This is a genomic window from Sphingobacterium sp. MAE, from assembly GCF_056711605.1.
This window is the reverse complement of the sequence record NZ_CM160044.1, coordinates 3,458,788-3,516,458: the sequence shown is the minus strand read 5'-3', so window position 1 is coordinate 3,516,458 and position 57,671 is coordinate 3,458,788. Positions and strand designations below refer to the sequence as shown.

Genomic DNA, 57,671 nt, shown 5'->3' with positions numbered 1-57,671 from the left:
AGATCGAGTGAAGAAGATACTTGGAATCAAATTCTGAAAGATTATAACGAAGCTATTCAGCTCATGTTGCCTAAAAGCTTGAAATCTGGATATTCCAATAAATATGTGGCTTTGGCTTTTAAATCTGAGGCGATGCTATATGCTGGAAGTGTCGCGAAATATAATGAAACTGTATCTGGAAGATTAACAGGACTCGGACAAAAAACTGGAGTGCGTGTTATTGGTTTTGATCCTTCAAATTGGAAAGCCGCTTCTCAAAAATATTTTTTAGAGGCTTATCAGGCAGCACGAACGGTTATGGCAGAGGGAGGTTATGCACTCTATAAGAAAAAGTGGCAAGCGAATGATGCAGAAGCACAGTATCAAAATATGGTCGATATGTTTAGTGATCTGAGTAGTCCTGAAAATATTTATGTCAAAGAATATCTTTTTCCGACAACCACACATAGTTTTGATGCTTTCAGTTCTCCGTTTATATTTCGATCGCCATTATCAGCAGGAACCTGTCCTACAGTAGATTTTTTAGAGCTTTTCGACGGTTTTGACAAATATCCGAATGGTACTTTAAAAGTGACTTCAGGAAATACGAATGCTGAGGGTGATTATTTGCTGTATGACAAACCGATGGATTTGTTTAAGAATGCAGAACCTCGTTTAAGAGCTTATGTCATTTTTCCAAATGATATATTTAGAGGAAAGTCGATAGAAGTTCGTGCAGGAATTTACACGGGTCAGCTTCCAATAAAACCATTATTTAATAATTATACGTATGCTACTGCAGATACCCGTTATCAGCAACTCAGTGCCTATACCGCAAATCCTAAAACATTGTATTTGAGTCCAAGAGATGGTGGTGGTCAAGAGACTGTTGAATATCAGGGACAGCGCATGCCTGCGGCTGGGGCAAATGGTCCATTTTATGATAATGGTGAAGCTACGCTTACTGGATTTTATATACGCAAATGGTTAAATACCAATTTGTCCAAAGAAATTGGTGAGGGAAAATCTGATCAACCTTTTATTTTGATGCGTTATGCTGAAATATTATTAAATGCAGCAGAGGCTGCGGTAGAATTAAATATGCTTGGAGCAACAGCACCTGATGGAAGTGATTTCTTGCAAGTGGCAACATCTGCGGTAAATGAAATTCGCGAACGTGCAGGAGCAAAATTGTTGACGACTTCTATTGTCGGAAATAATAATGGACGAAACATCGTGCGAAAAGAACGACGTAAAGAGTTAGCATTTGAACATAAAGCGAAATGGGATTTACGTCGATGGAGAGTTTTACATTATGAAGGGAGAGACGATTTTTGGGGTGAAACTAAAGACAAAAATCAATATAGTAATAATGAGAATTTCCGTTTTAGAGGACTTTATCCCTTTTTCTCAACAGCATCAGGTAAGTATTTCTTTGATGCTAGGTTTCAGTGGGTAAGTACCAAAACATTTTCTTACACCCCATTGGATTATTATTTTGAGATTCCTGGAGGAGAGGTCGCAAAAAGTGCTGTCATCGATCAACAGCCAAATCGCTAATATTAAAAATAACAGAAAGATGAAAAATAGATTTTTTAGTATAGTAGGTATGTTGCTTTTATTAAGCTCATGCAATCTGTTTAAGGAAGACAATTATGAGATTCCGGCAGTGACATTAAAAGGCGAAGTTGTCGATGCCCAAACGGGAGAAAGTGTATTGACCGATCAAGGCAGTGAGGGTATTCGCGTTCGATTGACCGAGCTAAGCTGGGGTGACAATGTCGAACACAATCCAGATTTTTATTGTATGCCTGATGGTACCTTTCAACATACCAAGTTGTTCAAAGGTAATTATAATATAACAGTAGATGGTCCATTTATACCTTTAGTTCGCAAGGATGTGAATAATACCATCTTATCGGATGATAGTAAGAATATGGAGTTGAATGGTACACACGAAGTCAAGATGGAAGTACATCCATTCTTGAAGATCGAGTGGGTAGGAGAACCTGTTGTCAGTAACGGGAAAATTAGTGCTCAGATTCGTGTAACACGCGGTATCAATGAGCAATTTTTTAAAGATAAGATCGAACCTTTAGGTAACTATAGTGCTGATTTTTTCAATATTACGGATGTTCAATTTTTTGTGAGTTATTCTTCTACTGTTGGTTATCGTGCTCGCGATGAGCGTTGGTCAAGTAAGATCGAATATAGCGGACGTAATTTTGATCCATTACTTGGACAAATCATTAAACTGGAGTCAGTAGGAGAAATCCCAGCTGGACGTACCGTGTTTGTACGAGGAGCTTCTCGAATTAATTATGATACACCCAGAGGAAGTGGTACAAGACGATGGAATTATAACGAAGCAAAAAGAGTCGATATTCCGCAATAAGGACGGATTTAACAATACTTATATGTATTCAATATGAAAAAAACGAGCATATTAATAGCTTTGTTAGCGGCTTCGGTTTCGGTTACTGCCCAAGTAAAAGATCCAGTAAAAACTACTTTTCAAAGTTCAAGGGAGTGGCGTCCAACGATTGATAATAGAGCAGATGCCGTCATGATCTATGGTACAGGAGGAAATCCATCGGATAAATCCAAAAGAATTCCTTTTGAAGAAAGAGTAAAAACCTGGCAGGACAAGGGATATATTACGCACTTTATGACAGGTATTGCTTGGGGCGAATATCAGGACTATTTTACGGGTAAGTGGGATGGAAAGATGCATCTTGATGAAGGCCAAGTTGACGTAAAAGGAGATACCATATGGCATGGACATATGGTACCTTATATCGTTCCAACGGATAATTATCTAAAATATATTAAGGAAATGCATGTCAAGCGCGTTATTGATGCAGGTATTGACGCTATTTTTATGGAGGAACCCGAATTTTGGGCTAGAGCGGGGTACAGTGAATCATTTAAACGTGAATGGAAAAAATATTATGGTTTTGAGTGGAGGCCACAACATGAGTCTCCGGAAAATACTTACCTGGCCAATAAATTGAAGTATTGGTTGTATTTCAATGCCCTAAATGAAGTATTTACGTATGCTAAAGCGTATGGGAAATCAAAAGGAATGGATGTTAAATGTTATGTGCCGACACATTCTTTAATTAACTATTCGCAGTGGATGATTGTAAGTCCTGAAGCAAGTTTAGCTTCGTTGCCCGTTGTTGACGGTTATATCGCACAAGTCTGGACCGGAACCTCTCGTGAACCAAATTATTTTAACGGCGTTGTGAAGGAGCGTGTTTTCGAAACCGCATTTTTAGAATATGGATCAATGGAGTCCATGACTGCACCAACTGGCCGTAAGATGTTTTTCTTGACCGATCCCATAGAAGATTGGCCAAGAGATTGGGTCGATTATAAGAAAAATTATCAAGCGACTTTTACGGCACAATTGTTATATCCGAATATTGCAGATTATGAAGTCATGCCTTGGCCTGAAAGGATCTATGAAGGTTTATATAAAACCAGCATGAATAGTGATACCAAAGCTAAAATTCCAAAAGATTATGCTACGCAGATGCAAGTGATGATCAATACCTTGAATCAGATGCCAAAATCTAAAAACCAAGTTTCTGGCTCTTCAGGAATCAGTATTTTATTGGCAAACTCGCTCATGTTTCAGCGCTTTCCAACACATGCAGGATATGACGATCCACAGTTAGCTAATTTTTATGGCCTGGCACTGCCATTTCTAAAAAGGGGAGTTCCTGTAAAAACAGTTCATATTGAAAATTTAAGTTTCAAAGAAGCTTTAACAGACACCAAGGTTCTATTGATGTCCTATGCTAATATGAAGCCCTTAAGCCCCGAAGCACATCAGCATTTGGCCGATTGGGTAAAATCGGGTGGTGTGCTGGTATATAGTGGTACTGATCTTGATCCTTTCCAGACTGTTCAAGAGTGGTGGAATACGGAAGGCAATCATTATACGAGCCCGGCAGATCATTTGTTTGAAAAAATGAATATTGAGGGAGCCGCAAAGGAGGGAAGATATAACTATGGCCAAGGTTCGGTGCATATTTTACGAACAGACCCAAAAGATTATGTATTAAAACCGAATAATACAGAGCAATTGCTAGCTGTAGTCAAAGATTTATACGAAACAAAAGCTAAGGGTGGAAAATTACAATTTAAGAATAACTTTTTTCTCACCCGTGGTGTGTATGATTTAATTGCAGTTTTAGATGAAAGTGTCGATGCTAAACCCTATCAGATCAAGGGAAATTTAATAGATCTTTTTGACCCTAAGTTACCCATTTATACCAGTCGGGATGTACAAGCTGGAGAGCAATGTTTCTTTTTAAATCTAGATCGTATCCAAGATAAGCAGAAGCCTCAGGTGCTAGCAGCAGCTAGTAGAATATATGATGAGAAGATAGATGCATATCATTATTCTTTTATTGCTAAAAGTCCTATTCAGACCACTCATATTTCACGTATATTATTACCTAGAAAGCCAAAAAGCATTCTCGTCAATCAGCAAGAAGTATTTACTGAATTGAATTGGGATCAAAAAACGAAAACATATTTGCTCGGATTTGAAAATGATCCTCAAGGAGTAGCTGTAGCCATTAAATGGTAGTTTTTAACGAATAGAGCACTCCGTTGCTTTTGATTAAAAGCTAAAGATTATTTTTCGAAGACCTCATGCGTTTCACATGAGGTCTTTTTTGTGTTTGGTTAAGAATGCAGTTTTTGCTGATCTAAGAATTCAGATGGACTTACTCCAAATTGCTTTTGAAAGTTACGTGAAAAATGAGTGGCAGAGCTGTAACCCAGTAAATTGGAGATTTCATAGATTTTGAATTTTCGTTGTGCTAGCAATTCTGCGGCTTTTCGCAGCCGGGTCAGGTTAATTAATTCATTAGGAGATAGGCTCGAAACAACATTGATTTTTCGATAGAGTGTTGGTCTGCTCATACACAAGATATCGGCCATGCGGTCCACATTGAATTTCGGATCCTCCAAGTGAAGCTGAATAATATCATCCACTTTCTGTAGAAATTCCTGATCACTTGGATTTTGTCCGATACTTTGTATCTGTGATAGCGGATTACTCACGAAAAAAGCTTTTACTTTAAGCCTATTTTTTAGCAGACTAGCGATTTGAGCCTTTAGAAAAGCAGGCGAAAATGGCTTTTCAATGTAAGCATCAGCACCAAACTCCAAGCCTTGTATTTTCGATTCGATGCTGTTTTTCGCCGTCAGTAAGATGACCGGAATATGCGAGTATGCCATATTTTCTTTGATATGTTGACACAATTCATATCCATCCATTTCCGGCATCATCACATCGCTAATAATTAAATCAAAATTATCCGATTCCATCAGTTTCAAGGCTTCTACACCATTGTTGCTGGTTTGAACATGGTATTCTTCACAGAGATCATCCGCAATAAATTCCAGCAATTCTTGATGATCGTCGATTAATAAGATATTGGCTTTTGCATTTTTCATGATGATATTGAGCTTTGATTTAAAGGTATCGTTAATACAAATATGTTGAGGCAAGATTCGTCCGTGTGATAGACTATTGTACCTTGATGTTTTAAGGTGAGTGATTTTGTTAGGGCAAGTCCCAGTCCACTTCCAGAAATGCTTTTACTTCGCTTTACGCGATTAAAAGGTTCAAAAATGTGATCTTGATCTGCAGTAGGAATAATCGGACCATCATTCTTGATAGTCAGTATAAATGCATTTTTGTATGGATCACTTTTCAAACAAATTGTGATGTGTCGATCCGCATATTTTAATGCATTGTTAAGCAGATTATAACAAATTTTCTCGAAAGCATCCCGATCAATGAAAGCCGTGATATTTGGATCAATATCCTGATTAAGGACCCGGTTTTGGGCGATCAAGGTGATCAAAAAGTTATTGATGATTTCCTGTAAAATGAGACTGACATGTTGTGAATCAAAGTTTAATTTAAATCCTTCAGCCTCTACTTTTCTGAAATCCAATAATTGATTGCTCAGATCGATTAGCTTATTCGTATTATTTTCCATCGTCTGCAACAGTTTATCTATCGCAGGATTGCGGTCCACTTTATCCATTAATTTTTCCAATGGTGCTTTGATCAGCGTTAAGGGTGTTCGAATTTCATGGGCAACATCGGTATAAAAATTGATTTTAGATCGATACAATTCATGATCTCTAAGATTTTGTATGGTCAAGATATGTTGCCTGTTGCGCTGTTTTATTTTTTCATTAAAATGATGGATGATAAAAGCGACCAGTCCAATGATAATAAGTCCATATATGAAATATGCAGGTAGGCTTGCCCAGATGGGCGGCAATATTTCTATTTTTAACGTTTTAAGTTGTGGAATTGCTAGCCCATTGGGATCTTCAGCTTTAATCATAAACGTATATTTTCCTGGCGCCAGTTTGGTAAAATATGCGCGTGGATTCCCTTTGATATGATTCCATTTGTCATCTACTCCCTCCATTTTATAGCTGTAGCTTATAGAGTGCGGAGCCTGGTAATGTAGAGCTGCAAAATCGAGGCTAAACGAAGATTCGTCGTGCTTCAGCTGAATATTTTCTGTAAATAAAATTGATTTTTTCAGAATCGTAGAATCATCTGTCTGGTTTACTTCTCGATTATTGACCGTAAGATCTGTAATAAAAATAGGAGTTGTTGTGGAATAATTGATGGCATTGAGCCGCTCTGGTCTAAATCGAATCAAACCATTGATGGAGCCAAAATAGAAGTTTCCATTTTCATCATCGAACGATGAATTGTAATTGAATTGAAGCGTTGGTAAACCAGACTCCATATTATAAGTTCTTATTTTTTGATTTTTGGGATTATATCTAACCAATCCTTTTGAAGTCGCGATCCACATATTGTTTTGGTTATCTTCCAAAAATGATAAGATAACATTGCTGGGCATTCCATTTTGCATATTGATGCATTTAAATCCATTGTTATGGATTTCTTTCTTGGCCACTCCACCCTCTGTAGCGATCCAAAGCTGCTTGTTGGAATCTTCAAATAAACTATTGATCCGATTGTTCGGTAGTGCTTTGGGGTTATTGCTTTGATGCGTATAATGTTTAAAGTATTTGGTCTTCGGTTTATAGCAAAATAAACCATCACGCCAAGTTCCAATCCAAATATTACCTTCAAAATCTTCCAATATACATGTATAAAAAATATAAGCAGGTACATTTTTGATTAAGAAAAATTGCTTGGTATCCAAGTCAAACCGGTAGAGGCCACGTGTCGAAGCGGCTAAAATATCACCATTTTTTGTTTGATAAAGATGAAATATAAAATTACTTTCAAGTTCAGAATTTCGATAACTATTTCGATCTAAATGGTGAGTAACCTGTAATCTTTTTAGATCAAATATATCAAGACCATTGACAAAAGCGCCAATTAATAATTGATCTTTAATTGGTAGTAGTCCATGAATATTATTATTCGCCAATGCACTATTTTGACTGGTGAAATTTTGGATCGTATGGGTTGAAAGATCCCATTTTGAGATTCCTCCGTTTTCAGTACCCATCCAAATATTTCCCTGTTTGTCTTTTTTTATCGCTCGTACAACAGATCCTTGCAGGTTTGATGGTTGATCACCAGGTAAAATTTTCTCAATGATACTATTATGTGCATGATAATAATTGAGACCACCAAAATAAGTACCTAGCCATATCCCTTTATCTTTGTCTTGAAGTATATTATAGATCGCATCATCAGAAATCCCCCATTGATTATGCTTTTCCTTTCGTAAATTTAGGAATGTTTGAGTCGCTATTTGATAGATAAATAATCCAGATTCGGTGGCAAACCAATATTCATGATCATTTGGTTGTATAATATCGCGCACATACAAAAATTGTTTCAATTGCTTATGACCTAGTATAGACGTGATGTTTTTTTGTTTTCCATCATATAAAAAAACACCTGCTTTTGAAGTTCCGATCAATAATTCTCCGGTTTTTGTTTCGACGATTTTCTCGATGCTATACCAATCTTTCTTTTCAAATGTACTGGTAAAGTCTAGAAGTATATGAAGTTTGTCCCGTTCATCAACTTCATAGATCACGCCTTCCGGAGTGCCAAAGTATAATTTTCCTGTACCTGTGCTGCATATCGAGGTGATGTATAGATCTGAATAGGTGATTTGTTTTGTTTTCTTGTTCACGAGGTTATGCACATATAACATACCATTGGAAATAAACCATAGTCTGTGCTTACGATCAGTGGTGATCACCGGGACTTCCGTACTTCGAAATTTCTCATCCAATATTTTAAATCTTTCATAAATCGGATCATAAGAATAAATTCCTTGATCCGTACCGATCCACATGTTCTTTTGATCATCTTCTTTGAGAGAAATAATTGAATTGCTCCCAAGACTATGTGGATTTTGCTGGGATGAGGTAAACTGTTTAAAGCTATTTCCATCAAAACGATTTAAGCCATCTTTAGTACCAAACCATAAAAATCCATAACTATCTTGCATACTGCAGATCACCGCATTATTAGACAATCCTTCATTTATTTGGTAATGATTGAAATAATAAGGTTGAGCATAGGTATTCGTACAAAATAAAAGATAGGCCAAATAAAGAAGCAACAGTTTAATTTTTATCATGTCTATAATTGGTAATTGACACAAAACAGCAACATTATGAAACGATTTCGATGATCAATATTTTCTAAATTTAGGATTTTAGTACTTGCAAAGATGAAGATAAAAAATATAAAAGTAAATCATAACTTTTATATACAATTATTTCATTTATTGATCAACTAAATCGCTTAACTTGATCAATAGTATTCCCATTATAAACCTTAATCAAGCCATCAAAATAAAGTAAATATGAAGATAAAAATAAAGTATATCGGTATGGTCAGTATCCTTTTTGTTGTAGTAGGGTGTCAGCAAAAGAATGCCACTAAGGCTAAGGATGAACCCGCGATGACTATGCACATGGATAGCAACGCATTTGCAGGGAAAATAAATGATCAAGAGGTGCATTTATTTGAATTGAAAAATAAACAGGGAGTGCAGGCCTATTTGACCAATTTTGGAGCCCGTATTGTCGGTCTTTGGGTACCGGATAAACAGGGTAATTTGCGGGATGTCGTTTTAGGTTTTGCAAAAGCAAGTGATTATCATAACCCGGCCGAACCGTATTTTGGAACAATTGTCGGTCCATTTGGAAACCGGATCGCAAAAGGAACGTTTCAATTGGATGGACATGCTTACCAATTAGCCGTTAACAATGGTGTCAATACTTTACACGGCGGTTTTAATGGCGTTCATTTTGCCAATTGGACAGTAAAAGCTAAAAATGATTCATCGATCACATTTGCCTATACTTTACCAGATCGATCAGAAGGATTTCCTGGAAATATAGCGATGCAAGTAACCTACGCTCTAAATGAACAAAATGAATTGACTATTGCTTATCAGGCACAGTCGGATAAGAAAACAGTAATAAACCTCACCAATCATGCATATTTTAACTTAAATGGAGAAGGTAGTGGCTCCATATTAAATCATCAGATTAAACTATATGCTGATGAATTTACACCCGTTGATAGCACGTTGATTCCAACAGGAAAACTGGAGAAAGTAATCGGAACACCTTTTGACTTTACCGTCAAAAAAGCAATTGGTCGAGATATGAATGCTCATGATCGCCAGCTGTCTTATGGAAAGGGATATGATCATAATTTTGTTTTAAATAAACAAAAAGAAGGAGAGTGGTATAAGGCAGCTCAAGTGGTAGGCGATCAATCCGGAATTGTGATGGATATTTTGACCGAAGAACCAGGAATTCAATTTTATAGTGGCAATTTTATGAATGAAAAAGTACAATTGAAAAATGGTAAAAAAGACTCGTTCAGAACGGCATTTTGTTTAGAGCCACAACATTTTCCAGATTCCCCCAATCAACCTAATTTTCCTTCAACAGTGTTACTTCCCGGTCAGATCTATAAGACAAAATCGCTGTATCGATTTTCCGTTCAGTGATGAGCGCTGTTTTTTCAATCATCGAACCAAACACTTTTCCTATAAAGGAAAGTGCTTTTTCAGGTATTCATTGGAAAAGGTTTTACCTGATATCAGCAAATGATACAAATACGCACATTATTGAGAAGATAAGCAAGCTAAATTGCCCTGTTAAATCTTAAATTTGGATAACCAGTAATTAAACACAGTAACCTTATAAGAGGTCCATTATTATCACTCATATACCAGTATTAAAAATGTGTGGAGTAGGAACATAGAATAACTTAAAAACGAGTTGTTGGTTCCAAAATTAAACTTGTTATGATCACAAAAAAAATAGTTTTTTTAGTTTTTTCAGTATGTATTTGGATTTCGACATCCGCTCAAAAAGGATCTGTTGCAGTTGTTGAACAGTTGCCTGTAAACGGGAAAAACAGCAATTATATCAATAATAGGTTACCACTAAAGCAAAATGTACTACTCAAAATTCCTGTAGGTAATATTGTTCCTATGGGTTGGCTGGGTAAATATTTAGCATTGCAAAAAGAGGGATTGACAGGGCATTTAGGAGAGATCAGTGCTTGGTTGTCCAAGAAAAATAATGCCTGGTTGAGTCCCGATGGCAAAGGTGATTTTGGATGGGAAGAAGTTCCCTATTGGTTAAAAGGGTATGCGCATCTGGGCTATATCTTAAAAGATCCTAAAATTTTGGCTGAATCTAAAATTTGGTTAGAAGGCGCTATTCAAAGTCAGCGTCCCGATGGCTACTTTGGTCCTTTGATCCTAAGGAACAATAAGCCCGATTTATGGGGCAATATGATCATGCTTTGGTGCCTACAATCTTATTATGAATACAGTCCTGATCCTCGGGTACTCGATCTGATGACCAAATATTTCAAATGGCAGCTGCAACTTCCAGATAGCTTCTTTTTAAAGGATTATTGGGAGAATAGCCGTGGCGGAGACAATTTGCTGTCCGTATACTGGTTATACAATCGCACCCAAGGAAATGAATGGCTGATGCAATTGGCTGATAAAATTCACCGCAATACCGCAAATTGGAAACAGATGAATGATTTACCCAATTGGCATAATGTGAATGTTGCACAATGTTTTCGTGAGCCAGCAACTTATTATTTAAAAAGTCAATCTCCAGATGATTTGAAAGCTACCTACGACAATTTTCATTTTGTCAGACAGGTGTTTGGGCAGGTACCTGGTGGTATGTTTGGAGCGGATGAAAATGCCCGTCCAGGTTATACCGATCCACGACAAGGAGTCGAAACCTGTGGGATGGTCGAGCAGATGGCTTCCAATGAAATTTTACTAGGTATCACTGGAGATCCTTTTTGGGCAGATCACGCAGAAGATGTCGCATTCAACACCTATCCTGCAGCAGTAACCGCAGATTTTAAGGCATTACGTTATATTACAAGTCCCAATATGAGTTTGAGCGATAGTCGCAACCATGCTCCGGGGATTGATAATAGTGGACCATTTTTGATGATGAATCCCTTTAGTTCCAGATGTTGCCAGCATAATCATAGCCAAGGTTGGCCCTACTATGCCGAACACCTATATATGGGCACAAATGATAATGGGGTCGCAGCAGTGCTTTATGCAGCATCCAAAGCAGACGTGAAAGTCGCTAATAATCAACGTGTACATATTCAGCAAGAAACCAATTATCCATTCGACGAGACGATTTCATTTAAAATAACAACAACGTCCAAGCAAGTAGAGTTTCCCTTTTATCTGCGCATTCCTGCCTGGACAAAAGATATGAAGCTTAAAATCAATGGTAAAACTACTGATATCGTCGGCAATGGAAAGTATATCAAAGTAGATCGTATGTGGAAAGATGGTGATCTGATGGAGTTGGTCTTGCCTATGGAAATCCAAGTTAAACAATGGGCTGCAAATAAAAACTCGGTCAGTATCAATCGAGGACCGTTGACCTACGCTTTGAAAATAAAAGAAAATTATATACAGAAAGACAGTAAGCAATCGGCTATAGGGGATTCCAAATGGCAAGAGACTGCTGATCCGTCCAAATGGCCTTCTTTTGAAATACTTCCGCAGAGCGATTGGAACTATGGGTTAGTACCCGAGCAATTGACAGATTTAAAGCAATTAAAAGTTGTAAAAAAAGCATGGCCAAAAGATGGATTTCCCTTTGAAGCCCATGCTGTACCCATTTCAATTCTGGTGAAAGCGAAGATAATACCCGAATGGAAGATCGATGCGCATGGACTGACTGCTGTGTTGCCTCTCAGTCCAGTAAGTACCGAAACAAAAATACAGGAAGTGGAATTGATTCCAATGGGAGCAGCACGATTACGGATCGCAGCTTTTCCAACTGTAAAATAGTAATAGATAGATTTTAATGATTACACCTTTATGATGATGAAGAAAACCTTATTATTTGCAAGCTTATTGATGACCGTACAGATGAACTTTGCACAAGATTGGAAACCTGCAGGTTCGCGTATTTTAACTTCTTGGGGAGAACAAGTGAATGTTCAAAAACCTCATCCCGAATATCCAAGACCACAGCTTGTGCGCTCAAACAATTGGCAAAATCTAAATGGACTTTGGAAGTATGCCATCACAGCTGTTGGTGCCACGGAAATTCCAACCCAATGGGAAGGTGATATCTTGGTGCCTTTTGCCGTTGAATCAGCGTTGTCTGGTGTAGGAAAAGAAGTAGGTAAGGATAAAGCATTGTGGTATAGCAATAGCATTACTTTAGATAAAGCGGTTCAAAAAAATAAAGTTCTATTACATTTTGGTGCGGTAGATTGGCAGTGTGATGTATTTGTCAATAAACAATTGGTCGGCAGACATGAAGGTGGATTCGATCCCTTTACGATGGATATTTCTACATTTCTTAAAAAAGGAACCAAACAAGATATTGCTATTCGGGTATGGGATCCGACAGATGATGGCCCTCAACCGCGCGGAAAACAGGTGAATCATCCCAATGGAATCTGGTACACCCCAGTGACGGGGATATGGCAAACGGTTTGGTTAGAGAGTGTTCCACAAAGTCACATCGTCAGTACCAAGCAAACTCCGGACTTAGATGAAGGAAATTTGACATTTGAGGCTTTAGTGGCCGTCAGTCAACCAGGTGACCAGATTAAAGTAAAAGCCTTAGATGGTAATCGGGTTATGCAGGAACAATCGGGTGAACCCAACCAGGCGTTTACCATGGCTATTCCAAATGCTGAATCGTGGTCTCCTTCCAATCCAAAGCTTTATGATCTAGAAATTCAACTGCTGCGAAAAGGTAAGCTGATCGATCAGGTAAAAAGTTATTTTGCGATGCGTAAGATATCGATGCAAAAGGATAAAGACGGTATTCAACGATTAATGCTTAATAATAAATTTACATTTCAATATGGACCTTTGGATCAAGGTTGGTGGCCAGACGGCTTGCATACTGCACCATCTGATGAAGCGTTAAAATTTGATGTCGTCAAGACTAAGGAAATGGGATTTAATATGATCCGAAAACATATTAAGGTGGAGCCAGCACGTTGGTACCGTCACTGCGACAGTATTGGTATGTTGGTGTGGCAAGATATGCCAAGTGGTGATCTTGGAGGCAATAACTGGGATATGCAACCGGGAAAAATTTCAGGAGGTGATCGTGACAAAACCCGATCAGCAATATCAGAACAATATTATCGCAAAGAATGGAAAGCGATTATGGAAGTGTTGCATAACTTCCCAAGTATTGTCATCTGGGTACCTTTCAATGAAGCATGGGGACAATTTAAGACTAAGGAAATTACAGAATGGACCATGGCAAATGACCCCTCTCGTTTGGTCAACAGTGCTAGCGGTGGCAATTTCATGGAAACAGGACATATACTCGACATCCACAATTATCCTGATGCCGCCATGCCCGATCCGTCTTTATTTGGAGCCAACCAAGTATTAGCATTAGGAGAATTTGGCGGCTTAGGTTTACCCGTAGAAGGTCATTCTTGGCAGCAAAAGGACAACTGGGGGTATCAAAGTTTTAAAAACAAAACAGAGCTACTGGACCGGTATAAAAGACTCATCCATGATTTAAACCGCTTAATTCCAATGGGACTATCAGCTGCCGTTTATACACAGACCACAGATGTAGAAGTGGAAACAAATGGGCTCATGACCTATGATCGGAAAGTAATGAAAATGCCAGAAAGTGAACTGAAGGCAATTCATAAGCCGCTATATGATTTTGTACTTAAACGTTAGTGTTATCGTTCAACTCACCTGAATATTATGCAGTTAAAGCATGCTCATATACGTTGGTGGATTTTAAATCTACAGCTATCTTAGGTGAGTACTTCATCAAAATAGGAGCAGACAAGGAAAAAAAGTAAAACAGATTTAGATAGGTTGGTTTGTAGGACCTTGCGCATACCTGTATGCAGCAAGGTTCTTTTTTTGACCACGTATTTTAAGACATCAAATAAATCAGGGATCATATGAATCAAGCAAATATTATCGGACGTTGTTTAGTCGTTATTGTTTATTTTTCGATTTCATGCAATAGCTTAGGACATAGGGAACGAAATTCAACAGATAGCAAGATTACGAACAAGGGTGGTGCGACATATCTGAATCCAGTATTTGAACCCATACTTGCAGATCCAACGGTGATCAAGGAACCTGAGACCCCTTATTTCTATGCATATGGCACCGCAGATAATTGGGGAGATCAACGCGGAGAACGTCTCGTATCTATACTACAATCCAAAGATCTAGTTCATTGGAAATGGATAGGCACCGCCTTTCAACAGAAACCATCTTGGAAAGCTTCAGGAGGAATCTGGGCCCCTGATGTTGTCAAGGTAAAAAACAAATACCTGCTTTACTATGCCTTTTCCACTTGGGGAGACCCCAATCCGGGCATTGGTGTTGCGGTTGCAGATCGACCCGTTGGTCCATTCTTAGATCAGGGTAAACTATTCGATAGTCAGGAGATTCAGGTTCCCAATTCTATAGATCCACATTTCTTTGCCGATCAGGGTACTAATTATCTTTTCTGGGGAAGTTTTAGCGATGCCCACACGCAAGGCACGTATGGAATTCCACTTACACAGGACGGACTACATGTTTCTGATTTACAGCAAAAGTTTAAGATAGCTGCTGGAGATTTTGAAGCTGTTATGATTCACAAACGAAAAGGGTATTACTATTTCTTTGGTTCAAAAGGTTCTTGTTGTGAAGGCGCTAAGAGTACTTATCATATACTGGTGGGATGTTCAAAAAAATTGCAAGGCCCTTATTATGACAAAGAGGGGCGAGATTTAAAAAACAGGGGTGCTGGCACACTATTACTTCAGGGTAATGACCATTTTGTGGGCACGGGCCACAATTCAAGGATCATCACCGATGACAACGGTATCGACTGGATGCTGTACCATGGTATAGATCCCAAGCAAAGTCGAGTTTCTTCAGGAGGTAATAGGCGAGTTTTACTTTTAGATCAGATCAGCTGGATCGCAGATTGGCCCGTAGTGGAAAATCAAACCAGTAGCCATATGACCAGAGCAGCACCTTTTTTTAAATCGATATTATAATCGGTATGAACCAACATGATCGATGACCCCTTCGTCGATTTTCAAAAGCAACAAGCTCATGTATATGGTCGATGTGCTCAAAACAGATGAATGAAATGCCTGTTTTGATTATGTTCAATTAAATAAAGCTCTAGCTTTCATCTAGAATGATTAAAGACAATATTCAGGGTTTCCAGCATCCATTTCCTTCTCAATAATAGGGAAATGGATTTTTATTTTATACAGGGTTTTACCTCTCATGGACAGGTATGATACTAATAAGCAGACTATTGAGATAAATTGATAGTATCAATTTTATTACATTGATTATTTTTGATTAATCAATTATAGAATTAAACCTTCTGAAATCCATTTAGAGATTTATGTATGCCGTAAGCTATTTGTTATGAACAAGAAGCAACTTTTATAGATGTATATGCCGCTTTTTTGGACGCAGGCATATGCTGTAAAAAACGAGTATGAATCAGTACACTGATCTGATTTTGAGGAGATTAATTTTTGAAAGGAAATTACAAAAATAACAGATTATAAATCGTCGAGTTGAAGCCGTTATCAGGTCTTTTTTTTAACATCACAAGCTAATACCATTTAGCTTTATAGTATTAACCAATTATGCAGATATCAATTTTAAACGCCTCTTGGAAAAGAGCTTTGTCGATACGGTCATACGTTCGTCCCAAAGAAGATGAAACAAAATTGTTTATGACACCACCTTAATATCAGCATATCACACCATAGTGAGTACATCTTTCATTTATATGAATGATTTATTCACTCATCAGATCATACGAAGATAAGTTTTTATCCTCGATCATCGGGTTTGTTAGGAAGAAAGTAAAATGATATGGCCATTCCTCAAAACTCGAACATAAATTTTAACCAAATTATATTTTATGATAACTAACCAATTTATTAAAAGCAATAGGTGGTTCCTCAGCACTCTGCTATGGGCATTTATACTCCTTAGTTTTGGATTAGTGGGCTGTAAGGATGATAATAAGAACGTCATCGAGACCATACCCTTTGATCCATCTAAACCTGTCGTGGTATCCGATTTTAGTCCTAAATCGGGAGGTATGGGGCAACGACTCGTGATCTATGGGCAAAATTTTGGAAATGACCCGACCCATGTACACGTACTTATTGGCGGAAAAGAGGCAAAAGTAATCAGTGTACTCGGAAAGTCACTCTACTGCCTAGTTCCAAGACAAGCCTTTCATGGCGACATTGAGGTCAGGGTCGGAGATCCAGCTCAACAGGTTGTAGGCAAATCTGCAAAACCTTTTGACTATCAACGCAAAATGGTTGTGTCTACCGTGATAGGGTACCGAAACTCACGTGGTGATGAACCATGGAGGGACGGGAAATTTAAAGATGCCGACCAAAGTAAAATGGCGAGTGGATTCTGGGAGCCTTCTTTTATGAAATTTGATCCCGTCAATCCCAAGCATCTTTGGATGACATTTGACAACAATAATGGACTTTACTTGATCAATTTTGAGGATAGTACCGTAACCAAAAAGCGTTCAGATTTTGACCGTCCCCGTAGTATCGATTTTACGATTGATCATAAATATATGATTATAGCAGAAGACCGTGGTGGAGAAAATGACCGTGCGACGTACAGGTTATCGCGTGATCGACAATGGCAGGATAGAGAAGTACTCACCACCTATCGGCAGTGCAATGGAGCCTCTGTTCATCCCGTTAATGGAGAAATGTACTTCAATAGCTACGAGAAGGGACAATTTTTTCGCTTCGATCTCAATAAATATTTTAATCAAGGACTCGGTGTCAAAGATTTTGAACAGTTATTTGTCGTTCACGATCCGCAATGGGAATATAAGATTTTGATCCATCCGACAGGCAACTACGCATACATTGTGGTCATCAACCAGCACTATATTCTTCGTGTGGATTACAATTGGGACAAAAAACAATTCAATCAACCGTATTTAGTTTGTGGACAACTTAGAGGAGCAGGTTATGAAGATGCGGTAGGTTCATCTGCCCGACTGAGAAATCCTTATCAGGGAGTCTTTGTCAAAAATCCAAAATATGTCGCTGATGGCAAAACCGATGAATATGATTTCTATTTTACAGATCAACAGAATCATGCTATCCGTATCCTGAAACCAGATGGGAGTGTGACCACTTTTGCAGGACGAGGCAGTTCCAGTATAAATGCTAATCCATATGGTTATGTGGATGGAGATCTGAGGCAGGAAGCACGTTTTGACAGACCTTCCGGTATCGCTTATAATGAAGCCGAAGGTGCATTTTACATTGGAGATCAATCAAATCGCCGAATACGTAAAATAGCACTTGAAGAAATGGATCAAAGTATTAACGAATAATCAGTGGTTTTCATAATGAAAAAATTTTTAATAATAGCGATGTTATTGCTCGGCTTTACCTGTAGTCTGTTGGCTCAAGAGATTGTCGAGATAACCGGTGTCGTCACTGATGCCCAAAAACAACCCTTAATAGGAGTGAGTATTTTTGTAACCGATTCACCTGGATTAGGTACGGTTACAGATAGCAATGGTCGGTATAAAATCAAAGTAGAAAGATATAAACGATTGACATTTTCGTATATCGGATATATCAAACAAGACGTGCTGATCAAAGATGTTTTTGCTATAAATATGACACTGGAAAAATCAGAAACCAGCGTGCTGGATGAAGTCGTGATAACAGGAACAGGTACCCAAAAACAATTGACCTCTACAGGAGCTGTCAGTAGTGTAAATGTCAATGACTTAAAGTCCAATCCCACTTCGAGCCTTTCTAATGCATTAGCAGGAAATGTACCAGGGGTAATGGCCATGATGCAATCTGGACAACCAGGCAAAAATATTTCCGAATTCTGGATTCGTGGTATTTCCACGTTTGGCGGTGGCACAGGTGCCTTGGTTTTAGTGGATAATATTGAGCGTAATATCAACGATATCAATATTGAAGATATTGAGTCCTTTTCCGTATTGAAAGATGCGGCCGTAACCGCAATTTATGGTTCCAGAGGAGCAAATGGAGTAATTCTGATCACGACTAAACGAGGTAAAGAGGGGAAAATCAATATCAATTTTAAAGATGAAACCATTTATAATACCCGTACGATCACCCCTCAATTTGAAGATGGTGTTACCTACGCTAATCTTTTAAATGAATCGCGTATCACCCGTAATCAGGCACCCATTTATCAGCCTGAGGAATTAGAAATTTTACGATTGGGCTTGGATCCAGATTTATATCCAAATGTAGATTGGCAAGATCTGTTGCTCAAAGATGGTGCGATGACCTATAGAGCCAATCTCAATATGAGCGGTGGTGGACCCACAGCGCGTTATTTTGCTTCAGGTAGTTATGTTGAAGAAGGTGGGATGTATAAGATCGATGAAACCTTGCGCAATGATTATAACACCAATGCAAACTTTAAACGCTGGAACTATCGTTTGAATACCGACTTTAATATCACCAAAACAACGGTCGCTAAAGTTGGTGTCGCAGGATCTCTAGACAAACGAAACAGTCCCGGCATGGGCGATGATGACTTCTGGGGTGTACTGTTTGGATATTCACCCATCCGTACCCCAGTGATGTATTCCAATGGCTATGTACCTGCTATAGGCACTGGTAACCAAACGAATCCATGGGTAGTCGCCACGCAGACCGGTTTTAATGAAAATTGGACCAATAGTATTCAGACCAATGTTTCCATCGAACAAAATTTCGATTTTATTACCAAAGGACTTCGGGCCAGAGGCATTGTCGGATTTGATACCAACAATAAAAGCAATATATCTCGCCGTAAATGGCCTGAGCAGTGGCGTGCCGAACGTGCGCGTGATGAAAATGGGAACCTCATTTTTACGCATGTGTCCAATCCCAGCGAAATGTTTCAAATGAGTAGTGCAGAAGGTGAAAGACGTGAATTTCTGGATTTAATGTTCAACTATGACCGGAGCTTTGGTCACCATAATATTGGCGGAGTGATTCGATTTACACGAGACGCATTGGTCAATACTGTAAACATCGGTGGCGATATCAAAAATGGAATTTCCAGACGCAATCAGGCGTTAGCAGGAAGGGTCACCTATAACTGGAAAAATAGGTACATCACCGATTTCAATTTTGGTTACACCGGTTCAGAAAATTTCGCTATTGGACAGCAGTATGGTTTTTTTCCAGCAGTTTCTGCCGCCTGGAATATATCAGAAGAACCCTTCATCAAAGAAAACTTGGATTGGGTCAATATGTTTAAGATCCGTTATTCGTGGGGCCGTGTCGGCAATGATCAACTGAGAGTTAATGGCAGTCAGGAGCGATTCCCTTATTTATATACTATTGAAGAAATCTGGCGCAGGAATAGTGATGGCAGTTTTGCTTTAGATGGTGCAGGCAACAGGATCCCAGATGGAGGCTATCAATGGGCTGACTATGGGTTCAATAGATACTATCAAGGAATGAAATATGCACAAGTAGCCTCACCCTACGTGACATGGGAGATGGCAACAAAGCAAAATCTAGGATTCGATATCTCCCTATTTAAAGATAAGATTATTGCCAACCTTGATTTCTTCGATGAAGAGCGTACAGGAATCTATATGGAACGTAGATTTTTACCTGCGATCGTGGGGCTGGAGAGTACACCCCGAGCCAATGTAGGTGCGGTGCAGTCACGAGGATTCGACGGAAGATTTGAGTATAAGCAAACTCTTGGAGCATTCCATATTACCGCAAGAAGTAACATCACCTACAGCAAAAATGTCATTTTGGAGAAAGACGAAGAGAATAATGTATATGGTTATCAGAATGAACGCGGTTTTCGTGTCGATCAAGCTAAAGGATTAGTGGCCTTAGGTCTTTTCAAGGATTATGATGATATCCGCAACAGTCCGACCCAAACTTTCGGAAATTATCAGCCCGGAGACTTGAAATATAAGGACATCAATGGCGATGGAGTGATTGATGATGGCGACCGCGTGCCTATTGGCGCTACCAGAAGGCCAAATTTGATTTATGGTATCGGTGCTTCGGTCAGTTGGAAATCAATTGATCTGAATGTACATTTTCAAGGAGCAGGAAAATCTACTTTTTCCACCTACGGAAAGACCGTATATGCATTTAGTGAAGGGGAGTGGGGCCAAGTAATGAAAGGAGTAATGGGCGATAACCGTTGGATTTCTGCAGATATCTCTGGAGATCCAGCTACTGAAAACCCCAATGCCTCTTATCCACGTTTAAGTTATGGTCAAAACCCAAATAACTTTAGGGAGTCTACCTATTGGCTTAGAAACGGTCAATACCTTCGTCTCAAAACATTGGATATCGGTTACTCCATACCCAAGTCATTGGCTAATCGGATCAAGACCAATAACATCCGTATCTTTTTTGTTGGAAGCAATTTGCTGACTTGGTCAAAATTTAAGCTTTGGGATCCTGAACTTGCCAGCCCAAGAGGAGAAGACTATCCGCTGCCTAAATCATTTACGTTAGGTATCAATGTTAACTTATAAATTGAAGAGAAATGCAAAAGAAGATATATTCCATGGTATTATTGGTGCTATGCACCAGTATAATTTCCTCCTGTAAAAAAAATTACCTCGAATCTGATCAATACTTCAAAGATCGGATCACGATTGAAAAAGTCTTTAAAAGTAAAGTTTATACAGAAGAATGGTTAGCGCACGTTTTTGAAGAATTAAAGGGTGAGAATGTTGATGTTGCCAGTAAAGGACTGACACCGCATAATTTTGCCGATGATATGTACTATGGTGATCGGGATCGGGATTTTGACCCTTCAAAGAACGAGCTTTCTTATAACATGTTCAAAATGGGGCTTTATACTGAAAATGATAAACAAAGCAGTTGGACCCAGTGTTATCGAGGTATTCGCAATGCAACTACCTTTATTCATCATGTATATATGAATACAGAGATGACTGCAGCCGAGATTGAGGATTATCGGGGCCAAGCTCGTTTTGGCAGAGCCTATCTGTATTGGCTGCTCTTACGCAAATATGGTCCCATTCCCTTATTGCCCGATCAAGGAATCGATTATACAGAAAGCTATGACCAGATTGCTACAGCACGCAGTACTTATGAAGAGTGTGCGACATTCATCGCAGATGAGCTATTGCTTGCTGCAAAAGAAATGGAAAAATTGGGCATGAATCGTGGTCAAGATGGTTCCGCTCGTCCGAGTTGCGGGGCAGCATTGGCCACACGTGCCAAAGTCTTGCTCTATGCTGCAAGTCCGTTAGCAAATGGAAACACATCAAGTTTTGCATCCAGATTAATCGATGACACGGGCAAAAAGTTGCTGTCAGCTGATTATCAAGAAGAAAAATGGGCAAAGGCTGCAGCCGCAGCTAGAGATGTCATTGAGCTGGGCGTATATAGACTGTATTGGGTTCCGATTCAACAAACTGGCGACGATGCAACCGTTGTACCACCCAAAGACAATAATTTTTCAGAAAAAAATTGGCCAGAAGGTTGGGCGAATATCGATCCCGCAAAATCCTATGCGCAAGTGTTTGACGGTACCCTGCAAGCCTCCGGAAATCCGGAACTGATCTTCACAAGAGGTAACAATCAAGACGGTGAGAGTATTGCAGCTATGGTCATCCATCAGTTGCCGCGTTCTGCAACCGGATGGAATACCCATGGGCTCACGCAAAAGCTTGTCGATGCCTATTATATGAATGATGGGAAAGACGCTCCCGGTAAAGATATCGAGATCGGACGTGGTAATGGATCAAATCGTTTAAGCGGTTATGTATCAGCTGATGACTATAAATCAGGGAAATATAAGCCCTTGAGAGAAGGAGTTTCGTTACAATATGCTAATAGAGAGCCACGCTTCTATGCTTCTGTTGCTTACAATGGTAGCTTCTGGACCTTGCTCAATGAAACCTTGGAACGCAACCGCAATCAGCAAGTATTTTATTATCGTGATGATACCAAGGGCAATGGATTCAATTCTTCCAATGCCTATTGGTTAAGAACGGGTTTTGGAGTGAAAAAATTTGTTCATCCTAGTGATACCTACGAAGGTGGAAGTGCAGCACGTGTCATTTCAAAAGCCGAACCGGCCATTCGTTACGCGGATATTTTGTTGGGCTATGCTGAGGCGTTAAATGAACTCAGTGGTTCCTACAATATTCCATCATGGCGAGGTGCAACGTATGCGATCAGTCGGGATATCAGCCAGATGCAGCGCGGTATTCATCCGGTTCGAATTCGGGGTGGTGTCCCTGATTATCCCGCTCCGGTGTATAGCAGCAAAGTGGAGTTAAGAAAAGCACTAAAGCGGGAGCGTTTTATTGAATTGATGGGAGAGGGCCAGCGCTACTACGATCTCCGTCGATGGATGGATGCGCCGATTGAAGAAGCTTTACCTATTTATGGTTGCAACATCTTGATGAATGCTCAGGAACGGGACCTCTTTCATAGACCCGTAGCCGTTTGGACACTTAAAACAACCTTTGCCGATAAAATGTGGTTTTGGCCGATCAGTCACAGTGAACTGAAACGTAACAAACGACTCACACAAAATCCGGGTTGGACTTACAATGATTAAAGATAGATGAGTTTGAACTTATAAAAATAAATTGTCCCATGAAAAAAATATATATACAACTCTTGCTACTCGCTATACTGCTCGTATTTAGCCGATGCAATGATGAGTGGAAAGATGAACAATTTGAAAATTTTGTTTCATTTAAGGCCCCTTTGACAAGTGAAGGTGTCTCTAATATCTATGTGCGGTATAAAGGAGATCAGAAGACGACTTTCATGTTGCCGATGATCGTTAGTGGATCGACCATCAATGATCAAAATATGACCGTTCAAATTCGTGTAGATACCGATACATTGAAAGTGCTGAATTATGAACGCTTTCAAAATAGAGCGGATTTTTATTATCGCGAGCTCACCAGTCAATACTTTTCCATGGCTCCAACAGTCCATATAAAATCAGGTGAAAGCACTGCTTTAATGCCGATAGACTTTACGCTCAAGAATATTGATATGGTCGATAAATGGGTGCTCCCGCTAACCATCGTGGATGATCCCTCCAACAGTTATCAAGTTAATCCAAGAAAGCACTACCGAAAAGCCTTATTGCGGATCTACCCCTTTAACAATTACTCAGGAACTTATAGCGGAACTGCATTAAAAACAAATATGGAGGGCTATGAAAATGAAACGCCAATCGTTAAAAGTGAAATTCGCAGTTATGTAGTTGACGAAAATACCATTTTCTTTTACGCAGGAAATATCGATGAGGAACGACAAGATCGGGGTAAATATAAAATTTATGCCACTTTTAATGAAACTGGTGGGGTCAGCTTTCGTGCTGATAATCCCAATATCAATTTTAAAGTAAATAAAGATGCCAGCTATACCATTTCAGAACAGAAGGATGCGGTTCGCCCATATCTATTGCATCGCTACATTGCCATCAATAATATTGACTATCAATTTACCGATTATACCATGGTTCCAAATGTTGATATTAAATACAAGGTCACCGGTTCATTGATTTTACAGCGGCGGTTGAATACCGAGATTCCCGACGAAGATCAGTCAATCGAATGGTAAAAAGAAAGACCACACGGATCCATGTGAAAAAGTGTTTACTGATTTAGTTTGTACAGAATGCGGAGTGTCAAAGCTTCGCATTTTTTGTGGAATCTAAGTGATCATGCTACATATTTTTCCATGGATTCCACAAAACTACACCATCATTAAATCTGAAAAGGAGTAGCCTTGTGAAAAATGGAATTTGAATATTTTTTACATGTGCTCGATCGATCGTTATCGATTTAGGATCGGTTCGTTTGTCTGTGCTAGACGCTGTGAACCATTATTGGCAGGGCAAGAGATATCATCCGTTGCGTCATAGATTAATGTTTGACCTTCCTTTATCAATCCTTCAGGCACATAAATTTGAATACGTGTTACACTGTAACCACTCGGGAAATACCGAATATAGTAACCATCTGGATGTAAAGTCCAAATTCCGCTTGGCGTATCTGTTCTTGGAGGAGCAATACCCGCCAAAATTGCATACTGCTCAAACTCTTCATAAGAGTAATTGCCAGAGGACACGAGATTTCTGATGTTATTTTCTGCTTCAAAGACGGCACGTAGCGATGCTGGTAATTGATCTTTTGCAGCTTGCATAGCATCAAAAGGTAAAATCCCCAATGCACCTCCCTCCAGTTGCAGTAACTGTTTTGGTGTGAGCAAGATTAAGGCAGTTTCCTTGACAGATCCTGCATAGTCAATAAATTTAGTTCGTGCAATGATGGTCCATAAAAGCATTTGAATATCACTTTGCTCAACCTCAGGGTGTTGTTCTGCACTTTTGAGTATCGCCACCACGACATCTCTTTTTTTGCCTAATGTAGGAGCATACATGTAACCATCACCTGATGATGGGGCGTGCGTACCAGCTTTCAGACAATAACTTTTGTTGGTCATCTCATAATGACCTGCCTGTAGGATAAAACCATCCTTCCCATTACGGGATAGTTCCTGTAATGGTTTGTATATCGCATCATGTTGAAAATCTGGCATCTGTTCTCCCTTTCGGTCCACATCTTCAAAATTTGTCGTGATCGCTTCTGGTTCCTTTAAGAGTTTATCCAAACCTAAAACTTGCGCTCCCTTGCTCGTTGCAGCCTTACTTACTTTATTGAGTAAGCCACCAAATTGTGCCGATACAGCATGTGTGCTGAATATTAAACAACAGGAAACTGATATTTTTAATACCGTTTTCAGAATTTTCATAAGGATTATATTTTAGTTAGGTTTATTTTTTGGTAAAGTACTTCTTTAGTCATATATAGATCGTATCATTTTATATCATAAAAATAATTTCTGGCATTCAAAATCAATATTGTCATTACAACTTTTCGAAACATATATCAATGATAATAGATTATAAATCTAGTGATATTTTTTTGTGAAATAAAAAACTGTCCCAATAATTACTGGTCACAATATCAAGTATCAGCGTTAGAAAAATACAGTAGAATGCGATTGCTATCTTTAATAATCTGAAAAATATTTCTTAGTTTTATTTAGTCCGATTGCGGATCATCGTCACCAAATACTGAAATCTGTTACCTAAATGTCCCCTCATGAAAAAAATATTTGCAACCTATTGTTATCTTGTTTTTTTAGGTTTCTTTTTTTTATCACCAATCTCTCCGGTAAGAGGTCAGGACAGTATGCATATAAGACGAGATACGTTAAAGGCAGATTTTGTGACCCAGATGGGAACCTTTTTTAAAGAATCTTCAAAGAAAAGCTTGATAGATCTGGAACAAGATCGAGCAATCATTAGGCAGAATAAGATTTTTGAAGAAATCAAAATTATTTCGAGGCAGGCTGGCGCATTTTTGAAAAAGGGATTTGATACCGTTTCTCTAAAGTTGGAATTGGATCAGATTGCCGCTTGGCACAAATTATCTCAAGATGGGGTGTTTGAAAATAAAGGTTCCTCACAAACCTCTCGAAATTTAACAACGACTTTTAATATATTAAATGCGTTGCAAATGGAAGTTAAAGGTTATAAGCGAAATGTAGATCATTATCAATCACAGTTAGTCAATTATCGATTACAGATCGACTCGCTGACTAATGACAAATCGTTGTTCACCCTATCACACGATTCCTTGGAGTTAAGTTTATATTTGAGCAGACTTAAGATATTGGCTAAAGAAATATCGCCTGTTAACGAAAAAGCTCAGTCAAAATATTAATGGAATACAGATCGTACAAAACCTTGTCAATCTCGAACTTCTGAAATTGGAAACAGATATGGATGAAATTCGTTATTATCAGCAGCAGATTTCAGATAAGAGTTTTGCCAAAGAATTTGCTTCCCTTTGGGAAAAAAGTAAGTACGACCGTCCTCTCGAAGAAATATTTCATTTTTCCATCCTGAAAGCAAAGCTGCTCATGGCTTATTATATAAAAGCAAATTGGGGAAAGCTTATGGTTTTATTCATCAGTATTGGAATGGTGATTTTATACTTATTTTCATTAAAAAATGGAATAAGAGAGCAAAGTGGTGCTGATGCTGAAAATAGTATGTTGCTAAGTGCTCCAATTTGTTCGGGAACTGCTATCGCTTTAGCCATAGGGCAATTTTTATTTACCGATCCTCCCTTTGTGTTTTCAACCATTATTTTGTTTACTACCGCTTTATTGATCACTATTATTTTTCGTCATCATATCTCAAAATATTGGATGGTTATCTGGTTATCGATATTGACCCTCTATTTATTGGCAGCAATGGATAATTTTATCTTACAGGTCTCTCGTCCGGAACGTTGGGGAATGATCATCATAGCCGTATTTGGTACTCTGATAGGCGTATTGGCACTGTTTTTTAAAAAACAACATCGCACACTTCAGGAGCAATGGATTTTGTTTCCCATCTGTTTGATGGTGATTATGGAGGTGATGTCAATTGCTTTAAATATTTTTGGTCGGCTTAATATTGCGAAGGTTTTGATGGTTTCTGGTTTACTGAATGTCGTAGTTGCCATTGTTTTTCTTTGGGTGATACGTTTAGTAAACGAAGGATTAACCTATGCTTCGATGATCTATAAAAAGCAAGAAAGAAGGTTATTCTATATCAATTATAATAGGGTAGGGAAACGGGCTCCCGTATTTTTTTATACCATCCTGATAGCAGGTTGGTTTATATTGTTTGGACGCAATTTTTATGAATTCAAATTACTTGCTGAACCATTTAATGAATTATTTTATAGTGAGCATCAATTAGGGAGTTATACATTTTCTCTATATAATATCCTCATTTTCTTTTTGATTATGTTCAGTGCAACCATGCTTTCAAAAGTGGTTTCTTTTTTTGCCTCAGATCCACAGTGGAGAAACCGCGATGAAAGAAAGGAAAACAAGTTTCATATCGGAAGCTGGATCCTCTTGGTTAGGATCAGTATCATCGTATTGGGACTTTTCTTGGCTTTTGCTGCAGTTGGCATACCTGTGCAGCAAATTACGTTGATTATCGGCGCACTAGGAGTCGGTGTTGGATTTGGACTGCAAACACTTGTTAACAATTTAGTGAGCGGTCTTATTATTGCTTTTGAAAAACCAGTGAATGTCGATGATCTGATCGAAATTAGCGGACAGTCAGGTAAGGTCAAGTCGATCGGGTTTAGAAGCAGTGTCATTGCCACGGCCGATGGCGCAGACCTCATCATGCCCAATGGAGACTTATTAAATTCTCATGTGATCAACTGGACACTGGGTGGCATGAGGAAGCGTGTTCATATACGGGTGGAAGTGCAATATGGGACAGACTTGGAAAAGGTCAGGACATTATTATTAGATAGTATGGAGCTAGATGACCAGATCTTAAAAAATCCTGCGCCAGACATACAGTTCGGAGAAGTTTCTGCCCAATTTGTTGCATTGGAAATCTATTTTTGGGTGAAAACGATAAAAGATTCGGGACAGGTGAAAAGTAATTTGATTGCTACTATCAACAAGATTTTTCAAGAAAATGGAATACATTTAGCAGTCCCTGCACAAGATATTTATTTGAAAAATCAGTCATCATGAAATTCTGATCACAAAATGAAAGATAGCAATGATCTCACTGTATGTAAAAAAAAAGAGCTGCATGTATGAAACGCAACTCTTTTTGTGCAATTATTTCTTGACCATTAGAGCGGTCTGATCCATATGTTTCTAAAGTTGACGAGATCACCGTGATCTTGTAGTACAATTGGACCTGGACCATGCACCAACCTTTTTGGCATGCCGATATATTCTGTAGTACCCTCGATCTGTGTATTATATTGTACTACAACTCCGTTATGTAGCAATGTCACCATACCCTTCTTGATCAGAACACCATCCGTATTAAAACGAGGAGCGGTATATAAGATATCATAAGTATGCCATTCGCCAGCCGGTTTGACAGCAGTCACAAGAGGAGGTTGTTGCTTGTAAACGGAGCCCGCCTGACCATTGACGTAAGTAGGATTGTTGTTATTGTCCAAAACTTGAATTTCATAATGACCCTGTAAAAATATACCACTATTTCCACGTCCTTGCCCTTGGCCTTTAATTACTTCTGGGCTTTTCCATTCGACATGTAATTGAAAATCTTCAAAGTTCTGTTTGGTCTGGATATCTCCCGTATGTGGAGTAGATATCAAAACCCCATTTTTGACTTGCCAAGGCGCCTGTTGACTTGTATTTTTAGAACTCACCCATTGATTCAGGTTAGCGCCATCGAAAAGAACAATAGCATCTGAAGGGGCTTGATTAGCAGCAGTCGTGACCGTGCGTAGCGTAGGCGTGTAAAATTCGGTATCTTCAGGTTGAAATTTGGTTTGAGCGTACGTTAATGTACTCATTAAACTCAAGCAAAAAATACCGCTGATCTGAAATATCTTGTTCATACTGTTATAGATTGATTTAACGTAAATATAGGTATTCGGAGATAAAAATTGAAAAGTTCAATAAATTGAGAGTTTAAAGACATCCATGTTAAATAAACTCTTCTTTTTTCTAAATGTCAGAAAGATAGTCCGATCATCGGTTGCACGTCAAAAAGCATTCTCGCTAAAATTGTAAAATGTTAATGTTATTTGATTTTCAGCTTGTTATGTGCGAGTTAGGTGAAAAAACAAAAGGTTTTCAAACGGGGAGAATGAAAACCTTTATAACCAATTATAAACCTAAATTATGATGATACAAATATAGTGTTATTTATACACTAAGTCAAATCTTTTTTAATATTTTTTTTAAAAAAGATTTGTCATCCCTCTTAAATTGTGGTTTTAAACGTCCAGAAGCAGCTAATAATCTATTTATAACCATGTTTTACCGTGATATTCGTTTCTTTTTTATTTCTTTGTATTACTGAATACAGATCGCTACATCGGTTTTTTTTAATTCCTGCGGTAAATGAGTTCGTTCAATTTACAGTTTTAAAAGGCATAGTAGGAGGTAAGTGATATGGATAGATAGGGATTGGTTTAAAGAATATGGATGATGAAGACGTTAAAAGATTTAATAAATAAGGAAGAGTTTGGTTGGGGATTGGTAAAAACGTGGATGAAAGGATCGAAGAATAACTTTGAGATTTTGCCAAAAAATCCAAAACGTGCCGATGAGGAATTGTTACGCTTGCAGATATCCACGAAGTCTCCAGTTGGTGCCATCGTATTTGAGACAGGAGGGATCCTTATTGACCATGGTTGGTTACGGATTTTAGGTTCAGGTTCCACCAAACTCAATAGAGGTATTATGGAATGGAATAAAGGAAAAACATATGTCAACGAAGGAGAAAAGGGCGGCTACCTATTCATTGCAGATGATATTATCGGAGGATATTATGCCATCAATGCAGGTGAGCTGGGCGATGATATAGGTAAAATATATTATTTTGCTCCCCACACTTCCACTTGGGAAAGCTTAGCTTGCGGTTATGCGGACTTTGTCAACTGGTCTTTAAATGGTGATCTGGATTTATTTTATCAAGGCTACAAATGGGAGTCATGGAAGCAGGATATTGCCAACGTTAATGGAGATCAAGTCTATGCACATTTGACCGCGGAGGAGCAAACCAGTGCGCAGTCCAGCCAGAGAAAATTGGTTGCCACAGAGCATCAGGTCAAGCTCGCATTGCAAGCAATATAATGTACAGCAAAAGGTTTTTTCAATTTTAATTCCAGACAGCAATAACTCCCCTAATTTTCAAATCGTAGATGATTGTTGGATGACCATTTTTTTTCTAAAAATATATCGAGGCCTTTTAAAAGATTGAGTTGTCTTGGCAAGGAGTACATGATGTGTTAAGGTGCAAAAAAATGGATTTATATGAAAAAACAAAAGGTTTTCAAACGGGGAGAATGAAAACCTTTATAACCAATTATAAACCTAAATTATGATGATACAAATATAGTGTTATTTTTACACTAAGCAAAAGTTTTTTTTATTTTTTTTATCCTGTTGCTTTTATCATGATAGGCGTTTCTAATTATTTTAATTGATATATCGCGATCATGTCGTATTTTAGATCTATTCAGCGTAGTAATATTTATGAATAAAAAAATAGAAAATCCCTCGGTGGATCAACAGTTGAATTCGACTTTAGACCCAGCATATTGGAATTCAAAATGGCAAGACAATCAAATCGGTTGGGATATTGGATATGCTTCTCCAGCGATATGTGCCTATATGGACCAGTATCCAAATAAAGATGCTCAGATCCTGATTGCAGGCTGTGGCAATGCGTACGAAGCCGCATATCTACTTGAGCATGGTTTTAAGCATATCACTTTAATTGATTTTGCTCCTGAGGCAATCAAAAGGGTCGCTGCTAAATTTGCAGATCATGCAAAAGTAAACGTGGTCTGCACAGATTTTTTTGAACATGAAGGGCAATATGACCTGTTGTTGGAACAAACCTTTTTTTGTGCTATTGCGCCAGATCGGCGTGCCGACTATGTACAAAAAGTATCCTCCTTGCTCAAGCCAGATGGTAGGCTCGTCGGTGTACTTTTTGATCAATTATTTGCAAATCCAGGTCCTCCATTTGGCGGAGATCTTGTGTCCTATCAAAAACTATTTGCTCCTCACTTTATATTACAGACTATGGAAAAGTGCTATAATAGTATAAAACCCAGAGCAGGTAAAGAAGTTTTTGTTAATTTTTTGAAAAGATAATCCGTGAATAGCATCATTGGATTATGGTTTTCTCCCATACAGTAAAAGTCGCTTAAAAGCATATAAAGCAGGAAATTGAGAAAATTTTAGTTCAATACGTTTTTTATATTCAGCAATAAATTCTTCCTTTTGATCGCCCTGCAATCGATCCATATAAGGAATTAAGGCAGATCCAGATATAAAGTCCAATAGATCTTGTGCATGTTCTGCTAGGATTGGGTAGACCTTTTGAATGATCTGCATGTGGGTCAGTCCGCCATGAAACATGATCGTGGCGTATTCATCGATGCTCAGCATCGGCGATTCTCTTTTCCAGCCCTGTAAGTAACTTTTAAAAGGCTCTTCATCGACCAGTTTCAATAAGATTTGATTTAAGACGTTATCCGATTGCATGGGCATTTGAATAGCTATTTGACCGTGCGGATTCAGTAGTGCTATCAACTTTGGAAATAGTACATCATGCTGATCGGACCATTGTAAAGCAGCATTGCTGAATATCAAGTCCCATTTTTCCTTACTGTCCACGACATCTTCGGTCGCAGCCTGTTTAAAGGATAATCTGTCGTGCACAAATTGTTTCGACTCTGCAAGCATAGCTTCAGAAGAATCAACACCTGTAAATTGTGCCGTTTTAAGCTTGCTTGCTAAAATAGAAGTCTGTTCGCCGGTACCGCAACCGATATCGATCGCATGTTGTTGTTGCTCTGGGGTAATGAAAGCAATTAAATCATAGAAAGGTTGATATCGGATATCTTTAAACTGATTATAAATTTCGGGATTCCAGTTCATGTTTTGCAAATTATTTTTGACCAATGTACGGATACCTTCATAAAATAAGGGAGGGTTTTCCAGATCTAAGAATTCACCATACCATCATTATTTCCTCATATGTGTACCACTTCCATTATAAGTTTGAAAATCAATTTTTGTTTGTTCCGCAATACTATTTCCATTACAATGAACATAAGATCGTTGCTCGCAAGCATGAAAGAAATGCTTTATATATATAGTGAGGGCATTGATTAGTAGGTTGTTGTCATTTTTAGCAATATAATGAAATGACAAAATGTCTTTTTAGAAAATATTTTTAAGACATTTTGTCTACATTGGGTTGTTTTTATAATTTGGTATGGGAATTGAAATATGCTTATAAATTGATATAAAAAAAATAATACATAACTAATAAAAGGAGGATAAAAAAATGGCATTAATTAAATTTCCAACAAAAAGTTTGAATACAGATTCTGTAAATCCATTTGTAAGTACAGTATTTGATAATTTGTTTAATGATTCTTTTATTTCAGATCGATTAATCTCTCGCGTTCCTGCGGTTAATATTTCTGAAACAGAAAAAGCGTTTCGTATTGAACTAGCAGCTCCAGGGTTGTCGAAGTCAGATTTTAAGATCAATGTGGATAAAAAAATTATCACCATTTCTGCAGATAAAAAAGAAGAATCAGTAAGTGATGAGAAATTATTTAGTAAAAGAGAGTTTAATTATACCTCTTTTTCAAGATCCTTTGCATTGCCTGAAACCGTAGATCACAGTAATATTGATGCGCTGTATGAAGACGGTGTACTCGTAGTGACAGTAGGTAAAAAAGAAGATTCAATTGTAGCAAAACGGTTGATAGAAGTTAAGTAATAGGTGTTTATTAAAAAAAAGCTTGCAGGATGATTTCTGCAAGCTTTTTTTATGCGTTTATTTCTACGTAATCGTCCGACTTTGGTATTTTCTTGATAAAATGACTCCATTCATTTGGGATTGGGGTTAACTTTCTTTTTTCTAAATCTAACCAGGCCCCATCCACAATTACGGTAGCACTTTTGGTGCCATCGGCTTTAAATACAACATGTCGGAATGAAAAGCGACTGTTCGTTACATTATATTGCGTCAATTCCACTTCAACATAGATCTCCTCGTCAAGATGAATTTCTCTATGATAAAGTAGTTCTTCTCTAAATAAAATGGGGCCGATTTGATGGATAGCAAATTGATTAAGCGATAATCCGATCCCGTTTAGCATATTGCTTCTCGCTTGAGCACAAAAATCTGCATAAGCAGAATGGCGTAAATGTCGATTTGGATCGATTTGGGCCCACAGTACCTGACCTCTAAAAAATACTTTATCCATATGATGATATTTTTTTGATTTAAACTAAAGTAGTGAATAAAATAATATTATTTTCATAGCTGTATTGTAACATTTGACAAAATGCTGCACTAATCCTGTATAGTATATTTTTTTAAGGCAAAGAGTCTAAATAGTTAATGGTAAAGCCAGACGAACAACAATTTTTGAAACAAATAGAAAAAAATAAAGGTGCTATCATCAAAGTGTCGCGTATGTATATGGACAATTTGGAGGATCAGCAAGATTTATTTCAAGAAATTGTGATGCAGTTATGGCGATCATATGGTTCTTTTCGACAAGAAAGCTTGTTCTCGACCTGGTTATATCGTGTCGCTATCAATACCGCCCTCATGTACTTCAAGAAAGAAAAAAGAAGACCAGATCAGCACGAGTTGACTTTGGATATTGATGTGGAAGAAGAGTTTGATACAGAAAGAAAGGAAGAGCAGCTGCGTTATTTTTATCAGGCTGTGCAGCATATCAATCCCGTAGAAAAAGCATTGATTTTTCTATTTTTGGAGGGGGAAAGCCATCGTGAGATCGCTGTCAATCTCGGTATCTCTGAAGTCAATGCGCGTGTAAAATTGAATAGAACAAAAGAAAAGTTGCAACAGATTATTAAAACACAAGGTTATGAATTTTGATGAATTAAAAGAACAATGGAATAATCAAACTGAAAATAATTTCGAGGTTGATCCCAATCTTAGTCACTATAAATCAGTGGGAAGTATACTTGTGAAATTAAGGAAGAATATAAAGACGGAATTTATATCCTGGCTATGTGCGATTATTTTTTTATTGGTATTACCCAATTTAGAAGTGTACCAGATTACAGGATATGCGAAGGTCGCCTACTATTGCATCTTATTCCAGATGTGTCTATCCAGTATGTTTTATTATAAAAAGTTTTTCTATTTCTATAAATCGACCAAACAGTTTGAACTGTTGAGCTCTCGGGAAAATTTGCTGAAATTATATTACGATCTAAAGTTTTCTATCGAAACCTACAAGATGTCATCCTACTTGTTATTGCCGCAGGGTCTCCTGATCTGTTTTATTTTTTTCTCGCTCGGTCACTCTGCAGAGTGGGTGGATAAGATTTATCATTTCGGAGAAACCTGGAAAAATGATTCGTCCTTTATTATTTTCTTGGTGCTAGGGATTTTTGCAGGTTTAGTTTCTTTAGTTATTTGCATTGAGTCTATGAGTTACTATTATTATGCTAAATATTTAAAGATGATCAAAAATAATATAGATGCTTTGGAAGAAGAGGTGGAACTTTAAAAAATACTTTTAACACGTTGATGACTGATCATGTTGCAATAAATTAGATATGTAGGCAGGGTTTTTGTAACTTGAAGAAATTATCGAAGATGGTTTTATGATGCAGAATTCAGCTAAGAAATTACAACGAAGTTCCCATATTATTAGCGTGCTAGCGAAATATGGCTTTCGTGATATATTAAATAGACTTCCTTGGAATACCAATAAAACTTCCTTAGAAATCGGGATAGATGTCACAAACATCTCGGTTTATAGACGAATTCGTATGGCTTTAGAAGAATTGGGCCCTGCATTTGTTAAATTGGGCCAATCTGCCTCCACACGAGAAGGGCTATTACCTCAAGAACTGATCGAAGAATTGCGATTCTTAGAAGATCGTGTCGACCCCTTTACCATAGATATCAGAAGCTATATAGAAGAAGAACTGGAAATCAATTTTGATGAACATTTTTCGACTATAGAGCCAGAACCCTTTGCTGCGGCATCTATTTCTCAAGTCTACAGGGCAAAACTGATCGACGGTCAAGATGTGGTGGTAAAAGTGAGAAGACCTCAGGTTGATGAAGTCTTAAAAACAGACTTGTCCCTCATGCGAGATATCGCCCGCATATTAGTGGGGTACAGTGAACCGCTACATAATCTCAACTTACCTTTGATCGTTGATTCCTTTGCTGCGACTCTAATACAGGAGATTTCTTTATTGAATGAGCGATATAATATCGAACGATTTGCTAAAAATTTTAAGGGCAATGATAAAATTACTGTACCCAAAGTTTACCCTCAGATAAGTTCCGATCGGATTTTGACCATGGAGTTTATAGATGGTGTGAAAGTGACCGATAAGGATCAATTGAAGTCCATGGGCCTGGATCTGGAAGAGATCGTGGATAATGGTATCAATCTTTATTTGGAACAAGTGATCGTACATGGTTTTTTCCATGGAGATCCTCATCCCGGTAACTTAATGGTGCTCCCCAATGGAAAACTGGCCTTTATTGATTTTGGAAATATGGGCAAATTGTTGTCTATCGACCGACAAAACTTAGAAGAATTTATCCAAGCTGCGGTTTCTTCCAATGCTGTCCATCTCGCAGACACCATAGAAGATGTTGCTATTGTAAGTAGTATTCCCGATCGTGCCCGTTTTGAACGCTCGTTATATGAGATTTTTGACCTTATTGATAATGTTTCGCTAGGCGATATCAGTCTAGAGTTTTTATTTGATAAATTATGGGCGATCATAGGTGATAACCGGCTTTATTTTCCAGAATACATCTATCAATTAATCCGTGGTATATCATTGATGGAGGGTATCGGTCGCCAGCTCAATCCGCATCTAAATATTATGAAAAGTATCAAGCCATTTGCCAACCGTATTATGCGGGAGCGGATGGATCCGAGGTACCTGTTTGAAAAAGGAAAAAATAAAGCCTTTTCATTTGTTCGTGATATTGAAAAACTACCGGACGATCTCAGAAGTTTATTTAGACAGATCAAACTCGGTAATTTTACCCTCAACCATCATTTGATCAGCGCCAAGTCTTTTACTCAAATATTGAGAAAGGGAGTCAATCGGATCGTCATCGGTATTATGGTTTTATCCCTCAATATGCTGGCTGGGATGGTTATAATAGCACATGTCGAACCCAAATTTTTAGGCATTCCCATCTGGGCATGGGTATTTTTAGCAACTTCTTTTTCGCTGTCCATTTACCTATTTGTCGCCATGGTCCGTGCCAAAAATCGAGACTAGTTTGTATCAGTTTGAAATGAAAAAATAATATGATAGATATCAATTTAGAAAATAAAAAAGCATTAGTTGGAGCCAGTTCTGGAGGAATAGGCTGTGCTATTGCGCAGCAGCTCGCCTTACATGGCGCTTCGGTCACCCTAATGGCTAGAAATGAAGATAAATTAAAAATAGCATTAGCCACCTTAGATCGCAGTAGGGGACAGACACATCGTTATCTTGTTGTTGATTTTAATAATTTCGAAGAATATAAGATCGCCATATCTCATTACTTTAATGATCATGTGGTTGATATTTTAATCAATAATACCCATGGACCAAAAGCAGGGACCATTGCTGCACAATCCTTAGAAGACTATCAGCGTGCGTTTGATCTGTTGTTTAAGACACATTGTTACACAACCGAGTTAGCATTGCCCCATATGAAAAATAAGGGATTTGGTCGTATTATCAATGTATCCTCGTTGACAGTAAAAGAACCGATGTCCAATCTGGTTTTGTCCAATACAGTCCGTACAGCATTGATGAGTTGGAGTAAATCATTGGCAAAGGATGTCGCAGCAGACCATATTACGGTGAATAGCATATTGACAGGTCTTTTTGATACCGCGCGTATTCAGTCGTTGACACAGATGGATGCCGACCGTCTCGATATTTCATACGATGAAGCTCTGGCTTTGCGGTTGAAGCAAGTACCGATGAATCGATTGGGTAAACCAGAAGAGTATGGTTACCTCGTAGCTTTTATCTGTTCTCAATATGCCAATTATCTCACCGGATCAAATATCCCTTTGGACGGCGGGATGTTAAATGGCTTTTAAAATAAAATAGCCTTTAAGGGACTCCTTAAAGGCTATTTTAGTATTATAAAAAATTATTTTTAGTTCAAGACCAATTCGGTGTTGACAGTGATGGCTACATTTGCAGATACTGCTTCTACACCCGAAGGTAATTTATCATTATATTTCATTCCAAAATCAAAACGGTTTATAGTCGTTTTAGCTGTAAAACCAGCACGTGTTTTTCCCCACGGATCGGTAATGATTCCACCATTTTGAGTAACCTCAAAAGTCACTTGTTTCGTCACATCTCTGATGGTCAGATCAGCTATTAATACATATTTTCCTTTTTTGCCCGGTTTAAAAGAAACAGATTTCAATTTCATTGTCGGGTATTTTTCCGCACTGAAAAAATCATCAGATTTCAAGTGGCCGTCACGCGCATCAACACGTGTATCAATACTGTTGACATCAATAGTAAAATCTATTTTAGCATTATTAAAGTTTTCTTTGTTAGGAGCATCGATTGTGCCCGAAACTTTGGTAAATTCACCATCAACAAAACTAATACCGAGGTGGTTGACATCAAATCTGGCATTCGTATGTGCAGGGTCTGCTGTCCATTTAACCTGTGCTACGGCGCCATTGATCATTAAGGCTGCAGCTACTACAATTTTGAAAAAATTATTCATCATCTTATCTTTTATCTTTATTTAACAGCAAGGTGGTATAAATTGTTTTTATGATCCACAAACCAGCTGTTTGATTTACTTCAACAAAGATCAGCAATAGAAAGCTTTTAAAAATTGATCTACATCAATAAATAGCTTTATTTGCCCGGTTTGAGGATTTGTCTTTTCAATCGACTTAGGAACTCTTGGGTCACACCAATATACGATGCCAACTGCAAGTTAGAAATTCTGGGATATATTTTCGGGTAGCGCTTTATAAAATCCAGATACCGCTCTTGCGCTGTAAATCCCAGTGCTGCGATGATGCGATGCTGAGAAGCTACCTGAGACCGCTGTGCCATAATGCGAAATAGGCGTTCAACCTGCGTGCAGTTGAGAAACAGCTGTTCCTTTTGTTCTTTGGAGATGATGAATACTTCTGAGTCCTCCAAAGCCTGAATATATAATTGAGCCGGTTGTTGCTCATTGAAACTTGCAATATCCGAAATCCACCATTCCTCTATCGCAAAATATAAAATATGCTCTTCGCCATTAGGAGTTAAGTAGAAAATCTTAAAACAACCTTTTTTGACAAAGCCTTCAAAATTACAGATCTCTCCGGCACGGAGAATAAAACTTTTTTTCTTGACATGAGTGGAGGTATAGCTGGAGGTGATCTGTTCCAGCTGTTCATCCGTTACGGATATTCTTTTTTTGATATATGCTCTAAAAATTTCCATGTAGTGATTAAGTCTGCGATACGCTTAGTCAAGGACCTTTATAAAAGAAATCTCCTCTAAGGTATCTGAAACTCCAAAAATTTGGTAGCCGTGGCGGTGTAATGAATCTAATAGTAATTGCGTTTTCTCCATTCCATTATCAAAAAAACGTTCGTGTATTTCTAGTAAAATTTGTTTGACTTGAATGGATGAATCTAAGATACTATCGATCACGCAATATTCCGATCCTTCAATATCCATTTTCAATACATCGATATAGGTATGGTTATTTTCCGATGCGATATCGACGATTGATTTCATCTGTACTTCCACCATGTTATGCTCATCGACATTGGGATGGTTGATAATAGAACCAGATACATGATCTTTATTTTTAGGCAGATTGAAATGTGTTATTCCCGTTTTATTGTCCAATCCAACAGGATGAAAATGAAATTTTGGCGAAAGATCTGTCCGTTGTGCAATCCATTCAATGGACTTTGGGGTAGGATCATAACCAAATACATGACAATTGTGTTTTTGTATCAGGGTATCGTCAAAAGAAGTATCTTGTCCTATGCCAAACGAGTAGACTATAGAATCAGCATCTAACAGTTCGGGATTAACGTAAAATCCACCGTACGAATTACCGTACCATACATGAGGGCATTTATGCTCGATTTTAAAGGATGTTATTTTTCCAGAAAGTATTTTATACTGCTTCTTTAACGTATTGATCAGGCTTTGCCTCATATAATTTCTATCTTTAATGGTGCTTGTAAGTTACGATAAAAATTAATTTTAAATGAAATCGAAATTTAATTTACAGCGTGAGATCGCCAATTTTTACTAATTTTTCCGATGCCGCCAGTCCGTTGGGATTGCAACCCAATTCTCCTTCAGGCACTTCCAGTCCCTGCTTCTGATAAAAATCTCTCCAAAAACTGTCGATTTGACCTGTCGCTGGGTTTATAAAAGTCATGGGTTCTAATTGAAAAATATGCCCATGGCGAAAAGCTCTCTCGATAAAGTCTGAACAGTAAAAACTGCTATCGTTCAAGATGTAGCTCCAATTGTACGGTTTTCCCAGCAGCAGTTTTGCTGTGGTAATGGCTTGGGGTATCGTATGTTGATACGCTTCCTTCAGACGGTAAACCACTAAGTGGTTATGCTCTTTTTTTTGAGTCTGGTAGAAACTGTCAATCCCTTCACGGATAGATCCTTTTTTGGAACTTGCATGTAAGACAAAGAAATTGCCCTGATCATATTCCAAGAGTCCAATATGGTCAAAAGAACTATTTGTATCACGTTGTGTGACCCGATTGATGGCACCAGATAAATGCTCCTGTTCGGCTTCGACAAAAATTAAATCACCATTTTTAAGGTTAGTCAGTTTCAGATGCTGGGCGAAACCCAATGAGCTGATCAGAATCAATAAAATACCTAAAACTACGGATTGTATTTTCATGGCCTAAAGGTACAAGCTATTTGATAGAAATAGATTCATTACCTAAAAATAAGTGTCTAATGAGAGAATCTTTGTATCTTTGCAAGATGGGAAAAATGTACAATGATGTGGTGGAGTTATTACCAGAACTGATTCATTGCTTCAATAATCATTTGATGTTTGATAGCTTAGAAGAAGAAGATGTAATTTCTTTTCTTCCGATCGAAGATGAGGAGGTTGCACGAGAATTTGTCGCACACACCAATAAAGTTTTAGCCGATCATTTTGAAGTAGAAGATGGTGAATTATGTTATCCGGAGGATAGTTATCTCGATAAGATAGATAACCCTATTTTCTTTTGGAAAGATTATTTAGGCTGTTTTTTCAATTTTGAATTGGTGGAGGATTTATTAGAGCGAGAAGATATGAAAGGGACTAGTTTTGGGACATTCCGTATCACTCAAATTGCCTATATCAATGAGGTGAACAAACGCATTAAAAAAAGACGTCTGAATGGAATTAACCTCGAATATCGGGTGATCCCTACGCCGTTAGATAGCCATAAACACTGGAATCGGACATACGATAAAGAATGTTAATTTTTGTCGTATCAAGGAATGGAGAGGATGTTCATATCCATCTGACCTTTTTGGTCTAGGTATCTTATCCTAATTTCTTACTTGATGCGGATGTCAGCTAAAGGTATAGGCATAGCGTATCCAGTTCATGGTTAACAGCTCTTTTTAAGTATCTTTATACACAAAACTCAATTGAAATGAAATATATTTTTTTCGGATTGTCAATCTCGATATTGATGAGCTGTTCCGAAGCTAATCAAGAAAAACCATTAGAGCAATTGGATAAGAAATCAGCACGTGAAGTTGTTTTGGTTACGGAGACAAAAGGCGATTCGGTTTTACATATCACCAAACAGCATATTTGGTTTAATGGTGAAAAGATTGCGGACAAAAGTGATACCATTGTCACAGCTAAGCGCGTCAATACCTGGAGTGTGGGTGATACAGCTCAAACATTGAGTGAAGTACCGATCTATGTAACTGTTCAATAAATATGAGAAAAAAAGCATCTTCAACGATCAAGTTGGTCCTGATTACTTCCGTATTGGCTTCATGTGGTCAGCAACCTGTTGCACCAGCAGAGGAAGCGAAGCAACGCGTCTTTATGCGTGCCGATTCTACAGCACCTTACACCGAAGTGACCAAAGATTATCGCGATCAGCACCGTACAGGAGGAGGGATGGGCTCATCACTTTTATGGTTTATGGCTTTTAGACATATTGGTGCAGGTCTGGGCTATTCAAATAACAATCTGAACCCAAGTTCTGTATCGGGTACCAATGCAAAGAAAGCGGCTGCATATCAAGCAAAGAGAGGTGGATTTGGCAACACTGCAGCGTCATCTCAGTCATCTTCTTTCGGTTCATAATGAAACTCAAAAAGCTCACGATCGATCCCAATTGGAAATCCAGATTGACTGCCATTGGATATGGTTATCATACGGACAACGATGAACCCTATTGGATCGAGGATTATTATTACGAGATCACCAATAGCGAAGCGGATACCATTTATCAAGCAACGGCCGAAGTGTGGGACATGTGCCTCAAAGCGGTTGAACACGTGATGGCCAACAAGCTATATCATCTCTTTCATATTCCCAGTCATATGGTACACCATATCGAACAATCGTGGGAAAATGAATCTCCCTCGATTTATGGTCGCTTTGATTTTGCATACGACTCGGTCAAAAGAAAATTGAAGCTGTTGGAATTTAATGCCGATACACCAACCTCTTTATTTGAATGTGGAATCGTCCAATGGAACTGGAAAAATCATTATTTTTCTGAATCCACCGATCAGTTCAACAGCGTACATGAGCAGCTTATAGCCAGCTGGAAAGAGATCAAACCCTATCTAAAAGGAGATGTACTTTACTTTTCATGTGCGAAAGAAACATTAGAGGATTTGACCAATGTTGAATATTTGAGGGATACCGCTATTCAGGCAGGTATACAGACACAATTGATTTATATCGATGATATTGGTTGGAATGGTCATGCTTTTATAGATTTGGAGGGTGAATCGATTACCTCCATTTTTAAGTTATATCCCTGGGAGTGGATGGTTCATGAAGAGTTTGGCCATCATATCGTAAATGATATCCATAGAACACAATGGATAGAACCTTCATGGAAAATGATCCTTTCCAATAAGGCGATTTTACCCATTTTGTGGGAATTGTTTCCGCATCACCCCAACTTATTGGCTGCCTATTTTGAGCCCCAGAGGACGCTTAAAAATTACATCAAAAAACCGATCTTATCGAGAGAAGGTGCCAATATTGATCTCTACTATGATAAAGAACTGATCTATGCGACGCCAGGGGATTATGGACAGGAAGGTTATATTTATCAAGAATTAGCTACTTTACACAAAGAAGAATCTGGTTTTTCTATCATAGGAAGTTGGATTATTGGGCAAGAACCCTGTGGAATCAGTTTTCGTGAGTCTACGATGCCCATCACAACGGATAAAAGTCGATTTGTACCACATATCATCAAGCATTAAAAACCTCGATATTTTTAGCGTTAAAACCATTGCCACTGCCTATATCTGAAAAGGGTTAATGAAGTAGTGCAGGCACAAAAAACGCACATAATCGGAGTTTTTTAAATTGAGGGCAATGATATCTATGGATGCGAGGCTATTTTATTCCTCCATATATTTATCATTTAAACTTCTTAACACTTGCCGATATCGGCAATAAAATCACTATTTAAAACACTTTTTTATTGTATATTTGCCGATAACGGCATTTATCATAAAATTATGAATTATATTTCAGTAAGTGAATTTGCGAAAAAATGGAGTATTCCAGAAAGAACTATTCGTAATTACTGTGCTATAGGCAGAATTAAAGGAGCATTCTTAACTGGTAAAACTTGGAATATTCCAGAGGATGCTCTGATATCTGAAAAAGGGCGTAAGAAAAAAATCAGTGACAACATTTTACTCAATCATCTGAAAGAGCAAAAACAAATGAAGCTGAAAGGCGGAATTTACCATCGTACACAGATCGATTTAACTTATAATTCGAATCGTATTGAAGGTAGTAAACTAACCCACGATCAAACTCGATATATCTTCGAAACCAACACCATTGGAGCATCTACAGAAAGTGTTAATGTCGATGATATTATAGAAACAACAAATCATTTTCGCTGTATTGACTTCATTATTGATAAAGGTAAAACCAAGCTGACAGAATCTTTAATTAAAGAATTACATTATCTTTTAAAGTCAGGTACTTCCGATAGTCGAAAAGATTGGTTTAATGTTGGTGAATACAAGAAACTTCCGAACGAAGTTGGGGGCAATGAGACTTGCCCTCCAAAAGAAGTTTCAATAAAAATGAAAGAATTGCTTTCACGTTATCATGATATTGAAAAGAAAACTTTTGAAGATATTATCGATTTTCATTATAAATTTGAAGTAATCCATCCTTTTCAAGATGGTAATGGTCGTATTGGTCGTTTGATTATGTTTAAGGAATGTCTAGCCAACAATATTGTTCCATTTATAATCGATGAAGAGATCAAATTGTTTTATTACAGAGGCTTACAAGAATGGACAAATATAAAAGAGTATTTATTAGATACTTGTCTTACCGCTCAGGATCATTACAAAACTATTCTTCAATATTTTGAAATTGAGTTCCAATAAATTAAGCGTGACCATGCTCATAATTCTTTTTTAAGGCATTTATAGAGTTGATTTTTTTAACTTCACTTTATACCTATTATATGGAGTACGCTCTTGAGTCAATTTAACTAGTTCGCGCTCCAAGCGGAGCCTTATTACAATACTTGCAGAAAGTGGATTAAAAAGACCTTTTATTTATTTTTTCAGATTACCGAAGATTTCCTCGTATTCTTCAAATCGATGTGCCCTTATGGGTCTTATATAAGGTTCCGTATTAAAATACAGTAAGAGGCATGGCGCTATTTGTTTATACTTGTCCACATACTCATACCTGATGAGTTCACCATTGTTAATACGCTGTTTAATTTTATTGTGATAGGGATACATTTCTTTCCTTCGCTCAGGTGGACAATATACTGGATCTAATTGATATGAAGGTAATGAGATGTCAAAAAGGATAAAAAACAAAAACGGTTATGATTTGTTCTAGTCATAAATACCAATAAGAAAAGGAGAATATTATGAACCTTATTCACAAAATCGAACACTGGGGAGATACCCATCATCCCAGATGGATAGATTACCTACGGATACTAGTAGGTATTTTGATCCTAGTCAAAGGACTTAGTTTTGTAGGCGATCTTGATCGCGTCAGTTCCTTGGTGCAGCAAGTGAATTATACCATCTATATATGGGGAGGTGTGCACTATATTGTTTTTGCTCAAATTGTCGGTGGTTTGTTTATCATTTTTGGTTTCCAAACCCGATTAGCGACAATTGTCTTGTTGCCCATTTTATTTGGAGCAGTTTTCTTTATTAACTTAACAAATGGATTTAGTTTCTTAAACGGGGAACTGTGGCTATCTGTTGTTGTCTTGCTTATGCTCATATTATTTCTGGTGATGGGATCGGGTAAATATTCACTAGACAATTTGATGAATAAACCAGGTTACAACAGGGAAATTTAAGCAGAGTTACCAACCACATGATCTAAACATGTATATCGTGAAGGATATAAAAAAAACCTCCTGCAATTTTTTGCAAGAGGTTTTTTTGTCAAGATGTTATTGTAAACTATTTTTTATTTTCTGCGATCCAGTTGCGCGCATTAACAAAAGCCTCTAACCAAGGCGTTACTTCATCTTGACGTCCTTTTGGATAGTTAGCCCAATTCCATTGGAATGTAGAACGCTCAATATGTGGCATAGTGACCAAATGGCGACCCGTTTTATCGCAAAGCATAGCTGTATTATAATCAGAGTCATTTGGATTGCCAGGATATGCTTCGTAAGCATATTTTGCTACGATTTGGTAAGCGGACTCCTCCTGAGGCAAATTGAATTTTCCTTCACCATGTGAAATCCATACCCCTAACGTTGTACCCGCTAAGGTTGATAACATGATCGAGTTATTTTCTTGAACGGTAACCGATACGAAATTGGACTCATGCTTCTGTGAGCTATTGTGGATCAATTTACCATGAACCTCATGTTCAGGATTGATCAATTCCAGTTCCATAAACAATTGACATCCGTTACAGATACCTACTGACATCGTATCGGGGCGGTTGAAGAAATTTTCTAACGCTGTTTTAGCTTTTTCATTATATAAAAATGCACCAGCCCATCCTTTTGCTGACCCTAATACATCAGAATTGGAGAACCCACCAACAGCACCGATAAATTGGATATCTTCTAGGTTTTCGCGTCCTGAAATTAAATCCGTCATGTGGACATCTTTCACATCAAATCCTGCTAGAAACATGGCGTTAGCCATTTCTCGTTCAGAGTTGGAACCTTTCTCACGGATAATAGCCGCTTTTGGTCTAGGCTTTGATTGGTCTAGTGCAGGTTGCAATCCCACGAAATGATTCGGGAATACAAAATTCAATGGTTGATTTTTGTAATTGTTATAACGCTCTTGTGCCGTTCCATTTTTAGATTGTTTTGAATCCAATAGGAAAGAAGTTTTATACCACGTATCACGTGTTTCGATTACATTGAAAGTAAACGTATCCGCATTATTTTTAAATGAAACTTCCGTGCCAGCGATCGCTTCACCAATTTTCACCGCTTCAACTCCAGCCGCAGTCAATGTGCTTTCAAAAATAGCATCATCTTTTGCTTGTAAAACAACAGCGATATTTTCATTAAACAACGCTTTTACCGTATCAGCCTCACCTAAGCCTGACAAATCATAATTTGCGGCTAAATCAACGTCGGCAAATGTCAATTCCAATAAAGTCGTGATCAAACCACCAGAACCAATATCATGACCTGCTTCAATTTGTCCTGCTTTAATTAGATCTTGGATGGTATTAAATGCTGTTTTGAAATAGGCTCCATCTTGAATCGTTGGCACTTCTTTACCAATTTTGTTTAAGATCTGAGCAAATGAAGAACCCCCTAATTTGAAACTATCTTTTGATAGATTGATATAATAGATCGATCCCGCATTTTTGTTTAATACAGGTTCAATAACTTGTGTAATATCGGTACAATTACCAGCTGCAGAAACAATCAAAGTACCAGGCGCGATCACATGGTCACCGTTCGGGTATTTTTGTTTCATCGATAGCGAATCTTTTCCGGTCGGGATATTGATTCCTAATTCTAAAGCAAAATCAGAACAAGCTTTTACAGCTTTATATAGACGCGCATCTTCACCCTCATTGTTACAAGCCCACATCCAGTTTGCCGAAAGTGATACACCTGCAAGGCCATTTTTAATAGGAGCAAACACTAAGTTTGACAAAGATTCGGCAATAGCCGTTCTACTTGCAGCTGCTGGGTCGATAATTGCTGCCACAGGAGAGTGCCCTACAGTAGTGGCCACACCTTCCTTACCTTTATAATCTAATGCCATTACCCCAACGTTATTCAGTGGTAATTGCAATGGACCGACGCACTGCTGTTTCGCTACACGACCACCAACACAGCGGTCTACTTTATTGGTTAACCAGTCCTTAGATGCCACTGCTTCCAGTTGTAGGACTTGATTTAAGTAAGTTGGAATATTTTCGGTACTGTAGTTTACATCTTCATAATTTCTGACAATTGTCTTGTCGCTCATGATTGTTTTTGGAGACGAACCAAAGAAATCTTCCAAGGCATAATCCATTGGTTTTTCACCCGTTGTTTTGGATTCGAAAGTAAAGCGGTGATCGCCCGTTACATCACCCACGGTATACATCGGTGAGCGTTCACGGTCAGCAACACGTTTTAATGTTTCGATATCTTTTTCACCAATGACCAATCCCATCCTTTCCTGAGATTCATTACCAATGATTTCTTTCGCCGAAAGGGTAGGGTCACCTACAGGTAAAGCGTCCAAATCAATTAAACCTCCAGTTTCCTCAACAAGTTCTGAAAGACAATTTAAGTGACCACCTGCACCATGATCGTGAATAGATACAATTGGATTATGATCAGATTCCACCATACCACGAACTGCATTTGCAGCACGTTTTTGCATTTCTGGATTTGAACGTTGAATCGCATTCAACTCGATGCCCGAACCGAAAGCTCCTGTATCTGCAGAAGAAACGGCTGCTCCACCCATACCGATACGGTAATTTTCGCCACCTAGAATAACAATTTTGTCACCAACTTTTGGAGTATGTTTCTTAGCCTGATCCAATTTACCGTAACCAATACCACCAGCCTGCATGATTACTTTGTCAAAACCTAATTTGCGCGCATCTTCTTCATGTTCGAATGTTAATACCGAACCTGTGATCAAAGGCTGTCCAAATTTATTTCCAAAGTCGGAAGCACCATTTGATGCTTTGATTAAGATATCCATCGGAGTTTGGTACAACCAAGGACGTTCTTCCATCGCTTGCTCCCAAGGGCGGTTTTCTTCCAGACGAGAGTAAGAAGTCATGTAAACGGCAGTTCCAGCCAAAGGTAAAGAACCTTGACCCCCAGCTAAACGGTCGCGGATTTCACCTCCAGAACCCGTTGCGGCACCTGAGAATGGTTCTACGGTCGTTGGGAAATTATGTGTTTCCGCTTTTACGGAAAGAACAGAATCAAATTCCTTTTCAGCATAAAAATCAGGTTTATCTGCCGATTGTGGTGCAAATTGTGTGATCCGTGGGCCTTTAACAAAAGCAACGTTGTCTTTATATGCCGAAACGATCTCATTAGGATTGGTTTCGGATGTTTTCTTAATCAGTTTGAATAATGAAGTCGGCTGTTCTTCGCCATCGATAATAAATGTACCGTTGAATATTTTGTGACGACAGTGTTCGGAGTTTGCCTGTGAAAAAGCAAATACTTCAGAGTCGGTCAACTTACGGTCTAGTTTTGTCGCTAAGTCCGAAAGATACTGTACTTCCTCCGGATTTAAAGAAAGGCCTTCTTGTTTATTATAAGCATCGATATCCTCAATTTCCAGAATAGATTCTGGCACAATATCAATGGTGTACATTTCTTGTGTCAATGCCTCATATTTTTGAGAAATCATTGGATCGAAATCATGAAAATCAGCTTGTACTTTTCGGAATTCTTCTATTCGAATGATGCCTTCAATACCCATGTTTTGGGTGATCTCCACAGCATTTGTACTCCAGGGAGTAATCATAGCTGCACGAGGACCAACATAATAATCGTTTAGAGTTTCTTTTTCGATTTTGTTAGCGTTTCCAAATAGCCAGTTTAGTTTAGAGATATCATTGGTAGATAAATCTTGTAGGGTTTGCACACCGTAAACGATGTCGCTTGGGTTCACAAAGAAATGAATCATTATAACTGTAAGTTTTTGAACGTTCTTCAAATTAAAGTACAAATTTACGTTAATCCTTTGACTTATCGGGAATCAAAAGTGCTAAATAATCGTAAAATTTATTTTTCTGATACCGTCATCTTATTTTCCCTTAAACTTGATCTATTCGACCGGTCGATATGTTGACTAATTTAAGGTGTTTGCATGGTGAAATCAGAAAAATATACGCCTCCTGATGTATGGATTTCTACTATAAAAGTGAAAATAATCCAATTGATCGACGATAAAAACACACAAGGGCTGAGGCGAAAACGATAAATATGACTTGATAACACTGCAATTATATTGCGAATCAGAGCAAATTTATCTAAGTTTGTGCGTAAAATCAGATTCTAAAAATGAATATTTCATATAAGTGGCTTAAAGATCATATTGATATCGATACCAAACCAGAGGAGTTATCTTTAATTCTAACGAACGTTGGGCTGGAGGTAGAGGTATTAGATGTGGTGCAAAGTATACCTGGAGGATTAGCGGGATTGGTCATCGGCGAAGTGAAATCTTGTGAACAACACCCCAATGCAGATAAATTGAAAGTAACGACGGTTGATGTCGGTCAAGCAGATTTATTACACATTGTGTGTGGTGCTCCAAACGTTGCAGTAGGTCAAAAAGTGATTGTCGCAACTGTTGGTTCCACTGTTCACCCAACAAGTGGCGAGCCCTTTAAAATCAATAAATCAAAAATTCGTGGTGAAGTTTCTGAAGGAATGCTTTGTGGTGAAGATGAAGTTGGCTTGGGCAATTCACATGCCGGCATCGTCGAGTTGCCATTGGATGCTCAGGTAGGTACACTTGTTAAAGATTTTTATCATATAGAGGACGACTATCGTTATGAAATTGGTTTAACACCAAATCGTGCAGATGCAGCTTCACACCTTGGAGTGGCTCGTGATATTGCCGCTTTCTATAGAAAAGAAATGAAAGCTTCTGATCTTTCTTTATTTAAAGAAGGAACAGGGATCAACACAGAGGTTGTTGTTGAAAATCATGCCGGAAGTCCACGTTACTCAGGTATCAATATCTCAGGAGTACAAGTAAAAGAATCCCCTGATTGGTTAAAGGAACGCTTGAATGTCATCGGTATCCGTCCGATTAACAATATTGTAGATGTTACGAATTTTATCTTGCATGATCTTGGACAACCCTTGCATGCCTTTGATCAAGACAAGATCGCAGGTAACAAGATCGTTGTGCGACAAGCAAAGCAAGACGAGCTGTTCACGACATTGGACGCTGTAGAGCGCAAACTATCCGCAGAAGATCTTGTTATTGCCGATGCTGAAAAGCCAATGTGTATTGCCGGTGTTTTCGGTGGTGCTCATTCAGGTGTGTCGGAGTCTACGACAAATATATTTTTAGAGTCCGCCTATTTTAATGCCGTTTCTGTTCGTAAAACAGCGAAACGTCATCAATTAAAAACAGATTCTTCATTCCGATATGAAAGAGGAACAGATCCGAATATCACGGTAAATGCACTCAAAAAAGCAGCTATCCTGATTCAAGAAGTGGCTGGTGGACATATTAGTTCGCAGATCACAGATCTTTACCCATCAGAAATAACACCTTTTGCTTTTCATGTAAGCTATCCTAATGTACGTCGATTGATCGGTCAGGATATCCCAGATGAGGAGATCAAATCCGTTATAGTAGCCTTGGGTATCGGTATCGAGCAAGAATCAACCGATGGTCTGGATGTTTTAGTTCCAGCTTACCGTGTAGATGTCACCCGTGAAGTGGATGTTATCGAAGAAGTATTGCGTATTTATGGATATAATAACGTGGAATTAAAACCACAGATCAAATCTTCCTTAAATACGTCTGAAAAGCCAGATAAAGAAGTTGTTTTAAATCAATTGGCAGATCTGTTAATTGCCAATGGTTTTAGAGAGACCCTTTCAAACTCGTTAACAAAGTTAGATTATGCAGATGACGAAGCTACAGCTGTTCGTCTATGCAATCCGCTGAGTTCAGACTTGGATACCATGCGTCAAAATATGTTGTTTTCTGCTTTGACAACGGTTTCATACAATCAAAAAAGAAGAAATTCGGATTTAAAAATCTTTGAATTTGGAAAGACTTATGCGATTGATGGCGAAGGGTACAAAGAAAAGCAGCATTTGTCTATTGCTATCAGTGGTAAACTGGAAGTGGAGCAATGGAACAACAGCAAGCAATCTGTTAATTTCTATAATCTCAAAGCGGTCGTTGATCTGATCTTAAAAAGATTAAAAATCGAAGGACTTCAATTGGAAGATGCGCCTGCCGATCATTATGCTTATGGCCTCAGTTATTTGAAAGGTACAAAAGCACTGGTCACCTTTGGTGCGGTATCCACTGCAGCATTGACAAAAGCGGATGTAGAAGGACAGGTGTTTTTTGCAGATTTTGACTGGGACCAACTCTTGAAGATCATCCGTAAAAATGTCATCAAATTTAAAGAGGTATCTAAGTTTCCTGCGGTGAAACGCGACCTATCGCTGTTAATTGATGAAGCTGTTACCTTTAAGCAACTGGAAACAATAGCGTATAAGACCGAGCGTAAACTGTTGAAAGAAGTCAAAGTATTTGATGTTTATAAAGGAGATAAAATTCCTGCGGGCAAAAAATCTTATGCTTTAAGTTTTATGATCGAAGATGATGAAAAAACTTTAATGGACAAACAAATTGACGCAATAGTTCAAAAATTAATTCTTAACTTTGAGAAAGAAGTAAGCGCAGAAGTGCGTGGTTAATTTGAATAATAAGATTTAATTGTATAAATTTAATATATGGCAGCATTATCTTCACAAATGAATATTATCGTTGAGAAAACGAAAAATTTAATTCAAATGTGCGAAGTCTTGCAAGAAGAGAATGATTTACTTAAATTAGAGGTTCAATCACTTCAAGTTGCTTTTAATACGTGTAGCGATAAGAACAAGCAAATGGAAGAACAGATGAAAGCAATGGCAGTTGCTCGTTCTTTAGATAGTTCTGAAGCTGACAAAGATGCAATTAATGAAAAAATACTTGACACAAAGCAAAAAATTAACGATTTTGTGCGAGAAATAGACAAATGTATTAGTTTGTTGAAGTAAGTCGATCGAGTAGCATAAGGATAACTTACTAATACAACGTAAAGCTCAAATAACAATGGGAGAGATTTCCATCAAAATAAATATCGCTGATCGCGTGTATCCGCTTCGTGTAGATATAGCAGAGGAGGAAATTATCCGCCATGCAGCGAAATTGATTAATGAAAAAGTAAAAGAGTTACAGGATAGTTATACTGTTCGTGATAAGCAAGATTTATTGTCGATGTGTGTGCTTCAATATGCAACAGGAATGTTGAAAGCGGAGCGACAGGTACAGACACAAGATCAAGGTTTAGAGCAGTCGGTTCATGAACTGGATCAACTATTATCTAATTTCTTTACAAAATAATCGTTCTTTATAGCGCTTTACTAAACGAATTTGCCGCAATTGAATTCGGGTTGTCACTATTTTAAACTTAACGCTTCAATATTACAGGCGAAAAGATGTAGGTCATTTTGCGTAAGCCATCTGGACCATGATCATAGCCTAATTATGTATATTAGAAGTTTAATAATATTAGATACCCGGTATTTAATTGCGGTTTTTTTTTGAAAATTATAAATAAATAAACTACATATAAACAATTAATAAATACATGGACATCGCAATTTATATCATACTTTCTCTGATTGTTGGTATTGCAATTGGCCGTTATCTTTTAGCTCTTATGTTTACTAAACAAACACAAGAAGCTCAAGAAAAGGTGAAAAGCATTATAAAAGAAGCCGATCAAGAAGCAGAACATCTGAAAAAGAAAAAACTATTAGAAGCAAAAGAAAAGTTTCTACAGTTGAAATCAGAGCATGAAAAAGAGGTCAGCCAACGCAATAATACCATCAGTCAAAAGGAAAATACCTTACGTCAGAAAGAACAATCAGTCAACCAGAAGCTTGAAAACTTAAACCGTGAAAAGCAAGAATTAGACGCTACACGCAAGCAACTTGAAAAGCTTGTTGAAGTCAATGAAAGTAAGTCTGAAGAAGTCGAGCAGATCAAATTACAACATATCAAGCAATTAGAAGGTATTGCTGGGGTGACCGCTGAAGAAGCTAAAAACCAATTGGTAGATTCACTACGCGAAGAAGCTCGCTCTCAAGCGATTAGTCAAATTAAAGATATCGTTGACGAAGCTAAACTGACAGCAACTAAAGAAGCAAAGAAAGTCGTTATCCAGACCATACAACGTACGGCAACTGAATCTGCAATTGAAAACACCGTTTCGATTTTTAACATTGAAAATGATGAAATCAAAGGACGTATTATCGGACGTGAAGGACGTAATATCCGTGCTTTAGAAGCAGCAACCGGTGTTGAGATCATTGTAGACGATACACCTGAAGCCATTATTTTATCTGGTTTTGATCCAGTACGTCGTGAAATCGCTCGTTTAGCTTTACATCGTTTGGTGACAGATGGACGTATCCACCCGGCACGTATCGAAGAGGTAGTCGCAAAAACACGTACGCAGATTGAAGACGAAATTGTGGAAATCGGTGAACGTACTGCTATTGACTTAGGTATTCACGGTTTACATCCGGAATTGATCCGTATGGTAGGCCGTATGCGTTACCGTTCTTCTTATGGACAGAATCTATTGCAACACTCACGTGAGGTCGCAAATTTTGCCGCAACAATGGCTGCAGAATTGGGCTTAAATGTGAAACACGCAAAACGTGCAGGTCTTTTACACGATATTGGTAAAGTGCCTGACGATAATCCTGAATTGCCACACGCGATTTTAGGGATGCAGTTGGCCGAAAAATACAAGGAGCATCCTGATGTGTGCAACGCAATCGGTGCCCACCATGATGAAGTCGAGATGACTGCTATGATTTCACCAATTGTTCAAGCTTGTGATGCGATCTCTGGAGCGCGTCCAGGAGCACGCCGTGAAGTGGTAGAGAGTTATATCAAACGTCTTAAAGAATTAGAAGATCTAGCATTATCATATCCAGGAGTTGAAAAAACTTTTGCGATACAAGCAGGGCGTGAACTACGCGTTATTGTTGAAAGTGAGAAGATATCAGATGCGCAAGCAGAGATTTTAGCCGCTGATATTTCAAACCGGATTCAGACCGAGATGACCTATCCAGGTCAAATCAAAGTAACTGTTATCCGTGAAATCCGTTCTGTCGCATACGCGAAATAACGCGAATGTCAACATATCAAGTACAAAAGCCTCAACATCGTTGAGGCTTTTGCTTTTAATAGCGCTTTAGGTCTATATTTCAATTTTTATTTTTAGTATTTTTGCTGTATTATTTGGCAAAAACTGTAATCTCGATTAAATGAAGAAAAAACAAGCTCCCGTACCAGAAGTCAAAAGGCCCGTTGATCAATATTTTGATCATTTAGATGCTAATTTTCAAGATCCTACCAATAGGATGATTCAAATTATATTTTTACCGCTATTTTTTTTCGGCTTGATGGGGATGATTTGGATGATTCCATTTCCACAATTTGATTTTTTAGTCAAACTGGGCTGGCACACCTTTTTGAATTGGGGATCTTTCTTTATTGCAATTGTTATTTACTACTATTTAAAGCTTTCTCCGACTTTATCGTATGCCGTATTGCTCTGCATTGGTATCATGAGTTATTTTATTGTACAGCTCGAATATATAGAGCGTGATGGAGGTCCAGGTGTATTGTTGGTTTCTACGATAATCACTTTAATTTCACTACTTGTATTATGGGTAGGGAAGTCTAAGGAAAAAAATACGATTTCGTTCAAACAGTTTTGGTTATTTCTGACAGTAGGGCCTATTTGGTTATGGCACTTTGCTTTTCAGAAGATCAAACTTAAATATTAAAAGTTTTTGAGCGATCTTAAAAGCCTTGTTGTTTCAGTACAACAAGGCTTTTTTTATGCATGATATGGCACATGGAATTGATGCTTCTATCATCTATTTTCCGTAACTCTTGCTCACTTATAGGACATACGAGCACGAGTTATATTTTAGTTGATGTGCTTATTAATTTAAGTTTATTTCCGTCGCACGATACAAAAATGAGGTGAAGTTGGATCCCTTTTTAGCTTTAGGAAGTCCCTTGTTGAGAAAGTGCGATCGCGATTTCAAAAAGTTGATCACAATGTTGAGAAAAAGCGATCCATTACGGCCATCAAGCGATCACTTGTTATACATCTTGGGTTACTTATTTCGAAAAGGGATTTCCTTGTTGTAAAACTCGGATCAATCCTATCCCGAGATCGACAGCAAATTCAGGATTCGTAATCCGAAATTTTAAAATAGCATTCCCTTATTGGAAAATAGGGTTCGGTTTTTTAGAAGTTCCGATCACTATTTCATAAACTTGGATCCAAGTTTATAAAACTTTGTTCCCTTTTTAGATATTCGCGTTTTAAGTTTATAAAACCTCATGCACTATTTTATAAAAAGGTGCCGCAAGTTGTTAAGGATGGGATGCCCAAAACGAAAAAGTAATCCAAGAAAGGGGGAACTTAGCCCTGAAAACGGCCTCTATAAGCCTTTAGACATGTTTTTGCAGCAAGATAGCTGACAAGAAAGTGAGTTGCATGATCGTGTGTTTTTTGATTGTTGCGCTAACTTTTAAATATTTTAAACAATTATAATCTCGTTGTGTTGGAGGGATCACGATTTGTCCATCTGCTATTTTATAGAGCAATACCCCGACATAAATTTGTGCGCTGCTTGGGGTTAATAATCATGTGAGTCCAAAATATTTAAACAAAGCGTGAAGTTAGTTTGTTTAATAAAGTGGAAGTTTTATGATAGAATAATCAAAAAATAAGTCATTTTTGTAGAAAGAGGATGATTTATGAAAATAACGTTGCTGTGCATTGGGAAAACAGATGAAAAATATTTGATTGAAGGTATTGAAAAATATTTGAAGCGATTAAAGTTTTATATTACCTTTAACTTGGTCGTTATTCCTGATATCAAGAATAGCAAAAATTTGACCCAAGAGCAGCAGAAAGAGAAAGAAGCACAGCTTTTGCAGAAGTATATCACTTCTCATGATACGGTGGTCTTACTGGATGAGTTTGGAAAGGAATATCGTTCTTTGGAATTTGCATCCTATCTGGAAAAGCACATGGTTCAGAGCACGCAGCATCTTATTTTTATCATAGGTGGACCTTATGGTTTCGATGATCAGATCTATCAGCGTGCAAATCAGAAAATATCATTGTCAAAAATGACCTTTTCACATCAGATGATCCGTTTGTTTTTTGTTGAGCAGACGTATCGCGCATTTTCAATATTAAAAGGTGAGCCATATCATCATGAATAATTATGGAATTTATTTAATTTGAGCATCTACTAAAGAAAGGAGTTAATATGTTACCAAGTAAAAGAGATTATAACTTTAAAAGCGATGATAGTAATTCCCGTATCACCAAAATTATTATTATTGTCGGCATTATCCTCGTATTGCTATTGGCTTATTTTACATAGCATATCGGGGAGTACCATGTTTATAGAAAAGTTCTAGATGTATATTTAGAACTTTTTTTATTTGATGGTTATCCCATATTTGGTGACCAATTAAATAAGCGTACCATATACTCAAATCAGCTCTATCCATAATCATAAATTGGGTCAGAGAATTTTGCCCAATACTCAGAATAAAGGCAGTTGAATGGCTTAAATCACCAAGGTGATCCTGATCAAAACGAATCTGGCGTACCGTAATTCTTTAGCATAGAGCAGATGGATCATACACTGTTTCTAGGGTAAAAAGAAGATGCCCTAATAGCAACTATAACCTGAATATATAGTCGAAAAATATGTGTTGAAATTAAAATTGTACCAACAACTATCCTTCTTTTTCTTCCTAAATCCTATAGCCCATTTTCTAGTTTTTGTGGTTATCTTTTTAGTTGCGTTAGGAGCGGGGATCATGAAAACGCCATGACTGCCAAAAGCTGGCTCAAGTTGGGGCAGATCTATACCAGCTCCATACCAGATTCTGACACTGTTTTACCGAAAGCCGTCTATACACCGCTTCTGCACCGCCTATTTCCCGTCCCTGACCCGGGAAATGGACGGTGCAGGGACTGTGCAATTGCGGAGCAGGGACAAGAAAGTTTAAAACAAGGTACGAATAAGGTTAAAACAAAGTGCAAATCAGATCCAAATAACTTGACATTTTTGCTATCCATTTTGAAGTAAAATAGAGCTTTCAAATGGGCTAAGAGTGTATCGTTAGTGTACGGGTTATTCATGGGGAGTGTCCCAAAGAGCTACTAAGAGTTTACGGGAGAGCGAGTAAGAAGCTGCCGAATAGTTACTCAGGTTAGTCGCTTGGCTCAAGATCAAGAGGAGAGACTAGACAAGCACAGGAGTACCGTTGTTCAGGTATAGATCAAGCATGCGTAGTGCATATGCTAAGTAATGATAAAGCATAGATAGTGCGTAAAACGGTACCCATTGATACACTATCTATGCACTATCAACGCTTTATCTATGCTTCATTTATACTTGATCTTTACCTCAAAGGTGCTTCATTTGAAATAAGAAGTTTTAAGCTGTTAAGTTTTATTTATCATACATGAGGGTATTTTTGTGATGATCATCTCGTAAATCGCTTAAAATGCTTGTGAGATAAAAAGATGGTGGGTGTTGATGATGTCGGAATCAATGGGCTGTGCACAGGTATGAAGTTTAAGATATCCTTTCTGCAGCTCAGGAATAAGGCGAAATTGACCGATTGGGGTGAGAAAATTTAAGCGGTGGATTCGATCTGAAAAGCAGTATTGTTTGTGCAACTAAATTGGTTGAATGGTCAAGTTGAAGGGAGTTGTTATTTTTGGTATTCTAAAAGGCGTATTACCAAATGTGTTAATATATTTTCTGATAAAGAAAATCTGCTCCATGTCAGGATTTTACAAAATACAGCGACGTTTACTCATTAAGTATTTACTTGTGAAATTTGTCGGTGTATAATTGATCTCTATAAAAAAAATAGGCGATACCGGGAGTATCGCCATAAAATCACACTAACTATTAAAAAACCTATA

The 57,671-nt window shown here is 38.0% G+C and carries 44 protein-coding genes (1 of these 44 running past the window's edge); 33 read left to right on the top strand and 11 right to left on the bottom strand.

Annotation, left to right across the window (positions count from 1 at the left end; all coding sequences use genetic code 11):
• The 3 genes in view from AC06G9_RS15110 to AC06G9_RS15100 are tightly spaced (at most 33 nt apart) and all read left to right on the top strand, a layout consistent with a single transcriptional unit that may run on beyond the window.
• Positions 1 to 1,539 carry the 3' portion of a RagB/SusD family nutrient uptake outer membrane protein gene (locus AC06G9_RS15110; RefSeq protein WP_281046931.1) on the top strand. The gene continues 522 nt to the left of window position 1, outside the view, so the window shows 1,539 of its 2,061 coding nt (coding positions 523-2,061); the start codon falls outside the window, past its left edge; it ends in the stop codon at positions 1,537 to 1,539.
• A 19-nt stretch (positions 1,540 to 1,558) separates the two neighbouring features.
• Positions 1,559 to 2,374 carry a DUF3823 domain-containing protein gene (locus AC06G9_RS15105; RefSeq protein ID WP_346572329.1) on the top strand — a complete coding sequence of 272 codons (816 nt, stop codon included), beginning with the start codon at positions 1,559 to 1,561 and terminating at the stop codon, positions 2,372 to 2,374.
• A gap of 33 nt (positions 2,375 to 2,407) precedes the next feature.
• Complete coding sequence (locus AC06G9_RS15100; protein ID WP_480956607.1) at positions 2,408 to 4,582, top strand: hypothetical protein; 2,175 nt, start codon at positions 2,408 to 2,410, stop codon at positions 4,580 to 4,582.
• A 98-nt stretch (positions 4,583 to 4,680) separates the two neighbouring features.
• On the opposite strand, the gene AC06G9_RS15095 is transcribed toward AC06G9_RS15100, so the two are convergent.
• Positions 4,681 to 5,457, bottom strand: a complete 777-nt coding sequence (locus tag AC06G9_RS15095) for a response regulator transcription factor (RefSeq protein ID WP_094772470.1) — start codon at positions 5,455 to 5,457, stop codon at positions 4,681 to 4,683.
• The gene (locus AC06G9_RS15090; RefSeq protein ID WP_480956606.1) at positions 5,454 to 8,612 is read right to left on the bottom strand and encodes a two-component regulator propeller domain-containing protein; all 3,159 of its coding nucleotides are present in this window, start codon (positions 8,610 to 8,612) and stop codon (positions 5,454 to 5,456) included. The genes AC06G9_RS15095 and AC06G9_RS15090 overlap by 4 nt, the downstream gene beginning before the upstream one ends.
• 228 nt (positions 8,613 to 8,840) lie before the next feature.
• Here AC06G9_RS15090 and AC06G9_RS15085 point away from each other — a divergent pair, with 228 nt between their 5' ends.
• From AC06G9_RS15085 to AC06G9_RS15050, 8 genes are all read left to right on the top strand, one after another.
• Complete coding sequence (locus AC06G9_RS15085) at positions 8,841 to 10,001, top strand: aldose epimerase family protein (protein ID WP_480956605.1); 1,161 nt, start codon at positions 8,841 to 8,843, stop codon at positions 9,999 to 10,001.
• A gap of 300 nt (positions 10,002 to 10,301) precedes the next feature.
• Positions 10,302 to 12,350 (top strand): beta-L-arabinofuranosidase domain-containing protein, encoded by a 2,049-nt coding sequence (locus AC06G9_RS15080; protein ID WP_248753208.1) that lies wholly within the window; start codon positions 10,302 to 10,304, stop codon positions 12,348 to 12,350.
• Between the two features lie 30 nt (positions 12,351 to 12,380).
• Complete coding sequence (locus AC06G9_RS15075; RefSeq protein ID WP_349681568.1) at positions 12,381 to 14,231, top strand: glycoside hydrolase family 2 protein; 1,851 nt, start codon at positions 12,381 to 12,383, stop codon at positions 14,229 to 14,231.
• Positions 14,232 to 14,464: 233 nt separating this feature from the next.
• Entirely contained in the window at positions 14,465 to 15,562 is a 1,098-nt protein-coding gene (locus AC06G9_RS15070; RefSeq protein WP_480956604.1) for a family 43 glycosylhydrolase, read from the top strand.
• An 893-nt stretch (positions 15,563 to 16,455) separates the two neighbouring features.
• Positions 16,456 to 17,919: an IPT/TIG domain-containing protein gene (locus AC06G9_RS15065; protein WP_480956603.1), complete on the top strand. Its 1,464-nt coding sequence runs from the start codon at positions 16,456 to 16,458 to the stop codon at positions 17,917 to 17,919.
• A 15-nt stretch (positions 17,920 to 17,934) separates the two neighbouring features.
• Positions 17,935 to 21,081 (top strand): SusC/RagA family TonB-linked outer membrane protein, encoded by a 3,147-nt coding sequence (locus AC06G9_RS15060; RefSeq protein WP_480956602.1) that lies wholly within the window; start codon positions 17,935 to 17,937, stop codon positions 21,079 to 21,081.
• A gap of 11 nt (positions 21,082 to 21,092) precedes the next feature.
• Positions 21,093 to 23,147 carry a RagB/SusD family nutrient uptake outer membrane protein gene (locus AC06G9_RS15055; protein ID WP_248753212.1) on the top strand — a complete coding sequence of 685 codons (2,055 nt, stop codon included), beginning with the start codon at positions 21,093 to 21,095 and terminating at the stop codon, positions 23,145 to 23,147.
• A 38-nt stretch (positions 23,148 to 23,185) separates the two neighbouring features.
• Entirely contained in the window at positions 23,186 to 24,169 is a 984-nt protein-coding gene (locus AC06G9_RS15050; RefSeq protein WP_293927414.1) for a DUF4973 domain-containing protein, read from the top strand.
• Between the two features lie 216 nt (positions 24,170 to 24,385).
• On the opposite strand, the gene AC06G9_RS15045 is transcribed toward AC06G9_RS15050, so the two are convergent.
• Positions 24,386 to 25,363, bottom strand: coding sequence for a hypothetical protein (locus AC06G9_RS15045; protein ID WP_480956601.1), 978 nt, complete (start codon positions 25,361 to 25,363; stop codon positions 24,386 to 24,388).
• A 353-nt stretch (positions 25,364 to 25,716) separates the two neighbouring features.
• Here AC06G9_RS15045 and AC06G9_RS15040 point away from each other — a divergent pair, with 353 nt between their 5' ends.
• Positions 25,717 to 26,340: a hypothetical protein gene (locus AC06G9_RS15040; protein WP_480956600.1), complete on the top strand. Its 624-nt coding sequence runs from the start codon at positions 25,717 to 25,719 to the stop codon at positions 26,338 to 26,340.
• A gap of 46 nt (positions 26,341 to 26,386) precedes the next feature.
• The gene (locus tag AC06G9_RS15035; protein ID WP_480956599.1) at positions 26,387 to 28,174 is read left to right on the top strand and encodes a mechanosensitive ion channel family protein; all 1,788 of its coding nucleotides are present in this window, start codon (positions 26,387 to 26,389) and stop codon (positions 28,172 to 28,174) included.
• Between the two features lie 104 nt (positions 28,175 to 28,278).
• On the opposite strand, the gene AC06G9_RS15030 is transcribed toward AC06G9_RS15035, so the two are convergent.
• Positions 28,279 to 29,022 carry a 3-keto-disaccharide hydrolase gene (locus AC06G9_RS15030; protein ID WP_094772479.1) on the bottom strand — a complete coding sequence of 248 codons (744 nt, stop codon included), beginning with the start codon at positions 29,020 to 29,022 and terminating at the stop codon, positions 28,279 to 28,281.
• Positions 29,023 to 29,614: 592 nt separating this feature from the next.
• Between AC06G9_RS15030 and AC06G9_RS15025 the strand changes: the two genes are divergently transcribed.
• Positions 29,615 to 30,265, top strand: coding sequence for a DUF2625 family protein (locus AC06G9_RS15025; RefSeq protein WP_293927426.1), 651 nt, complete (start codon positions 29,615 to 29,617; stop codon positions 30,263 to 30,265).
• A gap of 402 nt (positions 30,266 to 30,667) precedes the next feature.
• Positions 30,668 to 31,294 (top strand): methyltransferase, encoded by a 627-nt coding sequence (locus AC06G9_RS15020; protein WP_480956598.1) that lies wholly within the window; start codon positions 30,668 to 30,670, stop codon positions 31,292 to 31,294.
• A gap of 21 nt (positions 31,295 to 31,315) precedes the next feature.
• Here AC06G9_RS15020 and AC06G9_RS15015 read toward each other — a convergent pair whose 3' ends face one another.
• On the bottom strand, positions 31,316 to 32,083 hold the full coding sequence (locus tag AC06G9_RS15015) for a methyltransferase domain-containing protein (RefSeq protein ID WP_293927430.1): 768 nt from the start codon (positions 32,081 to 32,083) through the stop codon (positions 31,316 to 31,318).
• Positions 32,084 to 32,495: 412 nt separating this feature from the next.
• On the opposite strand from AC06G9_RS15015, the gene AC06G9_RS15010 reads away from it, so the two are divergent.
• Positions 32,496 to 32,939, top strand: a complete 444-nt coding sequence (locus AC06G9_RS15010; protein WP_094772482.1) for an Hsp20/alpha crystallin family protein — start codon at positions 32,496 to 32,498, stop codon at positions 32,937 to 32,939.
• Positions 32,940 to 32,988: 49 nt separating this feature from the next.
• Here AC06G9_RS15010 and AC06G9_RS15005 read toward each other — a convergent pair whose 3' ends face one another.
• Positions 32,989 to 33,429 (bottom strand): acyl-CoA thioesterase, encoded by a 441-nt coding sequence (locus AC06G9_RS15005; protein WP_260948883.1) that lies wholly within the window; start codon positions 33,427 to 33,429, stop codon positions 32,989 to 32,991.
• 164 nt (positions 33,430 to 33,593) lie between these two features.
• On the opposite strand from AC06G9_RS15005, the gene AC06G9_RS15000 reads away from it, so the two are divergent.
• The 4 genes from AC06G9_RS15000 to AC06G9_RS14985 all read left to right on the top strand — a co-directional run bounded on the left by AC06G9_RS15000 (position 33,594) and on the right by AC06G9_RS14985 (position 37,284).
• Positions 33,594 to 34,073: an RNA polymerase sigma factor gene (locus AC06G9_RS15000; protein ID WP_480956597.1), complete on the top strand. Its 480-nt coding sequence runs from the start codon at positions 33,594 to 33,596 to the stop codon at positions 34,071 to 34,073.
• Positions 34,063 to 34,713, top strand: coding sequence for a hypothetical protein (locus tag AC06G9_RS14995; RefSeq protein ID WP_094772484.1), 651 nt, complete (start codon positions 34,063 to 34,065; stop codon positions 34,711 to 34,713). Before AC06G9_RS15000 ends, AC06G9_RS14995 begins: the two co-directional genes overlap by 11 nt.
• 97 nt (positions 34,714 to 34,810) lie before the next feature.
• Positions 34,811 to 36,466 carry an ABC1 kinase family protein gene (locus AC06G9_RS14990; protein WP_248753221.1) on the top strand — a complete coding sequence of 552 codons (1,656 nt, stop codon included), beginning with the start codon at positions 34,811 to 34,813 and terminating at the stop codon, positions 36,464 to 36,466.
• Between the two features lie 29 nt (positions 36,467 to 36,495).
• Positions 36,496 to 37,284 (top strand): SDR family oxidoreductase, encoded by a 789-nt coding sequence (locus tag AC06G9_RS14985; protein WP_248753222.1) that lies wholly within the window; start codon positions 36,496 to 36,498, stop codon positions 37,282 to 37,284.
• Positions 37,285 to 37,343: 59 nt separating this feature from the next.
• Here AC06G9_RS14985 and AC06G9_RS14980 read toward each other — a convergent pair whose 3' ends face one another.
• The 4 genes from AC06G9_RS14980 to AC06G9_RS14965 all read right to left on the bottom strand — a co-directional run bounded on the left by AC06G9_RS14980 (position 37,344) and on the right by AC06G9_RS14965 (position 40,100).
• Positions 37,344 to 37,937: a YceI family protein gene (locus AC06G9_RS14980; protein WP_248753223.1), complete on the bottom strand. Its 594-nt coding sequence runs from the start codon at positions 37,935 to 37,937 to the stop codon at positions 37,344 to 37,346.
• Positions 37,938 to 38,071: 134 nt separating this feature from the next.
• Entirely contained in the window at positions 38,072 to 38,653 is a 582-nt protein-coding gene (locus AC06G9_RS14975; RefSeq protein WP_480956596.1) for a Crp/Fnr family transcriptional regulator, read from the bottom strand.
• Between the two features lie 24 nt (positions 38,654 to 38,677).
• A complete protein-coding gene (locus AC06G9_RS14970; protein ID WP_248753224.1) occupies positions 38,678 to 39,385 on the bottom strand; it encodes an FkbM family methyltransferase in 708 nt (235 codons plus the stop codon).
• Between the two features lie 70 nt (positions 39,386 to 39,455).
• Positions 39,456 to 40,100: a YiiX/YebB-like N1pC/P60 family cysteine hydrolase gene (locus tag AC06G9_RS14965; protein ID WP_480956595.1), complete on the bottom strand. Its 645-nt coding sequence runs from the start codon at positions 40,098 to 40,100 to the stop codon at positions 39,456 to 39,458.
• Between the two features lie 59 nt (positions 40,101 to 40,159).
• On the opposite strand from AC06G9_RS14965, the gene AC06G9_RS14960 reads away from it, so the two are divergent.
• The 6 genes from AC06G9_RS14960 to AC06G9_RS14935 all read left to right on the top strand — a co-directional run bounded on the left by AC06G9_RS14960 (position 40,160) and on the right by AC06G9_RS14935 (position 44,769).
• Entirely contained in the window at positions 40,160 to 40,678 is a 519-nt protein-coding gene (locus AC06G9_RS14960) for a hypothetical protein (protein ID WP_248753226.1), read from the top strand.
• 176 nt (positions 40,679 to 40,854) lie between these two features.
• Complete coding sequence (locus AC06G9_RS14955) at positions 40,855 to 41,148, top strand: hypothetical protein (protein WP_045754163.1); 294 nt, start codon at positions 40,855 to 40,857, stop codon at positions 41,146 to 41,148.
• A gap of 2 nt (positions 41,149 to 41,150) precedes the next feature.
• On the top strand, positions 41,151 to 41,525 hold the full coding sequence (locus tag AC06G9_RS14950; protein ID WP_045754164.1) for a hypothetical protein: 375 nt from the start codon (positions 41,151 to 41,153) through the stop codon (positions 41,523 to 41,525).
• The gene (locus AC06G9_RS14945) at positions 41,525 to 42,667 is read left to right on the top strand and encodes a glutathionylspermidine synthase family protein (protein WP_346567355.1); all 1,143 of its coding nucleotides are present in this window, start codon (positions 41,525 to 41,527) and stop codon (positions 42,665 to 42,667) included. Before AC06G9_RS14950 ends, AC06G9_RS14945 begins: the two co-directional genes overlap by 1 nt.
• 261 nt (positions 42,668 to 42,928) lie before the next feature.
• On the top strand, positions 42,929 to 43,822 hold the full coding sequence (locus AC06G9_RS14940; protein ID WP_045754166.1) for a Fic family protein: 894 nt from the start codon (positions 42,929 to 42,931) through the stop codon (positions 43,820 to 43,822).
• A gap of 500 nt (positions 43,823 to 44,322) precedes the next feature.
• Positions 44,323 to 44,769: a DoxX family protein gene (locus tag AC06G9_RS14935; protein WP_045754167.1), complete on the top strand. Its 447-nt coding sequence runs from the start codon at positions 44,323 to 44,325 to the stop codon at positions 44,767 to 44,769.
• 106 nt (positions 44,770 to 44,875) lie between these two features.
• Here AC06G9_RS14935 and purL read toward each other — a convergent pair whose 3' ends face one another.
• Complete coding sequence (gene purL / locus AC06G9_RS14930; RefSeq protein WP_480956594.1) at positions 44,876 to 48,550, bottom strand: phosphoribosylformylglycinamidine synthase; 3,675 nt, start codon at positions 48,548 to 48,550, stop codon at positions 44,876 to 44,878.
• Positions 48,551 to 48,927: 377 nt separating this feature from the next.
• Between purL and pheT the strand changes: the two genes are divergently transcribed.
• The 7 genes from pheT to AC06G9_RS14895 all read left to right on the top strand — a co-directional run bounded on the left by pheT (position 48,928) and on the right by AC06G9_RS14895 (position 56,823).
• Positions 48,928 to 51,324, top strand: coding sequence for a phenylalanine--tRNA ligase subunit beta (pheT, locus tag AC06G9_RS14925; RefSeq protein WP_480956593.1), 2,397 nt, complete (start codon positions 48,928 to 48,930; stop codon positions 51,322 to 51,324).
• Between the two features lie 36 nt (positions 51,325 to 51,360).
• Positions 51,361 to 51,669: a hypothetical protein gene (locus AC06G9_RS14920; protein ID WP_045754170.1), complete on the top strand. Its 309-nt coding sequence runs from the start codon at positions 51,361 to 51,363 to the stop codon at positions 51,667 to 51,669.
• A gap of 55 nt (positions 51,670 to 51,724) precedes the next feature.
• Positions 51,725 to 52,015, top strand: coding sequence for a cell division protein ZapA (locus tag AC06G9_RS14915; protein ID WP_045754171.1), 291 nt, complete (start codon positions 51,725 to 51,727; stop codon positions 52,013 to 52,015).
• Positions 52,016 to 52,262: 247 nt separating this feature from the next.
• Positions 52,263 to 53,816 carry a ribonuclease Y gene (gene rny / locus AC06G9_RS14910; protein WP_045754146.1) on the top strand — a complete coding sequence of 518 codons (1,554 nt, stop codon included), beginning with the start codon at positions 52,263 to 52,265 and terminating at the stop codon, positions 53,814 to 53,816.
• A 139-nt stretch (positions 53,817 to 53,955) separates the two neighbouring features.
• Positions 53,956 to 54,480: a DUF962 domain-containing protein gene (locus AC06G9_RS14905; RefSeq protein ID WP_480956592.1), complete on the top strand. Its 525-nt coding sequence runs from the start codon at positions 53,956 to 53,958 to the stop codon at positions 54,478 to 54,480.
• A 988-nt stretch (positions 54,481 to 55,468) separates the two neighbouring features.
• Entirely contained in the window at positions 55,469 to 55,942 is a 474-nt protein-coding gene (gene rlmH, locus AC06G9_RS14900) for a 23S rRNA (pseudouridine(1915)-N(3))-methyltransferase RlmH (RefSeq protein ID WP_045754144.1), read from the top strand.
• A 620-nt stretch (positions 55,943 to 56,562) separates the two neighbouring features.
• Positions 56,563 to 56,823: a hypothetical protein gene (locus tag AC06G9_RS14895; RefSeq protein WP_480956591.1), complete on the top strand. Its 261-nt coding sequence runs from the start codon at positions 56,563 to 56,565 to the stop codon at positions 56,821 to 56,823.
• The last annotated feature ends 848 nt before the right edge of the window (positions 56,824 to 57,671 follow it).

Excerpts from the sequence above, each read along its gene's own strand:
- AC06G9_RS14975 (WP_480956596.1), bottom strand. The coding sequence starts at position 38,653 with ATGGAAATTTTTAGAGCATATATCAAAAAAAGAATATCCGTAACGGAT.
- AC06G9_RS15045 (WP_480956601.1), bottom strand. The coding sequence starts at position 25,363 with ATGAAAATTCTGAAAACGGTATTAAAAATATCAGTTTCCTGTTGTTTA.
- AC06G9_RS15015 (WP_293927430.1), bottom strand. The coding sequence starts at position 32,083 with ATGAACTGGAATCCCGAAATTTATAATCAGTTTAAAGATATCCGATAT.
- AC06G9_RS14940 (WP_045754166.1), top strand. The coding sequence starts at position 42,929 with ATGAATTATATTTCAGTAAGTGAATTTGCGAAAAAATGGAGTATTCCA.
- AC06G9_RS15065 (WP_480956603.1), top strand. The coding sequence starts at position 16,456 with ATGATAACTAACCAATTTATTAAAAGCAATAGGTGGTTCCTCAGCACT.
- AC06G9_RS14960 (WP_248753226.1), top strand. The coding sequence starts at position 40,160 with ATGAGAGAATCTTTGTATCTTTGCAAGATGGGAAAAATGTACAATGAT.
- AC06G9_RS14935 (WP_045754167.1), top strand. The coding sequence starts at position 44,323 with ATGAACCTTATTCACAAAATCGAACACTGGGGAGATACCCATCATCCC.
- AC06G9_RS14980 (WP_248753223.1), bottom strand. The coding sequence starts at position 37,937 with ATGATGAATAATTTTTTCAAAATTGTAGTAGCTGCAGCCTTAATGATC.
- AC06G9_RS15080 (WP_248753208.1), top strand. The coding sequence starts at position 10,302 with ATGATCACAAAAAAAATAGTTTTTTTAGTTTTTTCAGTATGTATTTGG.
- AC06G9_RS14955 (WP_045754163.1), top strand. The coding sequence starts at position 40,855 with ATGAAATATATTTTTTTCGGATTGTCAATCTCGATATTGATGAGCTGT.
- AC06G9_RS14970 (WP_248753224.1), bottom strand. The coding sequence starts at position 39,385 with ATGAGGCAAAGCCTGATCAATACGTTAAAGAAGCAGTATAAAATACTT.
- AC06G9_RS15010 (WP_094772482.1), top strand. The coding sequence starts at position 32,496 with ATGGCATTAATTAAATTTCCAACAAAAAGTTTGAATACAGATTCTGTA.
- AC06G9_RS14995 (WP_094772484.1), top strand. The coding sequence starts at position 34,063 with ATGAATTTTGATGAATTAAAAGAACAATGGAATAATCAAACTGAAAAT.
- AC06G9_RS14985 (WP_248753222.1), top strand. The coding sequence starts at position 36,496 with ATGATAGATATCAATTTAGAAAATAAAAAAGCATTAGTTGGAGCCAGT.
- AC06G9_RS15105 (WP_346572329.1), top strand. The coding sequence starts at position 1,559 with ATGAAAAATAGATTTTTTAGTATAGTAGGTATGTTGCTTTTATTAAGC.
- AC06G9_RS15030 (WP_094772479.1), bottom strand. The coding sequence starts at position 29,022 with ATGAACAAGATATTTCAGATCAGCGGTATTTTTTGCTTGAGTTTAATG.
- AC06G9_RS14990 (WP_248753221.1), top strand. The coding sequence starts at position 34,811 with ATGATGCAGAATTCAGCTAAGAAATTACAACGAAGTTCCCATATTATT.
- AC06G9_RS15005 (WP_260948883.1), bottom strand. The coding sequence starts at position 33,429 with ATGGATAAAGTATTTTTTAGAGGTCAGGTACTGTGGGCCCAAATCGAT.
- AC06G9_RS15060 (WP_480956602.1), top strand. The coding sequence starts at position 17,935 with ATGAAAAAATTTTTAATAATAGCGATGTTATTGCTCGGCTTTACCTGT.
- rlmH (WP_045754144.1), top strand. The coding sequence starts at position 55,469 with ATGAAAATAACGTTGCTGTGCATTGGGAAAACAGATGAAAAATATTTG.
- rny (WP_045754146.1), top strand. The coding sequence starts at position 52,263 with ATGGACATCGCAATTTATATCATACTTTCTCTGATTGTTGGTATTGCA.
- AC06G9_RS15070 (WP_480956604.1), top strand. The coding sequence starts at position 14,465 with ATGAATCAAGCAAATATTATCGGACGTTGTTTAGTCGTTATTGTTTAT.
- AC06G9_RS14950 (WP_045754164.1), top strand. The coding sequence starts at position 41,151 with ATGAGAAAAAAAGCATCTTCAACGATCAAGTTGGTCCTGATTACTTCC.
- purL (WP_480956594.1), bottom strand. The coding sequence starts at position 48,550 with ATGATTCATTTCTTTGTGAACCCAAGCGACATCGTTTACGGTGTGCAA.
- AC06G9_RS14945 (WP_346567355.1), top strand. The coding sequence starts at position 41,525 with ATGAAACTCAAAAAGCTCACGATCGATCCCAATTGGAAATCCAGATTG.
- AC06G9_RS15085 (WP_480956605.1), top strand. The coding sequence starts at position 8,841 with ATGAAGATAAAAATAAAGTATATCGGTATGGTCAGTATCCTTTTTGTT.
- AC06G9_RS15095 (WP_094772470.1), bottom strand. The coding sequence starts at position 5,457 with ATGAAAAATGCAAAAGCCAATATCTTATTAATCGACGATCATCAAGAA.
- AC06G9_RS15025 (WP_293927426.1), top strand. The coding sequence starts at position 29,615 with ATGATGAAGACGTTAAAAGATTTAATAAATAAGGAAGAGTTTGGTTGG.
- AC06G9_RS15050 (WP_293927414.1), top strand. The coding sequence starts at position 23,186 with ATGAAAAAAATATATATACAACTCTTGCTACTCGCTATACTGCTCGTA.
- AC06G9_RS14965 (WP_480956595.1), bottom strand. The coding sequence starts at position 40,100 with ATGAAAATACAATCCGTAGTTTTAGGTATTTTATTGATTCTGATCAGC.
- AC06G9_RS15020 (WP_480956598.1), top strand. The coding sequence starts at position 30,668 with ATGAATAAAAAAATAGAAAATCCCTCGGTGGATCAACAGTTGAATTCG.
- AC06G9_RS15055 (WP_248753212.1), top strand. The coding sequence starts at position 21,093 with ATGCAAAAGAAGATATATTCCATGGTATTATTGGTGCTATGCACCAGT.
- AC06G9_RS15040 (WP_480956600.1), top strand. The coding sequence starts at position 25,717 with ATGAAAAAAATATTTGCAACCTATTGTTATCTTGTTTTTTTAGGTTTC.
- AC06G9_RS14915 (WP_045754171.1), top strand. The coding sequence starts at position 51,725 with ATGGGAGAGATTTCCATCAAAATAAATATCGCTGATCGCGTGTATCCG.
- AC06G9_RS14920 (WP_045754170.1), top strand. The coding sequence starts at position 51,361 with ATGGCAGCATTATCTTCACAAATGAATATTATCGTTGAGAAAACGAAA.
- AC06G9_RS15090 (WP_480956606.1), bottom strand. The coding sequence starts at position 8,612 with ATGATAAAAATTAAACTGTTGCTTCTTTATTTGGCCTATCTTTTATTT.
- AC06G9_RS15100 (WP_480956607.1), top strand. The coding sequence starts at position 2,408 with ATGAAAAAAACGAGCATATTAATAGCTTTGTTAGCGGCTTCGGTTTCG.
- AC06G9_RS14905 (WP_480956592.1), top strand. The coding sequence starts at position 53,956 with ATGAAGAAAAAACAAGCTCCCGTACCAGAAGTCAAAAGGCCCGTTGAT.
- AC06G9_RS14895 (WP_480956591.1), top strand. The coding sequence starts at position 56,563 with ATGACTGCCAAAAGCTGGCTCAAGTTGGGGCAGATCTATACCAGCTCC.
- pheT (WP_480956593.1), top strand. The coding sequence starts at position 48,928 with ATGAATATTTCATATAAGTGGCTTAAAGATCATATTGATATCGATACC.
- AC06G9_RS15075 (WP_349681568.1), top strand. The coding sequence starts at position 12,381 with ATGATGATGAAGAAAACCTTATTATTTGCAAGCTTATTGATGACCGTA.